General features: G+C 64.6%; 35 protein-coding genes and 2 tRNA genes. 20 read left to right on the forward strand and 17 right to left on the reverse strand.

Annotation, left to right across the window (positions count from 1 at the left end; translation table 11 throughout):
- Positions 1-87: 87 nt before the first annotated feature.
- The 7 genes from ACE3P0_RS18060 to xseA all read right to left on the reverse strand — a co-directional run bounded on the left by ACE3P0_RS18060 (position 88) and on the right by xseA (position 10,047).
- Complete coding sequence (locus ACE3P0_RS18060) at positions 88-375, reverse strand: hypothetical protein (protein WP_374404155.1); 288 nt, start codon at positions 373-375, stop codon at positions 88-90.
- A gap of 96 nt (positions 376-471) precedes the next feature.
- A complete protein-coding gene (locus ACE3P0_RS18065; RefSeq protein ID WP_374404156.1) occupies positions 472-1,695 on the reverse strand; it encodes a tyrosine-type recombinase/integrase in 1,224 nt (407 codons plus the stop codon).
- A gap of 187 nt (positions 1,696-1,882) precedes the next feature.
- Positions 1,883-1,967 (reverse strand) — tRNA-Leu (locus tag ACE3P0_RS18070).
- A gap of 23 nt (positions 1,968-1,990) precedes the next feature.
- On the reverse strand, positions 1,991-5,542 hold the full coding sequence (locus ACE3P0_RS18075; RefSeq protein WP_374404158.1) for a PAS domain S-box protein: 3,552 nt from the start codon (positions 5,540-5,542) through the stop codon (positions 1,991-1,993).
- Positions 5,543-5,576: 34 nt separating this feature from the next.
- Positions 5,577-7,859, reverse strand: a complete 2,283-nt coding sequence (locus tag ACE3P0_RS18080) for an EAL domain-containing protein (RefSeq protein WP_374404159.1) — start codon at positions 7,857-7,859, stop codon at positions 5,577-5,579.
- Between the two features lie 178 nt (positions 7,860-8,037).
- Positions 8,038-8,625, reverse strand: a complete 588-nt coding sequence (locus ACE3P0_RS18085) for a superoxide dismutase (RefSeq protein ID WP_374404160.1) — start codon at positions 8,623-8,625, stop codon at positions 8,038-8,040.
- 33 nt (positions 8,626-8,658) lie between these two features.
- Positions 8,659-10,047 carry an exodeoxyribonuclease VII large subunit gene (xseA, locus tag ACE3P0_RS18090; protein ID WP_374404161.1) on the reverse strand — a complete coding sequence of 463 codons (1,389 nt, stop codon included), beginning with the start codon at positions 10,045-10,047 and terminating at the stop codon, positions 8,659-8,661.
- 309 nt (positions 10,048-10,356) lie between these two features.
- Between xseA and ACE3P0_RS18095 the strand changes: the two genes are divergently transcribed.
- The 6 genes from ACE3P0_RS18095 (at position 10,357) to adk (ending at position 14,092) form a co-directional block, all read left to right on the forward strand.
- The gene (locus ACE3P0_RS18095) at positions 10,357-10,962 is read left to right on the forward strand and encodes a MotA/TolQ/ExbB proton channel family protein (protein ID WP_374404162.1); all 606 of its coding nucleotides are present in this window, start codon (positions 10,357-10,359) and stop codon (positions 10,960-10,962) included.
- A gap of 17 nt (positions 10,963-10,979) precedes the next feature.
- On the forward strand, positions 10,980-11,402 hold the full coding sequence (locus ACE3P0_RS18100) for an ExbD/TolR family protein (RefSeq protein WP_374404163.1): 423 nt from the start codon (positions 10,980-10,982) through the stop codon (positions 11,400-11,402).
- Between the two features lie 2 nt (positions 11,403-11,404).
- Positions 11,405-12,415, forward strand: a complete 1,011-nt coding sequence (gene lpxK, locus ACE3P0_RS18105) for a tetraacyldisaccharide 4'-kinase (RefSeq protein ID WP_374404164.1) — start codon at positions 11,405-11,407, stop codon at positions 12,413-12,415.
- The gene (locus ACE3P0_RS18110) at positions 12,396-12,578 is read left to right on the forward strand and encodes a Trm112 family protein (RefSeq protein ID WP_374404165.1); all 183 of its coding nucleotides are present in this window, start codon (positions 12,396-12,398) and stop codon (positions 12,576-12,578) included. The genes lpxK and ACE3P0_RS18110 overlap by 20 nt, the downstream gene beginning before the upstream one ends.
- 2 nt (positions 12,579-12,580) lie before the next feature.
- The gene (kdsB, locus tag ACE3P0_RS18115) at positions 12,581-13,360 is read left to right on the forward strand and encodes a 3-deoxy-manno-octulosonate cytidylyltransferase (protein ID WP_374404166.1); all 780 of its coding nucleotides are present in this window, start codon (positions 12,581-12,583) and stop codon (positions 13,358-13,360) included.
- A gap of 78 nt (positions 13,361-13,438) precedes the next feature.
- Positions 13,439-14,092, forward strand: coding sequence for an adenylate kinase (gene adk, locus ACE3P0_RS18120; protein WP_206255794.1), 654 nt, complete (start codon positions 13,439-13,441; stop codon positions 14,090-14,092).
- Positions 14,093-14,136: 44 nt separating this feature from the next.
- Here adk and ACE3P0_RS18125 read toward each other — a convergent pair whose 3' ends face one another.
- The 5 genes from ACE3P0_RS18125 to murJ all read right to left on the reverse strand — a co-directional run bounded on the left by ACE3P0_RS18125 (position 14,137) and on the right by murJ (position 22,711).
- Positions 14,137-14,838 carry a TVP38/TMEM64 family protein gene (locus tag ACE3P0_RS18125; RefSeq protein WP_374404167.1) on the reverse strand — a complete coding sequence of 234 codons (702 nt, stop codon included), beginning with the start codon at positions 14,836-14,838 and terminating at the stop codon, positions 14,137-14,139.
- A complete protein-coding gene (locus ACE3P0_RS18130; protein WP_374404168.1) occupies positions 14,835-18,671 on the reverse strand; it encodes an amino acid adenylation domain-containing protein in 3,837 nt (1,278 codons plus the stop codon). Before ACE3P0_RS18130 ends, ACE3P0_RS18125 begins: the two co-directional genes overlap by 4 nt.
- Positions 18,644-20,455, reverse strand: coding sequence for a cyclic nucleotide-binding and patatin-like phospholipase domain-containing protein (locus tag ACE3P0_RS18135; RefSeq protein WP_374404169.1), 1,812 nt, complete (start codon positions 20,453-20,455; stop codon positions 18,644-18,646). Before ACE3P0_RS18135 ends, ACE3P0_RS18130 begins: the two co-directional genes overlap by 28 nt.
- Before the next feature lie 22 nt (positions 20,456-20,477).
- Positions 20,478-21,104: a YbhB/YbcL family Raf kinase inhibitor-like protein gene (locus tag ACE3P0_RS18140; protein ID WP_374404170.1), complete on the reverse strand. Its 627-nt coding sequence runs from the start codon at positions 21,102-21,104 to the stop codon at positions 20,478-20,480.
- A 74-nt stretch (positions 21,105-21,178) separates the two neighbouring features.
- Positions 21,179-22,711, reverse strand: a complete 1,533-nt coding sequence (gene murJ, locus ACE3P0_RS18145; RefSeq protein ID WP_374404171.1) for a murein biosynthesis integral membrane protein MurJ — start codon at positions 22,709-22,711, stop codon at positions 21,179-21,181.
- A 137-nt stretch (positions 22,712-22,848) separates the two neighbouring features.
- Here murJ and rpsT point away from each other — a divergent pair, with 137 nt between their 5' ends.
- Positions 22,849-23,121, forward strand: a complete 273-nt coding sequence (gene rpsT / locus ACE3P0_RS18150) for a 30S ribosomal protein S20 (protein WP_172204245.1) — start codon at positions 22,849-22,851, stop codon at positions 23,119-23,121.
- Between the two features lie 83 nt (positions 23,122-23,204).
- Here rpsT and ACE3P0_RS18155 read toward each other — a convergent pair whose 3' ends face one another.
- Positions 23,205-23,483 carry a DUF3579 domain-containing protein gene (locus tag ACE3P0_RS18155; protein WP_374404172.1) on the reverse strand — a complete coding sequence of 93 codons (279 nt, stop codon included), beginning with the start codon at positions 23,481-23,483 and terminating at the stop codon, positions 23,205-23,207.
- A 310-nt stretch (positions 23,484-23,793) separates the two neighbouring features.
- Between ACE3P0_RS18155 and argF the strand changes: the two genes are divergently transcribed.
- From argF to ACE3P0_RS18185, 6 genes are all read left to right on the forward strand, one after another.
- Entirely contained in the window at positions 23,794-24,723 is a 930-nt protein-coding gene (gene argF, locus ACE3P0_RS18160; RefSeq protein ID WP_374404174.1) for an ornithine carbamoyltransferase, read from the forward strand.
- Between the two features lie 18 nt (positions 24,724-24,741).
- On the forward strand, positions 24,742-25,119 hold the full coding sequence (locus tag ACE3P0_RS18165) for a VOC family protein (protein ID WP_374404176.1): 378 nt from the start codon (positions 24,742-24,744) through the stop codon (positions 25,117-25,119).
- A 153-nt stretch (positions 25,120-25,272) separates the two neighbouring features.
- Entirely contained in the window at positions 25,273-26,502 is a 1,230-nt protein-coding gene (locus tag ACE3P0_RS18170) for an argininosuccinate synthase (RefSeq protein ID WP_374404177.1), read from the forward strand.
- Between the two features lie 150 nt (positions 26,503-26,652).
- The gene (gene pfkA, locus ACE3P0_RS18175; protein WP_374404178.1) at positions 26,653-27,615 is read left to right on the forward strand and encodes a 6-phosphofructokinase; all 963 of its coding nucleotides are present in this window, start codon (positions 26,653-26,655) and stop codon (positions 27,613-27,615) included.
- 215 nt (positions 27,616-27,830) lie between these two features.
- Complete coding sequence (locus ACE3P0_RS18180) at positions 27,831-28,058, forward strand: DUF2788 domain-containing protein (protein ID WP_172204257.1); 228 nt, start codon at positions 27,831-27,833, stop codon at positions 28,056-28,058.
- A gap of 79 nt (positions 28,059-28,137) precedes the next feature.
- On the forward strand, positions 28,138-28,458 hold the full coding sequence (locus ACE3P0_RS18185) for a pyrimidine/purine nucleoside phosphorylase (RefSeq protein WP_374404179.1): 321 nt from the start codon (positions 28,138-28,140) through the stop codon (positions 28,456-28,458).
- Positions 28,459-28,512: 54 nt separating this feature from the next.
- On the opposite strand, the gene ACE3P0_RS18190 is transcribed toward ACE3P0_RS18185, so the two are convergent.
- Together ACE3P0_RS18190 and ACE3P0_RS18195 are read right to left on the reverse strand one after the other, a co-directional pair.
- Positions 28,513-28,776, reverse strand: a complete 264-nt coding sequence (locus ACE3P0_RS18190) for a hypothetical protein (RefSeq protein WP_374404181.1) — start codon at positions 28,774-28,776, stop codon at positions 28,513-28,515.
- Positions 28,777-28,850: 74 nt separating this feature from the next.
- Entirely contained in the window at positions 28,851-29,837 is a 987-nt protein-coding gene (locus ACE3P0_RS18195; protein ID WP_374404182.1) for a bile acid:sodium symporter family protein, read from the reverse strand.
- Between the two features lie 228 nt (positions 29,838-30,065).
- On the opposite strand from ACE3P0_RS18195, the gene ACE3P0_RS18200 reads away from it, so the two are divergent.
- Complete coding sequence (locus tag ACE3P0_RS18200) at positions 30,066-31,283, forward strand: MFS transporter (protein ID WP_374404184.1); 1,218 nt, start codon at positions 30,066-30,068, stop codon at positions 31,281-31,283.
- A 75-nt stretch (positions 31,284-31,358) separates the two neighbouring features.
- On the opposite strand, the gene ACE3P0_RS18205 is transcribed toward ACE3P0_RS18200, so the two are convergent.
- Positions 31,359-32,876, reverse strand: a complete 1,518-nt coding sequence (locus ACE3P0_RS18205; RefSeq protein ID WP_374404185.1) for a fumarate hydratase — start codon at positions 32,874-32,876, stop codon at positions 31,359-31,361.
- A gap of 22 nt (positions 32,877-32,898) precedes the next feature.
- Positions 32,899-33,459 (reverse strand): TIGR00645 family protein, encoded by a 561-nt coding sequence (locus tag ACE3P0_RS18210; protein WP_374404186.1) that lies wholly within the window; start codon positions 33,457-33,459, stop codon positions 32,899-32,901.
- Positions 33,460-33,705: 246 nt separating this feature from the next.
- Here ACE3P0_RS18210 and acs point away from each other — a divergent pair, with 246 nt between their 5' ends.
- The 6 genes from acs (at position 33,706) to ACE3P0_RS18240 (ending at position 42,132) form a co-directional block, all read left to right on the forward strand.
- The gene (gene acs, locus ACE3P0_RS18215) at positions 33,706-35,682 is read left to right on the forward strand and encodes an acetate--CoA ligase (RefSeq protein WP_374404188.1); all 1,977 of its coding nucleotides are present in this window, start codon (positions 33,706-33,708) and stop codon (positions 35,680-35,682) included.
- 247 nt (positions 35,683-35,929) lie between these two features.
- On the forward strand, positions 35,930-36,301 hold the full coding sequence (locus tag ACE3P0_RS18220; protein WP_374404189.1) for a response regulator: 372 nt from the start codon (positions 35,930-35,932) through the stop codon (positions 36,299-36,301).
- On the forward strand, positions 36,298-38,445 hold the full coding sequence (locus ACE3P0_RS18225) for an exonuclease domain-containing protein (protein ID WP_374404190.1): 2,148 nt from the start codon (positions 36,298-36,300) through the stop codon (positions 38,443-38,445). The genes ACE3P0_RS18220 and ACE3P0_RS18225 overlap by 4 nt, the downstream gene beginning before the upstream one ends.
- Positions 38,426-39,904, forward strand: a complete 1,479-nt coding sequence (locus ACE3P0_RS18230) for a DUF294 nucleotidyltransferase-like domain-containing protein (RefSeq protein ID WP_374404192.1) — start codon at positions 38,426-38,428, stop codon at positions 39,902-39,904. Before ACE3P0_RS18225 ends, ACE3P0_RS18230 begins: the two co-directional genes overlap by 20 nt.
- Positions 39,905-39,957: 53 nt before the next feature.
- Positions 39,958-42,021: a sodium:solute symporter family protein gene (locus tag ACE3P0_RS18235; RefSeq protein ID WP_374404193.1), complete on the forward strand. Its 2,064-nt coding sequence runs from the start codon at positions 39,958-39,960 to the stop codon at positions 42,019-42,021.
- Positions 42,022-42,041: 20 nt separating this feature from the next.
- Positions 42,042-42,132: transfer RNA gene (locus tag ACE3P0_RS18240), tRNA-Ser, on the forward strand.
- Positions 42,133-42,250 lie beyond the last annotated feature (118 nt).

Here is a 42,250-nt window from a genome sequence, read left to right on the forward strand (position 1 = left end):
TTGAAAACGATCGGAATACGTTCGGAAAACCTTAAACTCAACCCCGGCTGATCGGTCCCCGATCAGCACCAGCCCCCGGCTCACTTTTCAGTCGGCACTGCGGCTCAGTCTAAAGTCGGCGCGGACAAGTTCGCTCATGACTGAATGCGCGAGGTGGTGCTGTGTGGTGTCGCGCTCGTCGTCGGGGACGTTGCTCAGCAGGTATGACAGGTAGGCGACGCCGCGCATAAGAGCGGCCGGCACCATGTCGAGTTGGTCGGCGGAACGCTCAAAGGCCTCTGGGGCGTGGTCGCGTGCGGCTTGTGCAAGCGTGTCGAACGCATAGGCGAGCGTAAAGAATTCGCGCTCGTTGCTGGTATCGTTTTGGTCAGCCATGGTGCTACTCCTTTTCAGTAGTGCTGTGGTTAGGCGGGCCGGGTGCTGCAACACCCGGTGCCGCCGCGTATGCCTGAAGCCGTCAGGCTGCGGTTCTTAAGCCACTTGTCCGTTGAGCGGGATCACTTCGGCGCCAGCCTTGAGTTGATCCAAATAGTCTGCCCACGCCTGCATCATTCGGCGGCGCTCTGGTAGGTGCTTCGCGAAGTTGTACGCCGCGACAACCTGATTTCGCTTTCCGTGGGCTAGTTGCGCCTCGATGGCGTCGTTTAGCCACCCCAGTTCATGCAGGAGCGTCGAGGCCATCGAGCGGAAGCCATGCCCGGTCATTTCGTCGGAGGTGTAGCCCATGCGACGAAGCGCCGCGTTAATGGTGTTTTCACTCATCGGCCGTTGAGCGGTGCGCTCACTGGGGAATACGAAGCGGCCAGCCCCGGTCAGGGGCTGCACTTCTCGAAGCGCGGCGATTGCCTGCTCCGATAGAGGGACTATGTGCTGCTCCCTCATCTTCATCTTGTGTGCTGGTATGCGCCATTCCGCTCTGTCCATATCGAACTCGGCCCACTCCGCGTGTCGTAGCTCCCCTGGGCGCACAAAGGTGAGCGAGGCCACTTTCAGCGCGGTTCGCGATACGAGTGAACCGGTGTATCCGTCGATCGCCCGCAGCAGATCGCCAACCTCTTTGGGGTTCTTGATAGATGCGTGATGCTTGACCTTGATCGGCGCCATGACATCTCGCAGATCGACGTCGCGAGACGGGTCGCGAGTCATTAGGCCGTGAGCAACGGCAAACCGGAAGATGCGCCCGCAGTTGTTGTGCACGCGCTTGGCGATATCCACGGCGCCCCGAGACTCAATTCGGCGCACCAGCGCGACGATGTCGGCAGCTGTGATGTCGGAGACTGGTTTTGCGCCGAGGTAAGGAAACGCGTCGCGCTCCAAAAATCGGAGGATCTTGGCGCTTGTGGTCGCAGTGAGTGCGCTTGACGTCTTTTTGTGCCAAGCGCGCGAGATGGCTTCGAAGCTTGTCTCTGTCGAGACCTTGCGGCGCTCTTTTTCGGCTTTCTTCTCGGCGCCAGGGTCTTTCCCTTCTTTCAGGGCTTTGCGCGCCATAGTCGCCCGCTCGCGTGCCTCTGGGGCTCGTACCTCGGGGTACGCACCTAAAGCTAGCCGCTTCTCCTTACCACCGAATCGATACTTCCACCGCCACAGCTTGCCCCCGGCCGGGGAAACCTCAAGGTAAAGCCCCTCTCCGTCAGTGAGTCGGTAGGGTTTTTCGGCAGCCTTGGCGTTGCGGATCTCGATGTCAGTGAGGGGCACGGCATCCTCGTATTAGGGGGCATCTTTGCTCTGGGGCTCCTGTTTGTTGCCCCGTGCCCCCAATTGTGCCCCCGTATGCCCCCGGCTATCAACGAGTCATTTTGGAGTGTTTTGGACATGAAAAAAGCCGCAACGCCTTTTGGTTATTGGCTTTGCGGCTCTTTGTGGTTCTGCTTGGACAGAAATTTGGTGCCCGAAACGGGACTCGAACCCGTACTCCTTACGGAAGCGGATTTTAAGTCCGCAGCGTCTACCGATTTCGCCATTCGGGCAGGCGGGCGCGCATTGTAGCGGATCATTCGCGTGCTGCCTCGTCGATATGGGGCGCAATGCGTGGGACGGTGACGCGGAAGGTCGTGCCGACGCCGACTTCGCTCTCGACCGAGATCTGCCCCCCGAGAATGCCGGTGACGATGTTGTGCACGATGTGCAGCCCCAGTCCGCTGCCCTGGCGTCCGCGCTTCGTGGTGAAGAAGGGATCGAAGATCTTGCGCATGTGCTCGGGTGGAATGCCGCAGCCGTTGTCCTGAATCGTGAGGCGGACTGCACTCGGGCCGTCTTCGCTGCCCGCGATGCGAATGCGGCCACTGTCACGGCCTTCCAGGCCGTGAATGATGGCGTTGGCGATCAGGTTGGTGAGCACCTGGCCGAGCGGGCCGGGGTAGCTGTCGAGTCGCAGGCCGGGCTGAACGTCGGTCTCGACCTGAAATGGGGTGGTGCGGAAGGTTGGTTGCAGCGTCACGATGATTTCGCTGACGAGCTCTTCGAGCTTGAACGTACGGCGCTGCTGGCTGGTCTGGTCTACCGCAACCTGTTTGAAGCTGGAGATCAGCTCTGCCGCGCGGTGCAGGTTGCGCATCAGGATGTCCGTCGCGGAGTCTGCCTCGTTGAGGTACTCGTTGAGCTGTGAGCGGCGCAGGCCGGTTTGCATGCTGCCATGCACTCCGAGCGTGGAGTCGCGCAGCGTGCTTGCGACCATCATGCTGTTCCCGATCGGGGTATTCAGCTCATGTGCGACGCCGGCGACAAGGCCTGCGAGGGCCGCGAGTTTTTCGGCCTGCACCAGCTCGTTCTGCGTGAGTTGCAGGCGTTCCAGCGTTTGCTTGAGGTCGCGGGTACGTTGTTCCACGCGGGCTTCGAGGGTGCGGTTGAGCTCTTCCACCTCGCGCTGGATGCGGCGTTGCTCGGTGACGTCGATGATGTTCACGAGAATCGTGTTGGTGTTGCCGTCCGGCAGCACGCGGGCCCACACGCGGGTTTGCAGATGTCGCCCGCTCTTGTCCTGAAGTTCAAGATCGGTGCCCGACGCATAGCCGTGCTCCGCAACTTCCTTGACCCAACGCTGTCGGGTAGCGGGTTCGACGAACAGCCCGAGTTCGGTGCTGGTGTGGCCGACGGCCTCCGCGTGGCTGTAGCCGAACAGATCCGAGAACGCGCGGTTCACATCCAGCAGCTGACCATCGCGCATGTTGGCGAGCGTCATCGCGACCGGTGCTTCGTTGAACGCGAGCGAGAACTTCTCCTGGCTTTCGCGTAGCGCAGTGAGCGTGCGTTGCCGGGCCCATTCGGTACTCGCTCGCAATGCAAAAACATCGCCGAGCGAGCGGGCGAGATCGACGTTGCTGATCGGCTTGTCAAAACTGGCGTTGAGCAGGCCGATCGTGTCGCCATTGGCGCCGGTGAGCGGTATGCCGAGATAGGCGCCGCGATCCGGAACCAGATCTTCGTATTCGGTTAAGCGTTCCGGGTGAGCGGGGTCCGGAATGAGGAGGTGTTCGCCACGCAGAGCGAGTTGCTCGAGTTGCGAGTCGCTCGGCGCGCCCTTTTCGCCGCCGAGCCGCGCGAGGGTTTGCCAACGGTGTTCGAGCAGCAGCCCGATCGATGCGTGGTTGGCCCCCACCGCCTCGGCAAACAGCGACAGCACGGTGTTGTAGAAGCCGGGATCGCTATCACTGTCACGCGCGCTCGCCAGCCCCCGCAGGGCCGAGGCAGCGCGGCGCAGGTCGGACACCTCGCGGAAGAGCACCGCGACGCGATTGGGGCCAGTCTGGAAGGCGTGCACGTCGAAGGTCATCAGCTGACCGCCCACCATGAAACGGAAGTCGTCATTGGTGTAGCGTTCGCCACTGCGTGCAACATGGCGCAGGGCCGCAGGCATGGATGTGCCGGCCTGGCCGGGGAAGGCTTCTTCCAGCGCTTGCCCGCGCAGCCGCGCGCAATCGAGTCCGAGGATGCGATCCGCCGCGCGGTTGGTGGTGATGAGGATCAGTCGGGCGCTCGCGTCGAGCTCGTATTCGAAGACGCCCAGCGGTGCGTAGTCGATCAGCGCGCGCAGCCGCGCTTCGGATTGCGCCAGCGCCAGCTCTGCGGACTTCCGGTCGCTGATGTCGTCGTACACGCCCAGTACGCCGACGACCTGGTCGGCCGCATCGCGCAAAGCAACCTTGCTGCTGCGGTGCCAGCGCGTGCTGCCGTCGGCGAGGGTGACGGCGGCTTCGGTGTTGATGCGCAGCTCACCGCCGCTCATCACGGCGCGATCGTTTTCCTCATGCGCCGCGGCGTTCTTCGCGCCGATCTCGCTGTCGGTGCGGCCAACCAGATCCGGGATCGGCAACCCGATATCGCGCGCGAACAGGGTGTTGGCCCCCAGGTAGCGGCTCTGGGTGTCTTTCCAGAACACCCGCACCGGAATCGTGTCGAGCACGTTCTGCAGCATGCGTCGCGATTCGCGGATGCGCAGCTCTGCCGCTTTCCGCTCGGTGATGTCCTCGACCATCGCGACAATCCGCTGCGGCAGCCCCTGTGCGTCGCGCACCACATTGTTGTGCCACTGGCAGGTGATGCGGGTGTCGTCTTGCCTCACCGCATCGAGTTCCTGCCGCCAGCCTCCGCCGTCAATCCCATCTGCATCGCTGCCCGCGTGCAGGAGTTCTGCGGCGCCAAGAGAGGGGTTGTCCGGCAGCAGAAACGTGATCTCGCGACCAATCACCTGTTGTGCTCGCCAGCCGAAGATCTGCTCGGCTGCGGCGTTCCACGCCAGCACGGTGCCGTCGAGCTGGATTTCGATGATCGCAATCGGGCTCTGCGCGACCAGTAATCGCATGTGCGCTTCGCTGCGTTGTGCTGCGTCTTCCGCGCGGCGGCGCTCGATCAGGTCGACTTCGAGTTGCAGGTTCTTCTCGCCCAGCGTGCCGAGCAATTCGCCGAGTGCGCGACGGGTCGATTCGAGGCGCCCTTCGAGCGCGCCGATCTCGTCGTCGGACTGCGGCACGATCGGCGTGTCGAGTTCTCCGGACGCGAGCCGATCGGCTTCAGCGCCGACACGCTTGAGGGGCCGTACGAGGCGACGTTCGAGTACGAACGCAATCAGCGCGAAGGCGAGCAGGGTTTGTGCCGCAAGCACGCTGATCAGTGCGATCAACTGGGCCCGCAGCGAGCGCATCACCTGCACATCCGAAATCTCGATGCGCACCGTACCGAGCGGGCGCTCGTCGTGCAGGATCGTTCGTGTTGTCTGGTACGTGGCGCCACTCGCGCGCTCGGGGCGGTGTTCCTCGACGAAGACGCCGAGGCTGGTGTCCTGCACCACCACGCGCTGAACATCCGGGCTGCGCATCACCGCCTCGATCAGCTTGCGAGCGGCGGGGGGATTGAAGGCCCAGAGCGGTTCCTGCAGGCCAAGCGCGAGCACATCGCCGTACTGGTTGAGCGCTTCGTCGGTGCGGGCGCGAAGCGTGTCGGCGTAGAGTTGTTGTCCGCCAATCAGGCCGACCAGCGTGCCGGGTACCAGCAGGCCAAACAACACGGCTGCAATGATTGCGCGTCGGACATTTAAGCGGCGTGCCATGCTGAATGGTGTGGTGGTGCGGCCGGGGGGCGTGTCAATCCTTCTGCGCCGCCAGCCATTCCATTAGCGCACCGGGCTCCATCGGCCTGCCGAAGTAGTACCCCTGCGCTTCCTGGCAACCCAGTTGCAGCAGCAGATCGGCCTGGGTGACATCTTCCACGCCCTCCGCAATCACCTCCAGGCCGAGCTTGTGACTGAGCTGGATTACCATTTCCGGGATCTTGGATCCACGCTCTGCATCGGTGATCTCGTTGACGAAGGCGCGGTCGATCTTCAGGCGATCCACCTTCAGCCGTTGCAGGTATGAGAGCGACGAGAAGCCGGTGCCGAAGTCATCCACGGCAACCGTGATGCCCGATTCCTTGAGTTTGTCGAGCGTCTGGAGCAGGAAGTCTGCCTCCACCATCGCCATCGATTCGGTAATCTCAAGTTCGATGCAGGCGGGGTCGCAGCCGCTGTCGTCGATCGCGCGTTTGAGCATGTACGGGAAGCGCGGATGGCGGAACTGCGCCACCGACACATTGATGGCCATGCGCAGATGGCCATAACCTGCGCGAGCAAGGCGCGCCTGCTGGTGGCAGGCGACCCGCATCACCCATTCACCGATGTTGACGATCAGGCCCGAATGCTCAGCCAAGGGAATGAAGCGGTCCGGCGGAATGAACTTGCCGTTGTCGTCGCGCCAGCGAATCAGGGCTTCAAGGCCGATCGCCTTGCGGGTGGCAAGGTTGACTTGCGGCTGGTACACCATGAACAGGCGTTCGTTGTCGAAGGCCTGCCGCAGCGCTTGCAGCAGCATCACGCGTTCCTGGATCTCGACACTCATCTCGCGCGTGAAGTAGTTGATCTCGCCGCGGTTGCGCTGCTTCGCCCGCTTGAGCGCGATGTTGGCGTCCTTGAGTGCCTCGCCACCGCTATCACCGGCGTCCGAAAGACTCAAAACGCCGCAGGTGATCGACACCATGAGTTCCTGGCCGTCGATCACGAACGGGTCGTTGAACAGCCCCATGATGTAGCTCGGCGAAAGCTGGGAGGTTGGCCCGAGCAGGCCGAAGGTGTCACCCGATACGCGCGCGACGACAACCTGATCGCCCACTGCCTGCTTGAGCCGACTGGCCACTTCTTGCAGCAACTGGTCGCCGAAGCGGTGGCCCAGCGCATCGTTGGTCTCGGCAAAGTGGTCCAGATCCACCAGCGCGAGAATCTGATCGGCGTGGTCGTGTGCGGCCAAGCGCCGGTCGATCTGCGTGATGAAGTGGATGCGGTTCGGCAGCCGTGACAGCTGGTCGTAATACGCGAAGGTGTGCAGTCGGGAGAACAGCGCCGCGTTGTCGAAGCCCACCGCGATGTTGGTGCAGAACACTTCCAGCAGGCGCCGGTCGATGTCGTCGAGCGTTTCGCGTGTGTCGAGAAAGGCCGCCACGTCGCGATGCGCATTGCCCTGGAAGAACAGCGTTGTTCCCGGGCCGTCGTATAGGTTGCGCTGATCGTGCAGGCAGCGCGTCAGCGCCGTACGGATGTCCGGGTCGTTGATCGAATCGAGCGGGCGGTTGATCAGGTCGGCGTAGCGGCCGGCGGCGGCAATGACGGTCACTTCCTCGCCACCACTGTCGACGCCGGGGTTGCTCTCCTGTGCGCAGACCAAGCCTTCCGGCGCCAAACCCAGCAATGCCGCGATCTGCGTGATGACGCCGGCTGCGAAGTTGCGCACGCCGTGCAGGGCCATCAGTTCGGCGCTCGCCTGCACGATCATGTCCAGCCCGCGCCGGCTCGCGTTGATGGTGCGGATCTGTTCGTACGAGCGGATCGCCGCGGTCAGCGTGGTGTAGAGCTTGTTGCGTGTGAGCTCGGACTTGGTCTTGTAGTCGTTGATGTCGTAGTCACGGATCGCGTCGATCTCCGGCGCATAACCCGGCTGCCCGGTACGCAGGATGATCCGCGTTTCATTCATGCCGTGGTCTTCACGGATGGTTTTCACGAGGCGCAGGCCCGCATCCTCGTTTTCCATCACCACATCGAGCAGGATCACGGCGATATCGCGCTCATGCTGCAGCAGTTCGCGCGTCTGGCTCGCCGAGTAGGTGTGCAGGAAGTGCAGCGGTCGATGCAGGATCTGCGTGTTACGCAGCGCCAGTACGGTCGTGCTGTGGACATCCGGATCATCATCGACGATCAGCACGCGCCATGCCTTGCGAGGGCTCTCGTGGCCCGCCGCGCTGCCAGCATCCGGCTCGTCGTCAATGAACTCCAGTTCGTCGTCTGGCTGGTTCTGCGCCTCGCTCACCTTGATCTCCCGTGTCGTTCCGGCCACAGGCATGGCCGACGTCGCGCCCCCGATTCTCGCGGTTACGGCATTTCGCGCCCGGACTGAAGGGGAATCTGCCGCAAAGGGGGTTGTTGCCAGACGCGCAATACTACCTGCCCTGCGCGCTCGATGCTGAAAGGGCGGGGGGCGAACGGGCGCCGGGCCCGCAGGCCCGGCGTTCCTGCGGGAATCAGGCGCCGAAGTTAGCGGCGGCAAAATCCCAGTTGGCGAGGTTGTTGAGGAACACCTCGACGAACTTCGGGCGGGCGTTGCGGTAATCGATGTAGTAGGCGTGTTCCCACACGTCGATCGTCAGCAGTGCCTTGTCACCGGTGGTCAGCGGCGTGCCGGCCGGGCCCATGTTCACGATGTCGACCGAACCGTCGGCCTTCTTGACCAGCCAGGTCCAGCCGGAGCCGAAGTTGCCGACAGCGCTCTTCGTGAAGGCTTCCTTGAACGCGTCGAAACTGCCGAACTTGGCGTTGATCGCGTCTGCGAGCTTGCCGCTCGGTGCGCCGCCGCCGTTGGGTTTCATCGAGTTCCAGAAGAAGGTGTGGTTCCACACCTGAGCGGCGTTGTTGTAGATGCCGCCGGCCGGCGCCTTCTTCACGATCGCTTCCAGATCGAGGGCTTCGAATTCCGTGCCCTTGATCAGGTTGTTCAGGTTGGTCACGTAGGCCTGGTGGTGCTTGGCGTAGTGATAGTCGAAGGTCTCGACCGAAATGTGCGGTACCAGCGCATCTTTCGCGTAGGGCAGTGCGGGCAGCGTATGTTCCATTTTTGTGTGCTCCTGTGGGTTGGAAGTCGAATTCTAGTCGGGCAGGGGCTCGGCTTTCGACCCTTTCGCGGAAAGGGTCTCGACACGGGCGGCGATGTGCGCATCACGCGTCTGCACATCGATCCGGTCGCCCGGCGCCAAGCCGGCCGCATCACGCACGACACGGCCTTGCATGTCGCGCACGATTGCAAAGCCGCGTGCGAGCACTGCATCGGGGTTGAGCTGGCCGAGTTGCGCACGCAACGCGTCAAGCTGAAGCCGTTGGGTCGCCAGGCGCCGCTCGAGGTTTGCCGACAGTGCTTGCCTCAGCCGCGCCAGTGTTTGCTGTTCGGTTGCGATGTCTGGCAGCGCATGGGTGAGGCGGTGACCGAGGGTGTCGCAGCGCGCCGTCAGCCGTTCGACCCGCAACGTTGCGGTGCGTTCCAGCCTCGGCGCGAGTGCAGCCAGGCGCTCGCGCTGGCGTGCTAGCCGTTCGCGCGGATGGCGCAGTCGCAGGCGCATCCGGTCCAGCGATTCGAAGGCGCCATCCACCCGCCGTAGCGCGAGTCGCCGCAATGCTTCGCGATGGCGATCCAGCCTTTGCGCGGCTTGCACCAGTCCCGCACTGGCCAGCTCGGCTGCGGCCGTTGGCGTCGCAGCTCTCAGGTCGGCCGCGAAATCCGCGAGCGTGAAGTCCGTTTCGTGGCCGATGCCGCAGACAACGGGGATCGGGCTGGCAGCAATCACTCGCACCAGTTGTTCGTCGTTGAACGCCCAGAGGTCTTCGAGGCTGCCGCCGCCACGACAGACGAGCAGGAGGTCAATACCGTCGGTCGCGGCGCGTGCGCCGGCTTCGGCCACAGCGGTGGCGAGGCGCCCGCCGGCATCGGTTCCCTGAACCGGGCTCGGGTAGATCACCACGGGCAGATGTGGCGCCCGTCGGCCAAGTGCGACCAGTACATCGTGCAACGCCGCGCCGGCCGTTGAAGTGACGATGCCGATACCGCGTGGCAGTGGCGGCAGCGGACGCTTGCGGGCCTCGTCGAACAGACCTTCCGCGGCCAGACGCTCCTTGAGCAGCAGGAACGCCTCGAACAGCCCGCCGCGCCCGGCCTGGCGTATGCCTTCGACCTGCAGCTGGAACTCGCCGCGCGGCTCGTAGAGCGTGGTCAGCGCGCGCACGTCGACCTGCTGGCCTTCTGCAAGGCGAAACGGCAGCAGTTGCGCGCGCGATCGGTACATCACACAGCGCACCTGTGCTGCACTGTCCCGTAGCGTGAAGTACAGGTGGCCCGACGCCGCTCGGGTGAGGTTGGCGACCTCGCCACTGATCCAGCCGAGCGGAAATGCTCCCTCAAGCACGCGCCGCGCGTGTCGGACAAATTCCGACACGGCCACGGCTTCATCTCCGGGGCGAAATAGGGCGTCAGGGCGCGTAAACATTGGCTCCATTCTAGCGGAATCCACATCCAGCGCCGCTTGCAGGGCAATTCGTGCGGTAGATCGACGAATCACCAATCAGGGCTTGTAAGTTACTGAAAAATATGATCTTTCATCTTAGCTTCATTTTGCATCGGAGCAGAAAAATCCCTTCTGCGACGGTCACTTAGCGCATCACCTCGATCGCAATCCACCGAGTTATCCACAGTTTCTGTGGATTGTGTGCTGCGTCGTCCGGCTTGCTCGCCGCCATGCCGCCGCGCTAAAGTCCCACGCTTCGCGATATCCCCCGCATCTAAAGGAGCTGCACACGTGTTGGCGATCATTCAGGCTGCCGGTTGGCCGATCTACTTCCTGATCGTGGCGTCCGTCATCGCCCTTGCTTTGATCCTTGAACGGGTCGTCGCGCTGCGTCGCAGCAAAATTGTTCCGGTCGGTCTGGTCGATAAGATCATCGGTGACCTTCGCCAGGGAGGCATCTCCGACGAGCTGGTGCTGCGCGTGGCGAACCATTCGCCGTTGGGCCGCGTGCTCGCTGCCGGGCTCAAGAATGCCAAGGCTTCGCGCGACGTGATGAAGGAGTCGATCGAAGAGGCCGGCGCCGCCGTTGCGCATGAGCTGGGCCGCTTCCTCACCACGCTGGGCACGATTTCCACCGTCACGCCGCTGATGGGCCTGTTCGGCACCGTGATCGGCATGATCGAGATCTTCGGCTCCACCTCGCCGGGCGGCACCAACCCGCAGCAGCTCGCGCACGGTATCTCGGTGGCGCTCTACAACACCGGCTTCGGCCTGATCATCGCGATCCCCTCGCTGATCGCGTACCGCCACTTCCGCGCCCAGGTCGACGATTTCGTCGTCGAGATGGAGCAGCAGGCGATCAAGCTGGTGGAAGTGCTGCACGGCGAACGCCGCTGACCGGCCGGAGTCTCCAGATGAATTTCCGCCGCGGACGCCGTACCGAGGACGTCGAGATCAACCTGATCCCGCTGATCGACGTGATGCTCGTGATCATCATCTTCCTGATGCTCACGACCACCTACTCGAAGTTCTCGGGGCTCGAGATCAACCTGCCGACCGCTGCTGCGCCGGCTGCCAAGAGCGTGCCGAACGAGATTGATGTGATCGTCACCGCGACCGGCGACGTGATCGTCAATCGTGTGCCGGTCAGCAGCCGCGAACCGGCTGCGATTGCCGACGCACTGCGCCGCGCTCGCCCGCAGAGCGAAAAGGAGCCGGTCGTGATCATCAACGCCGACGCGAAGACGCCGCATCAGGCGGTGATCGACGTGATGCAGGCCGCGCAGGCCGCTGATCTGCCGCAGATCACTTTCGCCACGCAGGCCAGCCAGAACTGACCGTGCGTTCTGCCCCTGGCTTCTGGAAACGCCGCGGCGTCCCCGCGGCGTTTCTCTTTCCGCTCTCGCTGCTGTTCCGTGCTGTCGTCGCGTGTCGGCGCGCGCTGTTTCGCGTCGGTGTCTTGCGCAGCTACGCCGTGGGCGTGCCGGTCATCGTCGTTGGCAACATCGCGGTCGGTGGCAGCGGCAAAACGCCGGTCGTCATCTGGCTCGTCGAGCAACTGCGCGCCGCTGGCTACCGGCCGGGCATCGTCAGCCGCGGCTACGGTGGCAGCGCGCAGGGCGTGACCGGTGTGGAGCAGGACAGTGATCCCGCTGTTTGTGGCGACGAACCCGTGTTGCTGGCGCGGCGTTCGCGTTCCCCGGTTTGGATCGGGCGTGACCGCGTTGCCGCCGCGCGCGCCTTGCGTGCCGCGCATCCCGAGGTCGACGTCATCGTGACCGACGACGGTCTTCAGCATTACCGCCTGCGGCGCGACGTCGAGATCGTCGTAGTCGATGCGCACCAGATGGGTAACCGGCTGATGCTGCCGGCCGGGCCGCTGCGCGAGCCGGTGTCGCGGTTGGCACAGGCGCAGCTGGTGCTGGCGCACGGCGACATGCCACCGGCGGTGCGTGCGAAGTGCCCGCCGGCGCCTGTCTATTCGATGCGGCTGTGGCCGACTGCGTTCTATCGTTTGACCGACCCGCGCCAGCGCCGCTCGCCGGGCGAATTCTCCGACCTTAAGCTGCGCGCACTGGCTGGTATCGGTCGGCCGGAGCGTTTTTTTTCCACACTGCACGACTTCGGCCTGCACCCGGTGGCTGAAGAGGCCTTCGCCGATCACCACCCGTTCACCGCGGATGACGTCGCGCTGCGCGACGCCGATGCGCTCGTGGTGACCGAGAAGGATGCGATAAAATTGCAAGCTTTTGCGCCGCGCGAAACCTGGGTGCTGCCGGTCGATGCCGACATCCGGGAAGGGGCGCTGGAGCGCGTACTGGAGCGTTTGAATGGATGCAAAACTGCTTGAAATCCTGGTCTGCCCGCTGTGCAAGGGGCCGCTCGAGTTCCGCAAGGCGGCCAACGAGCTGGTCTGCAAACCCTGCCGGGTTGCGTACCCGGTGCGCGACGGTATCCCGGTGATGCTCGAAGACGAAGCGCGCGCGCTGGCTGACGACGAGGCGGGCGCCTGAACATGGCGGCGCCTTTCCAGGCCGTGGTGCCGGCGCGCTACGCCTCGACCCGGCTGCCGGGCAAGCCGCTCGCAGACATCGCCGGCAAGCCGATGGTGGTGCGCGTGATGGAGCGTGCGCAGGCCTCGGGCGCCGAGTCGGTGTGGGTGGCGACGGATCACGCCGATGTCGAAGCGGCGGTGCGTGCCTGCGGTGGCAAGGTGCTGATGACGCGGCCGGAGCACCCGAGCGGCACCGATCGGCTGGCGGAAGTCGTCGAGACGCTGGGTTGGCCGGATGACACGATCGTCGTCAATGTGCAGGGCGATGAGCCGCTGATCGATCCGGCAGTAGTGGCCGCCGTGGCGCAGGCGCTGGCCGACGACCCCGCGGCGGCGATCGCCACTGCTGCGCACCCGATCCACGATGCCGACGAGTTCTTCAACCCGGCGGTGGTCAAGGTGGTGTGTGACGCCGCCGGCAATGCGATGACGTTCTCGCGCGCGCCGATTCCGTGGGCGCGCGATGCCTTCGCGAAGGACCGCAGCGTGCTGCCGGCCGAGCTGGGTGCGCTGCGCCACGTCGGGCTCTACGCCTACCGGGTGTCCTTCCTGCGGCGCTACGCCGCGCTGGCGCCGTCGCCGCTTGAGTCGATCGAGATGCTCGAACAGCTCCGCGCGTTGTGGCACGGCTGCCGGATCCGTGTGATCAGGCTCGCGTCGGCGCCGCCGGCGGGCGTGGATACGCCCGAAGACCTGGCCCGCGTGCGGGCCCATTTCGAATCCGCTGCCGCCGGGCACTGAGACCGGCGGCGGTAAGTTCAGGGTAAGCGCGGCCGCCGATACTGGTGATTGCCGCCACACATATCAGGAGAAGGGGAGATGCGTCTGATTCTGTTGGGCCCGCCGGGTGCGGGCAAGGGTACCCAGGCCAAGTTCATCACCGAGAAGTACGGCATTCCGCAGATCTCGACCGGCGACATGCTGCGCGCGGCGATCAAGGAAGGCACGCCGCTGGGGCTTGCTGCCAAGCAGGTGATGGATGCCGGTCAGCTGGTATCGGATGACCTGATCATCGGCCTCGTCAAGGAGCGCCTGGCCCAGCCGGACTGCGCCAAGGGCTATCTGTTCGACGGTTTCCCGCGCACGATTCCGCAGGCTGAAGCCCTCAAGAGCTCGGGCGTTGCGCTCGACTTCGTGCTGCAGATCGATGTGCCGGATTCCGAAATCGTCACCCGCATGAGTGGGCGCCGCGCTCACCTGGCGTCGGGTCGCACCTACCATGTGGTGTTCAACCCGCCCAAGGTGGAAGGCAAGGACGACGTGACCGGCGAGCCGCTGGTGCAGCGCGACGACGACCGTGAAGAAACGGTCAAGAAGCGCCTCGAGGTCTACCACTCGCAGACCGCGCCGCTGGTGAAGTACTACAGCGACTGGGCGGCGACCGGCGACGCGAAGGCGCCGAAGTACCGCATGATCTCCGGCCAGGGCAGCGTGGACGCGATCACCACGCGCGCGCTCGAAGCATTGGCCTGATCGGTTGTTTGGCGCGACCCGGCAAGGGTCGCGCCGCTTTCAGCTCAGTCTTCCGCCTCGCGCCACCACCGGCGCAACACCGCGCTGCCACCCACGACCAGCGCAAGCGTGATCCCGACAAACAGCAGCGTCAGCCAGCCCGGCCGCGTTGCGGCGTTCACGATCTGCTCGGCAAACAGGGCGCTCACCAACACCAGCGGCAACATGCCGATCGCGCTGCCGAAGAGGAAGTCGCGCAGGCGGATCGTGCTCACGCCGGCCACCATGTTCACCAGCGCGAAGGGCGCCACCGGCACCAGACGCAGCGCGATCGAACTGAGCACGCCGCGGTGCCCCAGTCGCTGGCTGATGTAACGCACCTTCGGGCCTGCCAGGCGGCTGATCGCCTCCTGCCCGAGCCAGCGGCCGAGCAGGAAGCTCAACGCAGAACCGAGCGTTGCGCCGCAGATACCGTAAAGGATGCCGAGCGCCGGTCCGAAGGCCAGTGCGCAGACCAGCATCAGGATCGACAGCGGCACCGCGATGACGCAGGCGAGCGCGAAGCTGCTAACCGCGGCGACCGGCCCGAGTTGCTGACCGAGCCGTCGCAGGCTGGCCACAAGGCGTTCCAGATCCAGCATGTCACGCAGCGGCGTCAGTTGCCAGGCCAGTGCCAGCGCGATGATGGCCGCGATGGCGAGGAAGAAGCCGCGGCGCCGATGGCGCAGCTGCGCGTCGGTGGATGCGTCGCGCGTCTGCGGCTTCAATCCGGCTCACCCAGTTCAGCCCGCAGCGCGGCGGCAAGCGCTTCGACATGGCCGACCTCGAACACCGAGCCATGCAGGCCGGCGATTTCGCGGGTCACCAGCGCGCCACCAGCGAGTCGCGCCCAGGGGCGGAACAGCCAGCGGTCCCAGTTCGCCAGACCCGATGATTTGATCAGGCAGCAGCGGCCCGCGAAGGCCTGCGGCCGGTAGTCGTGCAGCGCCATGACCTGGGCTACGAGGCCGGTGTCGGCGAACATCGCGCCGAGGCGGCGCCCGTTCATGCTGAGTTCCTGCACATACAGACTGCGCGTAAGCCAGGCGAGCAGGCGCCAGAAGCGCGGTCGACGCAGCAGCGGGCCGGGATATACGGTGTCGATCAAAACCAGGCCGCGCACCGTGACGCCCCGCGTCTGCAGGTTGCGGGCAGTCTCCAGCGCAGCAATGCCGCCAACCGAGAAACCCGCCAGCATCACCGGCTGACGCGCATGCTGGGCGATCTTGTCTGCGTATTGCGCCGCGAGGTCGGCCATGTCGGCGAGTTTACCGGAGGTGGGCGGCTGCAGCATGAACAGGTTGATCTCCGGGCCGAGCGCGCGTGCCAGCGCTTGCATGCGCATCAGGTCGCCATGCCCGGACGCCGCGACGTAAAGCGTGCTGCTGCCGCTCTGCTGGCCCAGCGGCAACATCAGTCGCGTGGGGCCTGCTTCGTCCTGAAGCGCCTCGGCAAGCAGCGCAACGCTTGGGTTTTCGGTCAGCATCAGCAGCGAGGCCGACTTGCCGGTCAGGCGCTGCACGCCCGCGAGAATATCGACCGCCGCCAGCGAATCGCCGCCCAGCTCGAAGAAGTCGTCGTCGATGCCGATGCCCTGCATCTTCAGGTCTTTTTCCCAAAGTGCAAGCAGGCCGCGCTCCAGTTCAGTACGCGGCGGGCGAACAGTCTCGCCATGGCTAGGGCCAGTTGGTTCGGGCAGCGCGGCATAGTCGACCTTGCCGGTGCTGTTGAGCGGCAGTGCGGGCAGGATCGTGATGCCGGCGGGCAGCATGTAATCCGGCAGGTGGCTGCGAAGGTAACGATTGACTCCGGCGCAGTCCTGTCCTTCTGCTGCGATCCATGCGTGCAGACGGGGCTTGCCGTCGGCCTCAACGAGGCGCACCGCAGCCTGATTCACCCCGGCAATTACGAGCAGGGTGGCTTCGATTTCAGCGGGCTCGATGCGGTAGCCGCGCAACTTGATCTGGCGGTCGCTGCGGCCGGCGAAGTGCAGCGCGCCATCGGCCGTCAGCCAGCCGCGATCACCGCTGCGATACATGCGGGCGCCGGACCGGAAAGGGTCTGCGGCAAATGCTTCGGCGTCGAGGTCGGCGCGGTTCAGGTAGCCACGCGCAATGGTGTCGCCGCCGATCCAGATGTCACCCACGCAGCCGAAGGGGGTGAGGCGTCGGGTGTCATCCAGCACATAGATGCGGGTATCGTCCACCGGCCGGCCGACCGGCAGCGTGCGATCGTCGTCCGCCTCGCTGCAGGGCCACGCGGTGGCGAAGATGCAGGCTTCGGTCGGGCCGTAGACGTTGTAGAGGCGGCCACCGCAGACGTCACGGAAGCGCTGGGCGAGCGCCGGCGGCAACACATCGCCACCGCAGCATGCGACGCGCAGGTGCAGGCTGGGCAGCGTCGCCGCAGCATCGACGAAGCGCCGCAGCGTCGATGGCACGAAGCTGGTGAACGTGACGCCGTGGCGTGCCGAAAATTCGGCCACCGCCTCGGGGGCAAGGCGCCCTGGCGGTGGCAGCGCGACGCTGGCGCCGCACACCAGCGGCAGCACCAGTTCGATCAGGGCCGGGTCGAAGGTCATCTGCGTGGCCTGTGCAGCGCGATCGGCCGGCGTGATGCCCCAGGTCTCGGCCAGCCAGGCGATACGGCGGGCGAGCGCGCCGTGTTCGATCATCACCCCCTTGGGGCGGCCGGTGGAGCCGGAGGTGAACAGCACATAGGCAAGATCCACCGGCGCGGGCGCTGGCCAGTCGGGGCTTGGGGCGGCGCCCGCAAGGCCGGGCTGCGGCCCCAGCGCGATTGCATTTGGGTGCAGCGCGGCGATCCGCGCGCGCTCCACCGGATCAACCAGCACCGCGATCGCGAGACTTTCCTGCAGCACGACCGCGAGGCGCGCGTCTGGTGCATCGACATCCAGCGGCAGGAAGGCTGCACCGGCTTTAGTGATGGCGAGTATCGCAACCACCATGTCGACCGAGCGCCGCATGCAGACCGCGACGATTGTGTCGCGCGCCGCACCGGCCGCGCGCAGCCGCACCGCCAGCGCCTGTGCCCGGCGGTCGAGCTCACCGTAGCGGATGTCGCCGCCCTCCCACATCAGCGCCAGTGCGTCGGGCTGCTTGCGTGCCTGCGCTTCGAACAGCGCGATGAAGGTCGGCGGCGCTGCGGTCTCCTGCAGCCCGCGGTGTACGCCGTCAAGCACGGCCACGCGTTCGTCAGGCGGCAGGATGTCGATCGCAGCGACGCGCTCGGTGGTGTGACGCGCGATCTCGCCCATCACATGGCGGATGCGGTGCCCCAGCAGTGCCAGCTCGCCCTGCGCGAAACAGGCGCTGCTGCCTTCGAGCACCAGCTCCAGATCGCCGCTGTCATCGAACTCGCAGACCGTGAGCCCCAGCGGATAACGGGCGACGCCGGAGAACAACTGCCAGGAATCCACCGCACAGGCATCGCCGAAACGCACGGAGTAATCCTGCCGCTCGAAGGAGAGCAGCACATCGAAGACGCTGTCGCGGTGGCTGCGGATCGCCTTGAGCTGGCGCGCGACTTCGCTCAGCGGGTAGCGTGCATGGCGCAGCGCGCTGCGCAAGGTGCGGCTGATGCTGCCGACCAGATCGGCAACCGTATCGTCGGGCGTAACGCCGATGCGCAGCGGCAGTACGCCGACGAACATGCCCGGTGTGCGCTTGTGGCGTTTGCCATTGCGGTTGAGGCTGGGCACGCCGACGACGATCTCGCCCAAGCCCCGCACGCGGCAGAAATACAGCGCAAGCGCCGCAAGGAAGATGCAGAAGGCGCTTTGCCCGGGCCCGCTCGCGGCTGCGACGATCTGCTGGTAGTCGCCGCGCGGTAGTGGCAGGCGGCTCAGCGCGGCGGCGGGCAGGCGGATGTGGTGATCGGCGCGCGCGGCGCTGTGGCGTTCGAACAGCGGCGGCGGCAGGCTTGGCAGCTGTTCGGCCCAGAACGCCGCGTCGGCGAGGAAATCCGGCGAGGCGCGATAGGCGAGCGACTCATCGATGAAGCTGCGGTAGTCGCCATCCTCGGCGGGCTCCGCTGCATTGCCCGCAAGCAAGGCGGCGTAGTGGGCGGCCCAGCGCAGCATGATCTGTGTCGTGCCCCAGCCATCCATCACCAGATGGTGGAACTGGATGATCACGCAATGCTCGGTGTCGCCGGCGCTGAGCAGCGCGATGCGCCACGGTGGCGTGGTGTCGAGCGCGAACGGTGTCGCCAGCGAAGCGTTCCACCAGTTCTGCACTGCCTCGCGCAGCGCATCGCCGGGCGCGGCGTTGGCGAAGATCAGCGCCTGCTGGTGCGTGCTCAGCACCTGCTGGCCGCCTGCGGCCAGGGGCACGAATCGCAGCACTTCGCATTCGGCCGCGGTTCGATCCAGTGCGGCCTGAAGCAGGTGAGTCTCCAAGCGCCCTTTGAACAGGATGCCGCCCCCGATGATCAGGTGCGGGCTACCGGGCCAGGCGCGCTGATCGAGCCAGACTTCGTGCTGGCTCAGCGACAGCGGCACTGCGCCTTGCGCTACAGCGCGAAGCTCTGGCGATCCCATCGCGCGATCTCGCTGCTTGCGTATCGGTAGCCAGCCGCTGCGATCTCGCGCGCGTGGCGGTAAGCCATCAGCGGGAATTCTGCGACAGGGGGTTCGAGGTAGTAGTCGGACAGCGAAATCGTCCGCCCGCGCTGTGTCAGGCCGCCCATGTGGCTGGCGCGGTAGAGGATGTCGCCGATGCCGGGCATCACCGGCGCGTCGGCCAGCATGTGGCCGCGGATCTTTCGCCACGGAGACAGGCGTTTGAGTTCGGCATCCACCTGCAGCGCCTCGCGCACATCTACGTCGACCGCGATCACGGTGCCGTTGCCGCGGCGTTTTTCGAGTTTGGTGCCAAGCCGGGTCCGCATCGCTTCCACCGGCACGTTGTCGAGAATCGCACCGTCGACCAGCAAGTCGCCGCCGAGCAGCACCGGCGGCAATAGCCCGGCCGGCGAGTTGCTGGCCAGCACCGCGCGCCATAGCGGGCCGGTGTCCTGCACCGTGGTGCAGGCCTGGCTCAGGTTGCAGGCGGCGGCGAAGTAGGGGCGCCACAGCGCATCCGCGGTGGCATCGCCGAACAGGCGCCGCAGCTCACGCTCGATGCGCCGGCCGGACAGCACCGAAATCACCGGCAGCGCGGGCCGTTCGCCGGTACGCGTGAAGCTCAGGATGTTCTCGCGGATCTCGTCAAAGCCGATGCCGCAGGCGTACTGCGCGCCGATCAGCGCACCCATGCTGTTGCCGCCGATCAGATCGATCGGAATCCGCGCCTCTTCCAGTGCCTGCAGCACGCCAATGTGTGCAAAGCCGCGCGCACCGCCGCCGCCAAGCACAATGCCGGTTGCGCGCCCGGTCAGGAAGCGGGCCAGGCTTTCGTGGTCGCCCGGCTTGTCTTGCCGCATCAGGTAGACGCGCTCCACGTCACGCGCCGCGCGCCACGGCGCCGGTGCGGTGGGCGTTGAGGTGCCAGCGGGGTGCATCAGCACCAGATGCTGGCGTTTGTAAATCAGCCCGGGCTCCAGGCGGAGCTGTTGTTCGAGCGTGCCAACCTCGGGCGCGTGCGTGCTCGCGGCAACGAAGATCACCTGATCGGCCTGCCTCACCGCGAATTTCGTCCACGGCGATAGCGCTGCTTCGGCTTCGTACAGGATGAAGTCGGTGGAGACCTCCATCGCGTCCACCGTGCCCAGCCGCCGCGCGATGGCGTGGTCATCGGATGCCTCGCCGTGGGCCGGCGGGCGCAGATGGGTCACGCGTCGCGTTGCGAACGCTTGGGCAAGGCCCTGCGCCAGCGCCGCAGCTTCGTCACCGGCGTGTAAGGGGATGATCGCAAAGGCTTGCGCTCGCTTGCGCTCGGCAATCTGCGGCAGGTGGCGCAGGTAGTGGTAGATCGCCTGCGAGAAGATCTGGCTGAAGACCAGCGGGTTCTGCAGCAGCAGTGTTTCGTAGTGCCCACGGCTGAGTTCCGCGACGGTCGAGTCGCGCAGCGCCACGACGTCGGCCGTGCGCGGTTGCTGCAGGATCATGCCGGTCTCGCCGATGCATTCGCCGGGGCACAGCTCGTTGTAGAGCAGCAGATTGCCTTCGGGGTCGTTGCGCGACACCCGCAGACGGCCGGCCAGCACGATCACGAGGCTGCCGGAGGGCTCCTTCTCGCGATAGATGACTTCGCCCGCCGCCTTGCGCACTGGTTTGAGCTGCGCGACAAGCTGTGACAGCGCCGTTTCGTCGATCTGCCCGAAGAGGCGGCTGCCGCGCAGGATGTTGCCGATCCGTGCCGCGTCGTAGCTGGCTTCGGGCATGGCAGGTCCCGTGTGTGTCAGTCTAGAGGCGGACTGCGGGGTTGAGCGTGTAGCGGCCGGTGAATGAGGCCTGCGCGAGGATGTGTTGGGCAATCGCTGCGCGTACATCGGCGCCGCCGAAGCGGCCGTCTACCGGCACGCGATCGATGTCGAGCGCGTACAGCGTGAAGATGTAACGGTGCGGCAGTTCGTCGTTCCACGGCGGGCAGGGGCCGTCGTAGCCGTGATAGTCGCCGCCCATGTCGGCGTCGCCCGCAAACCAGCCGGTGTAGTCGTTCAGCCCCTGGCGGGTGTCGAGCGGGCCGGCGCTGGGTTTGCCGCGTGCCACCACGCCGTCACTGAAGCTGCCGGCGGCGATCTCGTCGATGCCGACCGGGATGTCGATCAGCACCCAGTGAAAAAAATCCACCCGCGGCAGCGTGATCGGCACGCTGCGGCCTTCCTGATTCACATCGTCACCGCGGCTTGGCACGTCCGGGTCGTGGCAGATCAGCGCATACGAACGGGTGCCCGCAGGTGCGCCCGACCAGGCAAGGTGCGGGTTGCGGTTGGCCGACAGCGCGACATGGCCGGCCGAGGCCGGAACGGCGAAGGCGAATTCGCCCGGAATCGGTGCGCCGTCGCGAATGCTGTTACTCCAGAGCTTCATGGGTGCCTCCCTGGTGACATTGCGCCGGCAGCGAGCGACTACCGGCGCGAGTTTCCGACGCTGTTCATTGCAGCTTAGGTGCGCCGACGGAAGTCCGCGACGCGGAAGCCGAGCGCAAACAAGGTGACAAAGTAGCTCGCGGCTCCGCCGCATACCACCGCTGTCAGCCACAGTACGCGCTGCAGACCGTGCATTTCGAGCCAGTGTTGCTCGCTGCCCATGCCGACCCATAGCACGATCGCCATCACCACCAGCCCGCCGGCTTGCCGGATTGCAAAGCGGCCCCAGCCCGGTTGCGGTTTGAAGATGCCGCGGCTGCGCAGGCCGTGGAACAACAGCGCCGCATTCAACGTTGCCGCCAGACCGATCGACAGCGCGAGCCCTGCGTGCTTCAACGGCCCGATGAAGGCAAGGTTAAGTGCCTGCGTCACACATAGCGTCAACAACGCGATCTTCACCGGTGTCTTGATGTCCTGCCGCGAATAGAAGGCCGGCGCCAGGATCTTCACCAGAATGATGCCGGAGAGGCCCACCGCGTATGCAGTCAGCGCCGAGCGAGTCTGCATCACGTCGTTGGTCGAGAAGGCGCCGTGGTGGAACAGCGTGGTCACCAGTGGCACAGCGAGAATCGCAATCCCCACCACCGCAGGCAGTGTGAGCAACAGCGCCAGTCGCAGGCCCCAGTCGAGCAGGGCCGCGAACTCGTCGTGCTCGCCCTTGGCATGCAGTTTCGAGAGGCTGGGCAGCAGGATCGTACCGAGCGCCACGCCCAGCATGCCGGACGGGAATTCCATCAGGCGGTCGGCATAGTAAAGCCACGAAACCGAACCGGTCGGCAGGAAGGACGCGAAGATGGTGTTGATGAGCAGGCTGATCTGCGCGACCGAAACCCCCAGCGTTGCCGGCGCCATCAATTTGAGTACGCGGCGCACACCCGGGTCGGACCAGTCCGGCCGGAAGCGCGGCAACATGTCGATCTTCTTCAGCGCCGGCACCTGAAAGGCCAGCTGCAGGATGCCGCCGAGGAACACCGCCCAGCCCAGCGCGATGACCGGCGGATCGAAGTAGGGCGCGGCGAATAGCGCCATCACGATGAACGCGACGTTCAGCAAGACCGGCGTGAAGGCCGGTACCGAGAAGCGGCTCCATGCATTCAGGATGCCGCCGGCGAGTGCCACCAGCGCCATGAACAGGATGTACGGGAAGGTGATACGGGTGAGCTCGACGGTCAGCGCGAACTTGTCGGCATTCTTCGCGAAGCCCGGCGCCGAAATCAGGATCACCGCCGGCGCGAATATCACGCCCAGCAGCGCCACCAGGGCCACCGCAATGCCGAGCAGCGTCGCCACATGGTCGACCAGCGCGCGGGTGTCTTCCTCGGAGCGGCGGTTCTTGTATTCCGACAGGATCGGCACGAAGGCCTGCGAGAACGCGCCTTCCGCGAACAGACGGCGGAGCAGGTTGGGGAGGCGGAAGGCGACGAAGAAGGCGTCGGTCGCAATGCCGGCGCCAAAGGCGCGCGCGATGACAAAGTCCCGAACGAAACCGAGGATGCGCGACAGCAGGGTCATGCCGCTGACCGTCGCAAGAGCCTTGAGGAGATTCACTGAATATGCCGGAGGGAAGCTGAGCGGGGGATGATAGCCACCCGAGCATGTCCGGGGCAACTTAAGTGCTTGCCTAATTTGCAGAAGGTCGTTAAAATCGCCGGCTTTCTGTACGAATACTAACTGGACGTTCCAACATGGCCAACTCGGTACAAGCCCGCAAACGCGCGCGCCAGGCGCTCAAGGCGCGAGCTCACAACGCCAGCCTCCGTTCCCGCCTGCGCACCGCGATCAAGGCGGTTCGTAAGGCCATCGACGCGGGCGATCAGGCAGCTGCAAAGCAAGTCTTCGACCAGTCGATGAGCACCATCGATTCGATCGCTGACAAGAAGATCATCCACAAGAACAAGGCTGCCCGTCACAAGTCGCGTCTGTCGGCTGCGATCAAGGCGCTGGGCGCTACCGCCTGAGTTCTTGCTGATCTGGCATGAAAAACGGCTTCCCGCGGGAAGCCGTTTTCTTTTGTGCCTCGCTTTGGGCGGGGTGCTTGAGCTTACTCGTCGGCGAGCGGATCGACCTGAAGGTCGTTGTCCTTTGCGAAGTTGACGAGAAAGTTATAGGCGAGCGGTTCGAGTTCGTGCAGGCGCTTGTCGACGACGACACACTTCTCGCCGCCCAGCGTGCAGCCGGGGCGCACATACGGCGAGTAGCGCATGCGCTTTTCGGCGCCGAAGGCCGACATGATGCCGCACAGGCGGTCTGCCCAGTCGCTCGGGCGGAATTTTCGGCCCTCACGCGTGAGGCCGACGATCACGAAACTCTCAATCGACATGGCGTGCTCCGGGGCCTGACGAGGGTTTTTGGCCCCGCTGAACTACCGGTCTGAAACGTTGTGTGGCGCGGATTCTAGCAGAGCGGGCGAGGGCGCCAAAGCCGGACGGTGGCGTATGGGCTGCAATCGGTGTTGCGGCAGAAAGTTCCATTGGGTCGACGTGATTTGACGGCTGCCGTAAAATTGAAGGTTCCTCTATGCGGCTGACGTCAGCCTGACGCGATCGCATCGAGTACTCACAGCAACGCACCACCCACTGCATGACCAACGGGGCCGCGCGCGAAACCGATCGCGGCCGAGCGAGATGATGATGGCGACTGCGCCCAGGCACTTTCTTCAGTTCAACGACTTTTCGCGTGAAGAGTTCGATTACCTCTTCGAGCGGACACGCTGGATCAAGGACAAGTTCAAGCGCTACCAGCCCTACCACCCCTTGTTCGACCGCACGCTGGTGATGATTTTCGAGAAGGCCAGTACGCGTACGCGGCTGTCCTTCGAGGCCGGCATGTTCCAGCTGGGTGGCTCGGCGATCTATTTGAATACGCGTGACTCGCAACTGGGGCGTGGCGAACCGGTGGAAGATGCCGCGCAGGTCATGTCGCGCATGTCGGACGTGGTGATGATCCGCACCTTCGAGCAGGGCATCGTCGAGCGCTTCGCGGCCAACTCGCGCGTGCCGGTCATCAACGGCCTGACCAACGAATACCACCCGTGCCAGATCATGGCGGACATCTACACCTGGATCGAGCAGCGTGGCCCGATCCAGGGTAAGACGGTGGCCTGGATCGGCGACTCCAACAACGTCTGCAACACCTGGTTGCAGGCCGCCGAGGTGCTGGATTTCAACGTGCGCGTGTCGACGCCGCCCGGTTACGAGGTCGAGCCCGAGCGCGCGAACCTCTACGGCACCGGCCACTTCGAACAGTTCGCCGATCCGATGGAAGCGGCGCGCGGCGCCGATCTGATTACGACCGATGTGTGGACCTCGATGGGTTTCGAGGCGGAGAACGAAGCGCGGATCAAAGCCTTCGCCGACTGGCAGGTGGACGCCGACATGATGCGCGTGGCTAATCGTGGTGCGCTGTTCATGCACTGCCTGCCGGCGCATCGGGGCGAGGAAGTCTCGGCCGAAGTGATCGACGGGCCGCAAAGCGTGGTTTGGGACGAGGCGGAAAACCGCCTGCATGCGCAGAAAGCGCTGCTTGAGTACCTCGTGATGGGGCGGGTTGACGGCAAGTAAGCGGACGGAGGCTGCACCATGATCGATCACATGACCTTTCGTGTAACGGATATCGAGCGCACCAAGTCGTTCTACGCGGCGGCGCTGGCGCCACTCGGCTACGTGCCGGCTTACGATGCGGTGCATGACGGGGTCCGTGTGTTGGGCTTTGCCTGTGACAGCAAGATCGATACCTGGTTTGTTGGAGCGCCGGATGCGACAACGCGTTGCCATCTCGCTTGGCGGGCGCCGAACCGGGCCGCAGTCAATGCCTTCTACGCCGCGGCGATGGCGGCCGGTGCGCGTGACAACGGCGCGCCCGGCCTGCGTGCGCACTACCATCCGGACTACTACGGCGCCTTCGTGATCGACCCAGAGGGCAACAACGTCGAGGCGGTATGCCACGACCCTGAGTAACAAGATTGATCGGGCCCCCGAACGCCGGGCGGGGGCTGTGCTGGATCCTGTTCGCGCATCGGCACGCTCGGCGCGAACGGTGACCTACCCGGCCTGTATGCACCACTTCGAGCCTGCTGGTGGGTGATGCGTCGGAATCATCGAGGAACTGAAATGAGTGAAGCGAAGAAAGTCGTTCTGGCCTACTCCGGTGGCCTGGACACGTCGGTCATCCTGAAGTGGTTGCAGGACACCTATCAGTGCGAAGTGGTGACCTTCACCGCCGACCTGGGGCAGGGCGAAGAGCTGGAGCCGGCGCGTACCAAGGCGCTGAAGTTCGGCATCAAGCCGGAAAACATCTTCATCGACGATCTGCGCGAAGAGTTTGTCCGCGATTTCGTGTTCCCGATGTTCCGCTGCAACACCGTGTATGAAGGCGAGTACCTGCTCGGTACCTCGATCGCACGCCCGCTGATCGCCAAACGCCTGATCGACATCGCACGCCAGACCGGCGCGGACACGATCTCCCACGGCGCAACGGGGAAGGGCAACGACCAGGTTCGTTTCGAGCTGGGCGCCTACGCGCTGATGCCGAACGTCAAGGTCATTGCGCCGTGGCGCGAGTGGGATCTGCTGTCGCGCGAGAAGCTCCTGGCTTACGCCGAGAAGCACGGCATCCCGGTCGAGATGAAGCACAAGAACGGTGGCGCGCCGTATTCGATGGACGCTAACCTGCTGCACATTTCGTTCGAAGGTCGCCATCTGGAAGACCCGAAGAACGAAGCTGAAGAATCGATGTGGCGCTGGACCGTGTCGCCGGAAGCGGCACCGGACGCGCCCGAGTACGTCGATCTGGAATTCGAGCGCGGCGACGTCGTGGCGATCAACGGAACCCGCCTTGCCGCACACGAAGTGCTGGCCAAGCTCAACGAGCTGGGCGGCAAGCACGGCATTGGCCGTCTGGATCTGGTCGAGAACCGCTATGTCGGCATGAAGTCGCGCGGCTGCTATGAAACCCCGGGAGGTACGATTCTCCTCAAGGCGCACCGTGGCATCGAGTCGATCACGCTCGACCGCGAAGTCGCGCATCTGAAGGATGACCTGATGCCGCGCTATGCCAGCCTGATCTATAACGGTTACTGGTGGGCGCCGGAACGCCGCGCGCTGCAGGTGCTGATCGACCATACCCAGACCAACGTGAATGGCTGGGTGCGCGTGAAGCTCTACAAGGGATCGGTGTCGGTGGTGGCGCGGGATTCCAAGGACACCCTGTTCGATCAAACCATCGCGACTTTCGACGACGATGGCGGTGCTTACAACCAGGCCGATGCAGGAGGTTTCATCAAGCTCAATGCTTTGCGTATGCGGATCGCGGAAAATGCGCGTCGCAAGCGCGGTGCCTGAGCTTTGAAGTAGTGCGGGCCGCCTTAGGGCGGCCCTTGCGTTTCAAGGCCGCGCTCGCTGCCAAGAGCGGTGGAAGCACCCCGCCGGGCAGCGTCAGACGGATTGACCCCCGAATTGACCCCCTAGATTCGTTCAAGAATGAGGCGCAGCATGATCAAGAAAATCGGTGTCCTGACCAGCGGTGGCGATTCGCCCGGCATGAACGCGGCGATCCGCGCCGTGGTACGCGCGGGCTTGTCCAGCGGGCTCGAGGTCTACGGCATTCACGACGGTTACCTCGGTTTGCACCAGGACCGCATCGAGAAGCTCGAGCGCTACAGCGTGTCGGACGTCATCAACCGTGGCGGCACATTCCTCGGCTCGGCCCGCTTCCCTGCCTTCAAGGAAGAGTCGGTGCGTCGCGAGGCGATCCAGAACCTGAAGAAGCACGCGATCGACGCACTGGTCGTGATCGGTGGTGACGGCTCCTACATGGGGGCGAAGAAGCTCACCGAAATGGGCTACCCCTGCATCGGCCTGCCGGGCACGATCGACAATGACATCGCGGGCACTGATTTCACGATCGGCTTCGATACCGCGCTGAACGTGATTCTCGAAGCGATCGACCGCTTGCGCGATACCTCCAGCTCACACAAGCGCATCTCGGTGGTTGAGGTGATGGGCCGTCACTGCGGTGACCTCGCGATGTCGGCTGCAGTGGCCGGCGGTGCTGAGTTCGTCGTGGTGCCGGAGCAGCCCTTCGACAAGGCTTCGCTGCTGTCGCAAATCGAAGCCGGTATTGCGCGCGGCAAGCGCCATGCGCTGGTCGTGATCTGCGAACACGTGACCGACGTGAACGCGCTGGCGAAGGAGATCGAGGAGCGCACCGAACTGGAGACTCGCGCCACGATCCTTGGCCACATCCAGCGCGGCGGTTCGCCGACGGCGCGCGATCGCTTGCTTGCCAGCCGCATGGGGGCGTTTGCCGTCGAGCTGCTGCTGCAAGGGCATGGCGGCCGCTGCATCGGCTTGCAGCACAACGAAATGGTGCACCACGACATCGTTGACTGCATCGAGAACATGAAGCGCCCGTTCAACCAGGAACTGTTCGACCTGAGCGCCAAGCTGTTCTGACACGGCATTGCGCCACTAAGAAGCCGCCTTCGGGCGGCTTTTGTCTTTCTGGCGCTGCGTGAATTGTCAGCGAGGTGTCAGCCCAAGTTGCTGAAATGTAGGCAATTTTCTTATTGTGCGGTGCGGGCGTGCTGGGTAGAATCGCGCCCGTCGGAATTTGCCCAAAGCCGGTTCATGGAGCTTGGGTTTGGACAAATCCCATAATCAGAGAGCCCATGGAAACCGTCACCCTGTTCGGTCTGACCGTCGCGCAGTTCGAGGACTTGTCGCTCAAGTTCTTCCTGACCGCGTTGATCGCCTACATGTTCTTCATCATCTGGAATCTTGCGCGCGAGTCGAAAGCGGGCAAGGTTGGCACTGCAGTGCTGTTTTTTGCGCTTGGCACCGGCATGTTCGGCTTCATGGCAAAGTCGGTGATTGCGAAGGTCCTGGGCATCGAGTAACGCCCATTCCGCAGGACGACGAGAGGCCACGGCTATAATCCGTGGCCTTTTTCATTTCCAGCTCAATTCGGAGAGTCTGATGTCTGCAGCGGATCAGTTCGACGGTGTATCCGTCGTCAAGAAAGCCAATGTCTACTTCGATGGCAAGTGCGTCAGCCACACGGTGCAATTTGCCGACGGCACGCGCAAGTCGGTCGGCGTGATTTTGCCGTCCAGCCTGACCTTCAATACCGGCGCACCGGAAATCATGGAAGTGATCGACGGGCGCTGCCGTGTGAAGCTGGCCGGCGCCACGGCTGCGGTGGAATACGCTGCGGGGCAGTCGTTCAATGTGCCCGGCAACAGCAGTTTCGATATCGAAACGCTGGAAACCCTGCACTACGTCTGCCACTTCGGCTGATATTTTTGACCGCCCCGTGCAACGCGGGGCGGGCGGCACTACCCGGGCTGGGGCTTAACGCTGCTCGGCGCCGCGGATCGTAACGGCCGGCAGCGGCAGAGCGTGCCGGTCGTCGATCGCACCTGAAAACTGCACGCACTTGATGTTGGCGACGGGGAAGGCGAGCACGGTGCTCTCCGTCTCCACGATGATCCAGGGGCTTTGCAGGCAACGCTCGATGCCGACCTTCTTGCCTGCCTCGGATTCAAGCTGCTCCGGGAAGGTGAAGGTCTCCTTCTTGCCGTCGATGAACTCGATGACCATGTAGCGTAGTGCCATGCTGATGCCTCCCGGCGGGTGAGTGCGGCTGCGCCCCGATTCTGGCAAGCCCGTCGGCGCGCGGCAAGGCCGCTTCAGGCTTTTGTGAGCTCAGCGGCGAAGCGTCGGGCAATCACGCTGACCATGATCAACTGCAGCAGATGAAACAGCATGATCGGCGCGATGATCAGGCCAAGGGCCGGGTTGCTGCCGAACATGATCTTGGCCATCGGCACGCCGCTCGCGAGCGACTTCTTCGAGCCACAGAATATGGCCGCGATGCGATCCTCCCGGCTGAAGCCAAAGCTTCGGCACAGCAGGCTCGTCAGCGCGAACATCAACGCGAACAAGACCACCGAAATCAAGGCGATCAGCAGCAGCGTGCGCAAACCGTGAGCCGCCCACACGCCCTCGGCGACCGAGTCGGCGAAGGAGTTGGCGACGATCGCGAGGATCGTGGCGCGGTCGAGCAACTTCGCCGCCGCGAGGTGCGCCTCGACCCAGCGCAGCACGAAGGGGCGTAGCAGCTGGCCGAGCACGATCGGCAATAGCACCAGCAGCACGATCTTCAGAATGACGGGGCCGAGCGCCATGCCGCTGCCTTGTGCATGCAGGTAGGCGTTGATCCACAGCGGCGTGATGAAGACGCCGATCAGGCTGGAAAGGCTGGCATTGAAGATTGCCCCCGGCACGTTGCCGCGCGCGATCGAGGTCATCGCGACGGAGGACGATACCGTGGAGGGCAGGGCGCACAGGTAGAACACGCCGAGCGTCAGCGCCGGGTCGAGCTGCCGCCCAAAAAGCTGGTGGAAGCCGATGCCGAGCAGCGGGAACAGCAGGAAGGTCGAGGCCTGCGCCAGCAGATGCAGGCGCCAGTTGACGATGCCTTCGCGCATCTTCTGCGGCGACAGGGTCAGGCCGTAGAGCAGGAATACCAGCGCTACGCCGTAGGTGGTGAAGACATCGATGTGAATCAGTCCGCCGGTCTTCAGCAGCGCCGGCCAGAGCGAGGCCAGCGCGACCGCTGCGATGAGGCTGAACAGGAATCCGTCGATTCCGAAACGTCTGAGGCGGGCCAGCATGAATATCCTTCGATCGTGTGCGCCGGTCGGGCGGCGCACGTTCGCATTCGCAAGTGGATCGAATTGTCGCGCAAGCGAGCGATCGAGGCGTTCGGCGACGAGGCGGTTTGCGTCGGAGAAGCGCCGTCGTTCAGGTAGAGCAAATTGGCGGCGTGAAACCTGGGGGACAATGCAAGGTCACAACTGCGATGCCGCAGCGATCTGCGCCGCGGCCAGTCTGGACGCACCGTGCCTGCATTCCTTCGCGCGCTGAATTCGCGTAACTACCGCCTCTACTTCGCTGGCCAGCTGATCTCGCTGGCGGGCACATGGATGCAGCAGATCGCGATGATCTGGCTCGCCTACCGTTTATCGAACTCGGCCTTCGTGCTCGGCACGATCGGCTTCGCCAGCCAGATCCCGATCCTGGTGTTCGGATCGTTTGGCGGCGTGTGGGTCGATCGGCTCGACCGCCGCCGCCTGATGATCTGGACGCAGGCGGTTGCGATGCTTCAGGCGGTGCTGTTGGCGGTGCTTGCCGGTTTCGGCATGGTGACGCCAGGATTGCTGATTGGTCTGGCCTTCCTGCTTGGCTGCGTCAATGCACTGGATGTGCCGGTGCGGCAGGCGATCGCGGTGCAACTCGTCGACGATCCGGAACATCTGCCGAATGCGATCGCGCTGAATTCGATGCTGATGAACGGCGGCCGCTTCGTCGGGCCGGCGTTGGCCGGCATCGTCGTCGCGGCCTTCGGTGAAACGGCCTGCTTCGTGCTGAACGCGGCCTCGTACCTCGCCGTGCTACTGGCGCTGGTGGCGATCCGCCTTGAGCCGGCGCCGCCGCGTGCTCAGGCCCCGGCGCTGGAGGCCTTGCGCGAGGGCATCGCCTACGCCGTGGCGCACCCCTTCATCCGCCGCTCCTTGCTGCTGGTCGCCAGCATCAGCTTCCTGGCGACGCCCTACGCGGTGATGCTGCCGGTGTTCGCGCGCGAGATCTTCGGCGGCGACGCACGTACCTACGGTTTTCTCGTTGGCAGCGCTGGCGCTGGCTCGCTCGCTGGCAGCCTGCTGCTGGCGACGCACGGCGAACCGCGCCGAATCTCGCGCTGGGTGGCTCTGGCGGCGCCAGCGGTGGGTGCTTGCCTCGCGGGCTTTGCGCTGACGCCTTGGCACTGGCTCGCGACCCTGTTGCTGATGGGCGTCGGCTTCGCGGTGATTCTTGCGGTTGCGGGTAGCAATGTGCTGATCCAGACGCGAGTCGAAGACGCCTTCCGCGGCCGCGTGATGGCGTTGTACTCGATGGCCTTTCTGGGCGTTGCGCCGCTCGGCAGCTTTGCCGTCGGCAGCTTTGGCCATGTGCTCGGCATTCGCGTGACGCTGGCTGCGTGCGGGGTGGCCAGTCTGATGTGTGGACTGGTGTATCGCCATGCAGCGCGGCGTGCTGCGCAGGCGTCGGCCACGGCGTGAGCGACGCTCAAACACAATGAAAAAAGCGGCGGAGCACTTGCGTGCCCGCCGCCCTGGTTTGCCACGCGGAAGCGTTCAGATGGTCTTGACCGGAATCTTGCCGATCTTGGCCTGCCACTCGGCCGGGCCGGTCTGGTGTACCGAGGTGCCCAGCGAATCGACCGCCACGGTGACCGGCATGTCGACCACGTCGAATTCGTAGATCGCTTCCATGCCCAGGTCGCCGAAACCGACGACCTTGGCCGTCTTGATCGCTTTCGAGACGAGGTAGGCGGCGCCGCCCACCGCCATCAGGTAAACCGACTTGTGCTTCTTGATTGCCTCGATCGCCGCAGGGCCGCGCTCGGCTTTGCCGATCATCCCCAGCAAACCGGTTTGCGCCAGCACCTGTTCGGTGAACTTGTCCATACGCGTGGCTGTGGTCGGGCCTGCGGGGCCGACAGCCTCGTCGCGCACCGGGTCGACCGGGCCGACGTAGTAGATGAAGCGGCCGGCCAGATCCACCGGCAGCGGCTCGCCCTTGTTGAGCATGTCGACGATGCGCTTGTGGGCAGCGTCGCGGCCAGTGAGCATCTTGCCGTTGAGCAGCAGTACGTCACCCGGCTTCCAGGAGGCGACTTCCTCGCGGGTCACCGCATCCAGATTCACGCGCTTGCCCTTCGATGCGTCGTAGGTGAGGCTGGGCCAGTCGGCGAGCGAGGGCGGGTCGAGGAAAACCGGGCCGGAGCCGTCGAGCACGAAGTGCGCGTGGCGGGTCGCAGCGCAGTTCGGGATCATCGCCACCGGCAGCGACGCGGCGTGCGTCGGGTAGTCGAGGATCTTCACGTCCAGCACCGTGGTGAGGCCGCCGAGACCCTGTGCGCCAATACCTAGCGCATTGACCTTCTCGTACAACTCGACGCGCAGCTCCTCGATGCGGTTCTGCGGGCCGCGCTTGAGCAGCTCCTGCATGTCGATCGGGTCCATCAGCGCTTCCTTGGCGAGCAGCACAGCCTTCTCGGCCGTGCCGCCGATGCCGATGCCCAGCATGCCCGGCGGGCACCAGCCGGCCCCCATGGTCGGCACGGTCTTGAGCACCCAGTCGACGATCGAATCGGACGGGTTGAGCATCACCATCTTCGACTTGTTCTCGGAGCCGCCGCCCTTCGCCGCGACAGTGATGTCGACCGTGTCACCTGGCACCATCGAGTAGTGGATCACCGCCGGCGTGTTGTCCTTGGTGTTCTTGCGGGCACCGGCCGGATCGAGCAGGATCGACGCGCGCAGCTTGTTGTCCGGATCGTTATAGGCGCGACGCACGCCTTCGTTGATCGCGTCGTCGAGCGAACCGGTGAAGCCTTCCCAGCGCACGTCCATGCCGACCTTGACGAAAACGGTAACGATGCCGGTGTCCTGGCAGATCGGGCGATGGCCTTCGGCGCACATGCGCGAGTTGATCAGGATCTGCGCCATCGCGTCCTTCGCGGCAGGGCTTTCTTCAAGCTCGTAAGCACGCGCGAGGTTGGTGATGTAGTCCGCCGGGTGGTAGTAGCTGATGTACTGCAAGGCGCCAGCGACGCTGTCGATCAGGTCGCTCTGCTTGATGGTGCTCATATGGTCTCTCCCCCCGGATTGATCAGTGGTCTTTGCCCATGAGCAGCGTGCTGTTCATGATGCGGTCGGTGTACGCCATCACCAGTGCGGAGATGACGAAAGTGACATGGATGCCGATCTGGTACATCACGCCATGCTCGATCACCATGAGCTGGAAGGCGTCGGTTGCCTGGCTCATCTTGTTGCCCACGTCGATGAACACTTTCAGCAGGTGAATCGACGATATGCCGATCAGCGCGGTGGCGAGTTTGATCTTCAGCACGCCCGCGTTCACATGGCTGAGCCATTCCGGTTGGTCCGGATGCTCATCGAGGTCGAGCTTGGAGACGAAGGTCTGGTAACCGCCCACGGTGACCATGATCAGCAGGTTTGCGACCATCACGACGTCGATCAGGCCGAGCACGATCAACATGATCTCGACTTCGGACAGCGACGTGGCGTGCGACACCAGGTGGTACAGCTCGTGCAGGAACTTATAGACGTAAACGCCCTGCGCGAAGATCAGACCCAGGTAGAGCGGGGCCTGTAGCCAGCGGCTGGCGAAGATGAATTTCTCAAGCGCGTTGATGGCTTTGTTGCTCATGGTTTCTTTTAGGAATTGCTTGGGGTTGGTGGTGTGCGCGATCTGGCGCCGCAGTGCAGCAATGGATTCTAGCAGGCCGTCGGCAGCGCTCCGTGCGGGAAAGCCCCAAGTCTTATGTAAGAGCTGCGTAAGGCGCTGCCGATGTAATTCGAACCCATAAGAGCCGGGTCGCTTCGCCTGCCAGTGTGCAGCTCGAATGGGCCGAACGGCACTCAAACCAGTCAGAACCCGAGGAGGCTAGTGGCGATGTCGAACGTCGAAACCGCAACGCATGAACACCGCGTATTCCCGCCGTCGGAGGCGGTTGTCAAGGCTGCCGCCGTGTCCGGTGTGGCTGCGTACGAAGCCCTCTGCAAGGAAGCCGAGACGGACTACGAAGGCTACTGGGCCCGCCTGGCGCGCGAACACCTGAGCTGGAAGCAACCCTTCACCAAAACGCTGGGCGCCGAGAATGCGCCCTTCTTCAAGTGGTTCGAAGACGGCAAGCTGAATGTCTCCTACAACTGCCTCGACCGCAACGTCGAGGCGGGTCTCGGTGACAAGGTGGCGATCATCTTCGAAGCGGATGACGGCAAGGTCACCAAGGTCACTTACAAGCAGCTGCTGGCGCTGGTCAGCAAGTTTGCCAATGGCCTCAAGTCGGTCGGCATCAAGAAGGGCGACCGCGTGCTGATCTATCTGCCGATGTCGGTGGAAGGCGTGGCTGCGATGCAGGCCTGCGCGCGGATTGGTGCGACGCACTCGGTGGTGTTTGGCGGCTTCTCCGCGAAGAGCGTGCAGGAGCGTATCCAGGATGCCGGCGCGGTGGCGGTGATTACTGCGGACGAACAGTGCCGTGGCGGCAAGGCGATTCCGCTCAAGCCGATCATCGACGAGGCCTTCGCGATGGGCGGCTGCGAGTCGATCAAGAACGTGATCGTGTATCAGCGCACCGGCGGGTCGATCCCGATGACGGCAGGCCGCGACGTGTGGTTGCACGAACTGATCGCCAACCAAAGCGAGACCTGCGAGCCGGAATGGGTCGATGCGGAACACCCGCTGTTCCTGCTCTACACCTCGGGCTCCACCGGCAAGCCGAAGGGCGTGCAGCATTCGTCGGGCGGCTACCTGCTCCACGCGGTGCTGACGATGAAGTGGACCTTCGACATCAAGCCGGACGATGTCTTCTGGTGCACCGCCGATATCGGCTGGGTTACCGGCCACACCTACATCACCTATGGCCCGCTGGCCTGCGGCGCAACCGAGATCGTCTTCGAAGGCGTGCCGACCTATCCGGATGCCGGCCGTTTCTGGAAGATGATCGAGTCGCACAAGGTGTCGATCTTCTACACCGCACCGACCGCGATTCGGTCGCTGATCAAGGCTGCGGACGTGAATCCGGCGGTGCATCCGACGAAGTACAAGCTCGACAGCCTGCGTTTGCTGGGCTCGGTCGGTGAGCCGATCAACCCGGCCGCCTGGCAGTGGTACTACGACAACGTGGGCGGCGCGCGCTGCCCGATCGTCGATACCTTCTGGCAGACGGAAACCGGTGGTCACATGATCACGCCGCTGCCGGGTGTGACCACGTTGGTGCCGGGTTCCTGCACGCTGCCCTTCCCGGGCATCCAGGCTGCAATCGTCGATGAAACCGGCAACGATGTGCCTTGGGGGCAGGGCGGCATCCTGGTCGTGAAGAAACCTTGGCCCTCGATGATCCGCACCATCTGGGGCGATCCGGAGCGCTTCAAGAAGAGCTACTACCCGCAGGACTTCCAGGGCAAGTACTACCTCGCGGGCGACGGCGCGATCCGCGACAAGGACAACGGTTACTTCACCATCACCGGCCGTATCGACGATGTGCTGAACGTGTCCGGCCACCGCATGGGCACGATGGAGATCGAATCCGCGCTGGTCGCCAACCCGCTGGTGGCGGAAGCCGCCGTGGTGGGGCGCCCGGATGAGCTGACCGGCGAGGCGATCTGTGCCTTCGTGGTGCTCAAGGGCGAACGCCCGACCGGCGATGCAGCGAAGAAGATGATCAAGGAGCTGCAGGACTGGGTCGGCAAGGAAATCGGCCCGATCGCCAAGCCCAAGGACATCCGCTTTGGCGAGAACCTGCCGAAGACGCGCTCCGGCAAGATCATGCGCCGCCTGCTGCGTGCGCTGGCGAAGGGCGAGGAAATCACGCAAGACGTGTCCACGCTTGAGAACCCGGCGATCCTCGAACAGCTCAAGGCCTGATGCATGCGGCAGCCACGTGCTGCCGCTAATCCGATTGGCTAGCAGGGGAAATCGCCGCTGCCACGCAGCGGCGGTATTGAAACGGTAAGGGCGTTGGGGGACGCCCTTACCGTTCGTTTTCTCTGCGCCAAGCGGCTTGATGGCGCACAATTCCGGTGCTGCCAACCCGGCCATGAAGGTCCGGGCATCGCCATGGCGGCGGATACCAAAAGCCCGCTTCAATGCAAAGTGGGCGAGGAGGAGACAAATGGCCAAGCGTGTCCTGATCGCGGATCCGGACGAATCAATCGTTGTGTCGCTCGAATTCCTGCTGCATCGCGCAGGCTATGTCGTGGTCGTCGTTGAAGATGTGGCCGAGTTGCCCGAACGGGTCGTCAGCGAAGCGGCGGACGTGGTGGTGATTGCCGATGAGCAGCGCGGCGCGCTGGATGGTTTCGAGCTCTGCCGCGCGGTGAGCGCGGAGCGGCTCGCGCCGCCCGTGTTGATGCTCGCATCTCGCGCACGCGATGCGGATGCAGCGAAGGCGCGCGCCGTCGGGGCGGCGGATTTCCTCGCCAAACCCTTCCCGACGCGGGAATTTCTTGAGCGTGTCGCGCGCCTGGCGACGGGGGATGCTTGAGCGCGAAGCGTGAGCGGATCCTGTGGTGCGTGGTGCTGGCTGTGCTACCGCTGCTGGCCGTGCTGCTTTCCGTGCTGGCAGTACGCAGCGAACTCGACGAGGCTGCGCGTGCGACGCTCGTCTCCCTGCTGAGTAATCAGTGGCCGCTGCTCGTTTTGGTTGGGCTTGCGGCGAGTGGGCTGGCCGCGGCGCTGGCGTGGAAGTTCGGCGAACGTTACGGGCCGGCGGCGTTGCATATGGCCGACGATGTTGAACTCGTGCTCGGCGGCCAACATGGTCGCGCGATTCAGCCCAGCGGTGCACCCGAAGTCGTCGAGCTTGCCAGCCGCGTGAATCGCCTGATCGTAGCTTTCGATGCCGCGCGGCGCGATGCCGAGCTGCGCGCAGAGCAAGCGCGCGCAACCGTCGAACGTGAACGCAATCAGCTGGCGGCGCTGGTTACCGAAATGCCGCAAGGCGTGCTGGCCTGCAATCGCGAAGGGCGCATCCTGCTCTACAACGGCCACGCGCGAGATCTGTTCGGTGGCGTTGGCGATGGCGGCCTGATCGGGCTTGGGCGGCCGATCGAAGCGGTATTCGACCGCCGCCTGCTCGCACACACTCGCGACCGACTGTGGCGCCAGATGGCGCGTACAAACGGGCGCGCGGTGGTCAGTTTTGTCACCGCGAGCGCAGCGGGCCGCCTGATCCGGGCGCGGGTGTCGCCTGTGCTGGGCGGCGATGCCGAGCGGCCAGCCTTGGACCGCCTCAATGGTTATCTGATCCTGACCGAAGACATCACGCGCGAATCGGAGCAGGCGGCACGGCGCGACCGTCTGGTCGAGCTGCTGACCCAATCGCAGCGCGGCGGGCTTGCCAGCATTCGTGCCGCGGCCGAGAACCTGATCGAATTCGACGATCTGGATGCGGGCCAGCAGCGTCGCTTCCTCGAAGTGATCCGCAACGAGGCGGTGCGGCTGTCCGAACGTGTGAGCGACACGGCGCGCGAATTCTCCGATGTGCTGCGAGCAAACACTGCGCTTGAGGCGATGCACGGCATCGACCTGGTGGGCGCCGCACAGCGCCGCATCGAGGCGCGCACCGGCATGCTGACCAAGCTCGATGACCTTGATGCCGAGATCTGGCTGCGTGTGGATAGTTTTGCAATTGTGCAGGTGCTGACGGTGCTTGCGCAGCGAGTGTACGAATCGATCGAGCCGCGCGAAGTCCGCTTGGCCCTGCGCAGCGATGCCGGCATGGCGCAGCTAGAGCTTTCCTGGGGCGGCACCGCGCTGTCGAGCGAATCGGCCGCCGGGTGGGAAATGGAGCCGATGCTGCTGGCCGGTGAGACGAGCCCGCGCTCGATCCGCGAAGTGCTACATCGGCATGAGGGCGAACTCGCTTACGGACGCGAACGTGCCAGTGCCCGTTCATGGTTCCGCGTACTGCTGCCGCGCGCCGGTGCAGGTGATGAACTTGTCAGCGGGGCGGAGAGTGATGGCGCGCGCCCCGAGTTCTACGACTTCGACCTGTTCGCGTGGGGCGAACGGGGCAGGGCGCTGGAAGACCGCCCGCTGGCGGAGCTGGCCTACACCGTGTTCGATACCGAGACGACCGGGCTCGACCCTTCGGGCGGTGACGAGATCATCCAGATCGGCGCGATCCGTATCGTCAATGGTCGCTTGCTGCGCGGCGAGCGCTTCGAGCAACTGGTCGATCCGCGCCGCGAGATCGATCCGGCGTCCGAGGCGATCCACGGCATCTCGCGCGAGCGTTTGCGCGGCGAGCCGGACATCCTGACCGTGCTGCCACGCTTTCACGCCTTTGCGCGAGAGACGGTGCTGGTTGGCCACAATGCCGCTTTCGACATGCGCTTCCTGCAGATGAAGGAGGGGGTGACCGGCCTACGCTTTGATCAGCCGGTGCTCGACACACTCTTGCTGTCGGCCGTGCTGCACCCGAATCAGGAAACCCACAAGCTCGATGCCATCGCCGAGCGCTTCGGCGTACCCTTGCTGGACCGCCACGACGCTGCGGGCGACGCGCTGGTGACAGGGCAACTGTTCCTGCGCATGATCCCCTTGCTTGCCGAGCGCGGTATCGTGACCCTTGGCGAAGCGCGCGAAGCCTCGGAAAAGACTTTCTATGCCCGCATCCGATATTGAATCGCCGTTGCCGCCGGACGCGGCGGCGAACACGGCATTCTCACTGCACACGCCGCTGCGTACGCTGGTGCGCCGCGCGCCGGTGACGGTCACGCCCGAGGCGAGCGTGCGCGAGGCACTGGAATTGATGGACGCGGGCCGCATCGGCTCGGTGCTGATCGCTGCGGAGGACGGTATCCCGCAGGGCATCCTGACCTTCGGTGATGTGCTGCGCCGGGTCGTGCTGTCGGAAGAGGCGAACCTCTGGCGCCCGGTGACCGAGGTGATGACACCCGGCGTGGTGAAACTGGGCGCCGAGGCAACCGCCTACGAGGCCGTGCTGCTGATGGCGCGCCGCAACGTGCGCTACGTGACGGTGATGGATCGCAATGGCCGCCTGGCTGGTGTGGTGTCGCGCGGCGATCTCTACAGCGCGCAGCGCATCGCGTCGGAAGAGGTGGTCAACGCGGTGCTGTCGGCACGCGATCTCGCGCAGCTTGCCGCCGCGGCGGACGCCGTGCGTGCGTTCTCGGCCCGCCTGGTGGCGCAGGGCATGGCGGCTGAGCAGACGATCCAGTGGATCTCATCGCTGAACGATCTGATCGCGTTGCACGCGATCGATCTGGTGCGGGCGCAGCACACGCTGCCGGACGTACCCTGGTGCTGGCTGGCCTTCGGTTCGGAAGGGCGTTTCGAACAGACGCTGGCCACTGATCAGGATAACGGCATCCTATTCGAAGCCACCGGCGAAGCGGACACCGCGGCGCTGCGTGCGCAGTTCCTTCCGTTTGCCCAGGCGGTGAATGCCGCGCTGGCTGATTGCGGATTCCCGCTCTGCAAGGGCGAGATCATGGCCGGCAACCCGAAGTGGTGCTTGTCGGCGGAAGAATGGCGCGCGCGCTTCCTGGGCTGGATCACGCATGCCGAGCCGGTGGCGTTGCTCAATGCCAGCATCTTCTTCGACTTCCGCCCGCTTTACGGCGAGGCGGCGCTGGCTGAATCGCTGCGCGACTGGCTACTCGATCACACCGTCGGCAGCGCCTTGTTCCTGCGGTTGATGGCTGCCAACGCGCTGCAGGGCAGGCCGCCTTTGGGCCTTATCCGCGATTTCGTGTTCGACAAGCACAGCGAACACCCCCGCACACTGGATTTGAAACTGCATGGCGTACGCCCGTATGTCGACGCGGCCCGGCTGTTTGCGCTGGAGCAGGGGCTACGCGCCACCAATACCGTGCAGCGCCTGCGCGATGCCTCGCAGCATGTGTCTTTCGGCGGTGAAGACATTGCCGCAGTGATTGATGGCTACCACTTCATCCAGTTGTTGCGTCTGAAGAACCAGAAGGGTGAGGCGGAGTTTGGTTCTCCTAATCGTATCGACCCGGTACGCAGCATCAACCACCTCGAGCGCCAGGTGCTGAAGCACGCTTTCCGCCAGGCCAACCGTTTGCAAGATCGCCTGCGCGCCGATTACCGGTTGTGATCGCCGCCGCCCTATACTCGCGAGCTTCCCGCGGCACCTGAGTGCTCGTCGTCATGGACCCCTACAGCCAGCGCCTTACCAAGCTCTACCTGATGTACCTGCTGGGCCTGCTCGGGTTCCTCGGGTTCCTCGCCGGGGCGGAACGCGCCGGGCTGCCGCCGCGCTGGATCGGCTACACCTTCCTGCTCGCGACGATCGTGCTGTATGCGGCGATTGGCGTGGCGAGCCGCACTTCGGATGTTGTCGAATACTACGTCGCAGGGCGTCGCATCCCGGCGGTGTTCAACGGCATGGCGACCGCTGCGGACTGGATGAGCGCGGCCAGCTTCATCGGCATGGCGGGCACGCTTTATTTCTCGGGCTTCGATGGCCTCGCCTTCGTGATGGGCTGGACTGGAGGCTACGTACTGGTGGCCTTGCTGCTTGCGCCGTTCCTGCGTCGCTTTGGCGCCTTCACGATTCCCGACTTCCTTGGCGCGCGCTACGAAGGCAACCTGCCGCGCTTCATCGGTGTTGCCGCGGTGGTGCTGGCGAGCTTTGTCTACGTGGTGGCGCAGATCTACGGCGTCGGCCTCATTACCAGCCGCTTCGCCGGTATCCGGTTCGAAATCGGCGTCTTCGTCGGCCTTGCGGGCGTGCTGGTGTGCTCTTTCATGGGCGGTATGCGGGCGGTGACCTGGACCCAGGTCACGCAGTACGCGGTGCTGATCGTCGCCTACCTTGCGCCGGTGTTCATCTTGTCCTGGACGGTGACCGGCATCCCCGCGCCGCAGATCATGTATGGCAAGGTCTTGCATGACCTCACGAAGGTCGAGCAGCGGCTCGCTACGGACTCACACGAGATGGAGGTGCGCGAGCTGCGCGTGGCGCGCGCGGCGGCGCGGGAGGCGCAGACCGCCGCGCTGCCCGGTTCGCTGGTGCAGGCACGGGAATCGGCTGAAGCCAGACTGGATGCCTTGCGCTCGCAGCCCAATGCGGCCGCGCGTGAAATCGCCGTGGTGCAGCGGCAGCTGCGCGAGATGCCCGCCAACACCCTCGATGCGCATACCCAGTGGTCGCGTGCGCGCAGCGATGAACTGGCGCGCGCTCGCCCACCCTTGCCGCATGCGCAACCCCATGCTGGAACCTCGGGGCAGGAAACGACCGATGCGCGCAACAACTTTCTCGCGCTGGTGTTCGTGCTGATGGTGGGCACTGCCGGCATGCCGCACATCCTCGCGCGCTACTACACCACGCCCGGCGTGGCATCCGCGCGGCGCTCGGTGTTCTGGTCGCTGTTCTTCATCCTGCTGCTCTATCTCACCGCGCCGGCCTACGCCGTGTTCGCCAAGTGGGAGATCTACACCCGCATCGTCGGTTCGCCAATTGCGGAACTGCCGGCCTGGGTGGCGTCCTGGGGCAAGGTCGGACTCGTCAAGATCGAAGACATCAACCACGACGGCGTGCTGCAGCTCGCCGAGCTCACGCTGAACCCCGACGTGATCCTGCTCGCGCTACCCGAAATTGCGGGGCTGCCCTACGTCATCTCCGGCTTGGTCGCGGCCGGCGGGCTCGCGGCCGCGCTATCTACCGCGGATGGGCTGCTGCTGACCATATCGAGCGCGCTGTCGCACGACGTCTACTTCCGCATGATCAACCCGCGCGCCTCCACGCCGCGCCGCCTCGTCATCTCCAAGACGACCCTGTTGCTGGTGGCCTTCCTCGCCGCGTGGCTCGCCTCGCAGCGGCCGGACAGCATCGTATTCACCGTCGGCTTCGCGTTCTCGATCGCCGCCGCCGGCTTCTTCCCCGCGCTGGTACTCGGCATCTTCTGGGAGCGCGCCAACAAGTGGGGCGCCATTGCCGGCATGGCCGCCGGCTTGGCGACGACCTTGTCCTACGCGGTACTCACGCACCCGTTCTTCGGCGGCTCGATGGCCAACGCGTGGTGGGGCATCCACCCGATCGCCAGCGGCATCTTCGGCGTCGTGGCAGGCTTCATCACGATCGTGCTGGTCAGTCTCATTACACCCAAGCCCAGTGCGGCCGCGCGTTCCCTCGTCCTCTCGCTACGCACACCGCGCCAGAAGGCGGAGGCGGCCAATACGTCGGATTTGGAGAATCGCTCCGCTTTCTGATATATTCGCCGGCTCACCACGGAGAGGTGGATGAGTGGTTTAAGTCGCACGCCTGGAAAGCGTGTTTAGGTGAATAACCTAACGCGGGTTCGAATCCCGCCCTCTCCGCCACAGTGCTAACAAAATCGCGCCTTCCGGGGCGCTTTTTTGTTTTACCCATCATAAAACCCATCATCCGGATGCCCATTGCGGCGCCGCTAACGGTCCCGAAATGAGCGGGGCTTCGAGC

Origin of the sequence: Niveibacterium sp., assembly GCF_041909475.1 — a bacterium.
In the GTDB taxonomy this organism is placed as follows: domain Bacteria; phylum Pseudomonadota; class Gammaproteobacteria; order Burkholderiales; family Rhodocyclaceae; genus Niveibacterium.

What these genes read in the sequence shown, in the direction of transcription:
- adk (WP_206255794.1), top strand. Translation starts at nt 13,439, where the DNA reads ATGCGTCTGATTCTGTTGGGCCCGCCGGGTGCGGGCAAGGGTACCCAG.
- ACE3P0_RS18205 (WP_374404185.1), bottom strand. Translation starts at nt 32,876, where the DNA reads ATGAGCACCATCAAGCAGAGCGACCTGATCGACAGCGTCGCTGGCGCC.
- ACE3P0_RS18195 (WP_374404182.1), bottom strand. Translation starts at nt 29,837, where the DNA reads ATGCTGGCCCGCCTCAGACGTTTCGGAATCGACGGATTCCTGTTCAGC.
- ACE3P0_RS18135 (WP_374404169.1), bottom strand. Translation starts at nt 20,455, where the DNA reads ATGCCCGAAGCCAGCTACGACGCGGCACGGATCGGCAACATCCTGCGC.
- ACE3P0_RS18165 (WP_374404176.1), top strand. Translation starts at nt 24,742, where the DNA reads ATGATCGATCACATGACCTTTCGTGTAACGGATATCGAGCGCACCAAG.
- ACE3P0_RS18220 (WP_374404189.1), top strand. Translation starts at nt 35,930, where the DNA reads ATGGCCAAGCGTGTCCTGATCGCGGATCCGGACGAATCAATCGTTGTG.
- ACE3P0_RS18080 (WP_374404159.1), bottom strand. Translation starts at nt 7,859, where the DNA reads ATGCCTGTGGCCGGAACGACACGGGAGATCAAGGTGAGCGAGGCGCAG.
- ACE3P0_RS18180 (WP_172204257.1), top strand. Translation starts at nt 27,831, where the DNA reads ATGGAAACCGTCACCCTGTTCGGTCTGACCGTCGCGCAGTTCGAGGAC.
- ACE3P0_RS18075 (WP_374404158.1), bottom strand. Translation starts at nt 5,542, where the DNA reads ATGGCACGCCGCTTAAATGTCCGACGCGCAATCATTGCAGCCGTGTTG.
- ACE3P0_RS18230 (WP_374404192.1), top strand. Translation starts at nt 38,426, where the DNA reads ATGCCCGCATCCGATATTGAATCGCCGTTGCCGCCGGACGCGGCGGCG.
- rpsT (WP_172204245.1), top strand. Translation starts at nt 22,849, where the DNA reads ATGGCCAACTCGGTACAAGCCCGCAAACGCGCGCGCCAGGCGCTCAAG.
- ACE3P0_RS18100 (WP_374404163.1), top strand. Translation starts at nt 10,980, where the DNA reads ATGAATTTCCGCCGCGGACGCCGTACCGAGGACGTCGAGATCAACCTG.
- ACE3P0_RS18140 (WP_374404170.1), bottom strand. Translation starts at nt 21,104, where the DNA reads ATGAAGCTCTGGAGTAACAGCATTCGCGACGGCGCACCGATTCCGGGC.
- ACE3P0_RS18085 (WP_374404160.1), bottom strand. Translation starts at nt 8,625, where the DNA reads ATGGAACATACGCTGCCCGCACTGCCCTACGCGAAAGATGCGCTGGTA.
- acs (WP_374404188.1), top strand. Translation starts at nt 33,706, where the DNA reads ATGTCGAACGTCGAAACCGCAACGCATGAACACCGCGTATTCCCGCCG.
- kdsB (WP_374404166.1), top strand. Translation starts at nt 12,581, where the DNA reads ATGGCGGCGCCTTTCCAGGCCGTGGTGCCGGCGCGCTACGCCTCGACC.
- ACE3P0_RS18190 (WP_374404181.1), bottom strand. Translation starts at nt 28,776, where the DNA reads ATGGCACTACGCTACATGGTCATCGAGTTCATCGACGGCAAGAAGGAG.
- ACE3P0_RS18210 (WP_374404186.1), bottom strand. Translation starts at nt 33,459, where the DNA reads ATGAGCAACAAAGCCATCAACGCGCTTGAGAAATTCATCTTCGCCAGC.
- ACE3P0_RS18170 (WP_374404177.1), top strand. Translation starts at nt 25,273, where the DNA reads ATGAGTGAAGCGAAGAAAGTCGTTCTGGCCTACTCCGGTGGCCTGGAC.
- xseA (WP_374404161.1), bottom strand. Translation starts at nt 10,047, where the DNA reads ATGTTTACGCGCCCTGACGCCCTATTTCGCCCCGGAGATGAAGCCGTG.
- ACE3P0_RS18155 (WP_374404172.1), bottom strand. Translation starts at nt 23,483, where the DNA reads ATGTCGATTGAGAGTTTCGTGATCGTCGGCCTCACGCGTGAGGGCCGA.
- ACE3P0_RS18060 (WP_374404155.1), bottom strand. Translation starts at nt 375, where the DNA reads ATGGCTGACCAAAACGATACCAGCAACGAGCGCGAATTCTTTACGCTC.
- argF (WP_374404174.1), top strand. Translation starts at nt 23,794, where the DNA reads ATGGCGACTGCGCCCAGGCACTTTCTTCAGTTCAACGACTTTTCGCGT.
- ACE3P0_RS18185 (WP_374404179.1), top strand. Translation starts at nt 28,138, where the DNA reads ATGTCTGCAGCGGATCAGTTCGACGGTGTATCCGTCGTCAAGAAAGCC.
- ACE3P0_RS18110 (WP_374404165.1), top strand. Translation starts at nt 12,396, where the DNA reads ATGGATGCAAAACTGCTTGAAATCCTGGTCTGCCCGCTGTGCAAGGGG.
- ACE3P0_RS18130 (WP_374404168.1), bottom strand. Translation starts at nt 18,671, where the DNA reads ATGGGATCGCCAGAGCTTCGCGCTGTAGCGCAAGGCGCAGTGCCGCTG.
- ACE3P0_RS18235 (WP_374404193.1), top strand. Translation starts at nt 39,958, where the DNA reads ATGGACCCCTACAGCCAGCGCCTTACCAAGCTCTACCTGATGTACCTG.
- pfkA (WP_374404178.1), top strand. Translation starts at nt 26,653, where the DNA reads ATGATCAAGAAAATCGGTGTCCTGACCAGCGGTGGCGATTCGCCCGGC.